42 protein-coding genes, 1 tRNA gene and 3 pseudogenes (1 of these 46 running past the window's edge) are annotated in these 57,671 nt (G+C 60.6%); 15 read left to right on the top strand and 31 right to left on the bottom strand.

What is annotated here, in order from left to right; all coding sequences use genetic code 11:
* A protein-coding gene (locus J2W23_RS19020; RefSeq protein WP_176657300.1) for an arginine/lysine/ornithine decarboxylase crosses the window boundary here: on the bottom strand, positions 1 to 3 show its beginning. The gene continues 2,295 nt to the left of window position 1, outside the view; the window shows 3 of its 2,298 coding nt (coding positions 1-3); its start codon is at positions 1 to 3; its stop codon lies beyond the left edge, outside the window.
* Between the two features lie 195 nt (positions 4 to 198).
* On the opposite strand from J2W23_RS19020, the gene J2W23_RS19015 reads away from it, so the two are divergent.
* The 3 genes from J2W23_RS19015 (at position 199) to J2W23_RS19005 (ending at position 1,708) form a co-directional block, all read left to right on the top strand.
* Positions 199 to 624, top strand: a complete 426-nt coding sequence (locus J2W23_RS19015; protein WP_307649843.1) for an NfeD family protein — start codon at positions 199 to 201, stop codon at positions 622 to 624.
* Between the two features lie 39 nt (positions 625 to 663).
* Positions 664 to 1,593 (top strand): SPFH domain-containing protein, encoded by a 930-nt coding sequence (locus J2W23_RS19010; protein ID WP_176657298.1) that lies wholly within the window; start codon positions 664 to 666, stop codon positions 1,591 to 1,593.
* Between the two features lie 24 nt (positions 1,594 to 1,617).
* Positions 1,618 to 1,708: transfer RNA gene (locus tag J2W23_RS19005), tRNA-Ser, on the top strand.
* 372 nt (positions 1,709 to 2,080) lie between these two features.
* Here the strand turns inward: J2W23_RS19005 and J2W23_RS19000 are convergent.
* From J2W23_RS19000 to J2W23_RS18970, 7 genes are all read right to left on the bottom strand, one after another.
* Positions 2,081 to 3,103, bottom strand: a complete 1,023-nt coding sequence (locus J2W23_RS19000; protein WP_307649842.1) for a hypothetical protein — start codon at positions 3,101 to 3,103, stop codon at positions 2,081 to 2,083.
* Positions 3,104 to 3,133: 30 nt separating this feature from the next.
* The gene (locus J2W23_RS18995; RefSeq protein ID WP_307649841.1) at positions 3,134 to 3,607 is read right to left on the bottom strand and encodes a hypothetical protein; all 474 of its coding nucleotides are present in this window, start codon (positions 3,605 to 3,607) and stop codon (positions 3,134 to 3,136) included.
* 133 nt (positions 3,608 to 3,740) lie between these two features.
* A complete protein-coding gene (locus J2W23_RS18990; protein ID WP_307649840.1) occupies positions 3,741 to 4,421 on the bottom strand; it encodes a hypothetical protein in 681 nt (226 codons plus the stop codon).
* Positions 4,422 to 4,476: 55 nt separating this feature from the next.
* Positions 4,477 to 6,183, bottom strand: a complete 1,707-nt coding sequence (locus J2W23_RS18985) for a ShlB/FhaC/HecB family hemolysin secretion/activation protein (protein WP_307650070.1) — start codon at positions 6,181 to 6,183, stop codon at positions 4,477 to 4,479.
* Between the two features lie 119 nt (positions 6,184 to 6,302).
* Positions 6,303 to 6,557 carry a hypothetical protein gene (locus J2W23_RS18980; RefSeq protein ID WP_307649839.1) on the bottom strand — a complete coding sequence of 85 codons (255 nt, stop codon included), beginning with the start codon at positions 6,555 to 6,557 and terminating at the stop codon, positions 6,303 to 6,305.
* A 216-nt stretch (positions 6,558 to 6,773) separates the two neighbouring features.
* Positions 6,774 to 7,724: a hypothetical protein gene (locus J2W23_RS18975; protein WP_307649838.1), complete on the bottom strand. Its 951-nt coding sequence runs from the start codon at positions 7,722 to 7,724 to the stop codon at positions 6,774 to 6,776.
* A gap of 53 nt (positions 7,725 to 7,777) precedes the next feature.
* Entirely contained in the window at positions 7,778 to 19,417 is an 11,640-nt protein-coding gene (locus tag J2W23_RS18970) for a hemagglutinin repeat-containing protein (RefSeq protein WP_307649837.1), read from the bottom strand.
* A 457-nt stretch (positions 19,418 to 19,874) separates the two neighbouring features.
* Here J2W23_RS18970 and J2W23_RS18965 point away from each other — a divergent pair, with 457 nt between their 5' ends.
* Positions 19,875 to 20,459, top strand: coding sequence for a hypothetical protein (locus J2W23_RS18965; protein WP_307649836.1), 585 nt, complete (start codon positions 19,875 to 19,877; stop codon positions 20,457 to 20,459).
* Between the two features lie 164 nt (positions 20,460 to 20,623).
* Positions 20,624 to 20,825, top strand: a pseudogene (locus tag J2W23_RS31450) (IS66 family transposase); the annotation flags it as partial.
* A 123-nt stretch (positions 20,826 to 20,948) separates the two neighbouring features.
* Here J2W23_RS31450 and J2W23_RS18955 read toward each other — a convergent pair.
* The 6 genes from J2W23_RS18955 to J2W23_RS18930 form a co-directional block, all read right to left on the bottom strand.
* Positions 20,949 to 21,788, bottom strand: a complete 840-nt coding sequence (locus J2W23_RS18955) for a hypothetical protein (RefSeq protein ID WP_307649835.1) — start codon at positions 21,786 to 21,788, stop codon at positions 20,949 to 20,951.
* Positions 21,789 to 21,985: 197 nt separating this feature from the next.
* Entirely contained in the window at positions 21,986 to 30,334 is an 8,349-nt protein-coding gene (locus J2W23_RS18950) for a S8 family serine peptidase (protein ID WP_307649834.1), read from the bottom strand.
* On the bottom strand, positions 30,315 to 31,046 hold the full coding sequence (locus tag J2W23_RS18945) for a hypothetical protein (protein WP_307649833.1): 732 nt from the start codon (positions 31,044 to 31,046) through the stop codon (positions 30,315 to 30,317). The genes J2W23_RS18950 and J2W23_RS18945 overlap by 20 nt, the downstream gene beginning before the upstream one ends.
* Before the next feature lie 66 nt (positions 31,047 to 31,112).
* On the bottom strand, positions 31,113 to 32,588 hold the full coding sequence (locus J2W23_RS18940) for an HlyD family type I secretion periplasmic adaptor subunit (protein ID WP_307649832.1): 1,476 nt from the start codon (positions 32,586 to 32,588) through the stop codon (positions 31,113 to 31,115).
* On the bottom strand, positions 32,585 to 34,771 hold the full coding sequence (locus J2W23_RS18935; RefSeq protein ID WP_307649831.1) for a type I secretion system permease/ATPase: 2,187 nt from the start codon (positions 34,769 to 34,771) through the stop codon (positions 32,585 to 32,587). The genes J2W23_RS18940 and J2W23_RS18935 overlap by 4 nt, the downstream gene beginning before the upstream one ends.
* 78 nt (positions 34,772 to 34,849) lie before the next feature.
* The gene (locus J2W23_RS18930) at positions 34,850 to 35,047 is read right to left on the bottom strand and encodes an ESPR-type extended signal peptide-containing protein (protein WP_307649830.1); all 198 of its coding nucleotides are present in this window, start codon (positions 35,045 to 35,047) and stop codon (positions 34,850 to 34,852) included.
* A gap of 632 nt (positions 35,048 to 35,679) precedes the next feature.
* Here J2W23_RS18930 and J2W23_RS18925 point away from each other — a divergent pair.
* On the top strand, positions 35,680 to 36,108 hold the full coding sequence (locus J2W23_RS18925) for a hypothetical protein (RefSeq protein WP_307649829.1): 429 nt from the start codon (positions 35,680 to 35,682) through the stop codon (positions 36,106 to 36,108).
* A 701-nt stretch (positions 36,109 to 36,809) separates the two neighbouring features.
* Positions 36,810 to 37,271, top strand: a complete 462-nt coding sequence (locus J2W23_RS18920) for a hypothetical protein (protein WP_307649828.1) — start codon at positions 36,810 to 36,812, stop codon at positions 37,269 to 37,271.
* A 170-nt stretch (positions 37,272 to 37,441) separates the two neighbouring features.
* Here the strand turns inward: J2W23_RS18920 and J2W23_RS18915 are convergent, their stop codons facing one another.
* From J2W23_RS18915 to J2W23_RS18905, 3 genes are all read right to left on the bottom strand, one after another.
* Positions 37,442 to 37,741, bottom strand: coding sequence for a hypothetical protein (locus J2W23_RS18915; protein WP_307649827.1), 300 nt, complete (start codon positions 37,739 to 37,741; stop codon positions 37,442 to 37,444).
* A gap of 158 nt (positions 37,742 to 37,899) precedes the next feature.
* Complete coding sequence (locus J2W23_RS18910) at positions 37,900 to 38,190, bottom strand: hypothetical protein (protein WP_307649826.1); 291 nt, start codon at positions 38,188 to 38,190, stop codon at positions 37,900 to 37,902.
* A gap of 384 nt (positions 38,191 to 38,574) precedes the next feature.
* A complete protein-coding gene (locus J2W23_RS18905; RefSeq protein ID WP_307649825.1) occupies positions 38,575 to 39,150 on the bottom strand; it encodes a VOC family protein in 576 nt (191 codons plus the stop codon).
* A 146-nt stretch (positions 39,151 to 39,296) separates the two neighbouring features.
* On the opposite strand from J2W23_RS18905, the gene J2W23_RS18900 reads away from it, so the two are divergent.
* Together J2W23_RS18900 and J2W23_RS18895 are read left to right on the top strand one after the other, a co-directional pair.
* Complete coding sequence (locus J2W23_RS18900; protein ID WP_307649824.1) at positions 39,297 to 40,523, top strand: dienelactone hydrolase family protein; 1,227 nt, start codon at positions 39,297 to 39,299, stop codon at positions 40,521 to 40,523.
* Positions 40,524 to 40,594: 71 nt separating this feature from the next.
* Positions 40,595 to 42,132 (top strand): annotated as a pseudogene (locus tag J2W23_RS18895) (IS3 family transposase).
* A 180-nt stretch (positions 42,133 to 42,312) separates the two neighbouring features.
* Here J2W23_RS18895 and J2W23_RS18890 read toward each other — a convergent pair.
* The 7 genes from J2W23_RS18890 to J2W23_RS18860 form a co-directional block, all read right to left on the bottom strand.
* A complete protein-coding gene (locus J2W23_RS18890) occupies positions 42,313 to 42,816 on the bottom strand; it encodes a DUF2165 domain-containing protein (RefSeq protein ID WP_307649823.1) in 504 nt (167 codons plus the stop codon).
* Between the two features lie 145 nt (positions 42,817 to 42,961).
* Positions 42,962 to 43,273 (bottom strand): monooxygenase, encoded by a 312-nt coding sequence (locus tag J2W23_RS18885; RefSeq protein ID WP_307649822.1) that lies wholly within the window; start codon positions 43,271 to 43,273, stop codon positions 42,962 to 42,964.
* Between the two features lie 43 nt (positions 43,274 to 43,316).
* Entirely contained in the window at positions 43,317 to 43,742 is a 426-nt protein-coding gene (locus J2W23_RS18880) for an organic hydroperoxide resistance protein (RefSeq protein ID WP_307650069.1), read from the bottom strand.
* An 84-nt stretch (positions 43,743 to 43,826) separates the two neighbouring features.
* Complete coding sequence (locus tag J2W23_RS18875; RefSeq protein ID WP_307649821.1) at positions 43,827 to 44,552, bottom strand: DsbA family protein; 726 nt, start codon at positions 44,550 to 44,552, stop codon at positions 43,827 to 43,829.
* 59 nt (positions 44,553 to 44,611) lie between these two features.
* Complete coding sequence (locus tag J2W23_RS18870) at positions 44,612 to 45,037, bottom strand: YybH family protein (protein WP_307649820.1); 426 nt, start codon at positions 45,035 to 45,037, stop codon at positions 44,612 to 44,614.
* A gap of 188 nt (positions 45,038 to 45,225) precedes the next feature.
* Positions 45,226 to 46,161, bottom strand: a complete 936-nt coding sequence (locus tag J2W23_RS18865; RefSeq protein ID WP_307649819.1) for a LysR family transcriptional regulator — start codon at positions 46,159 to 46,161, stop codon at positions 45,226 to 45,228.
* A gap of 40 nt (positions 46,162 to 46,201) precedes the next feature.
* A complete protein-coding gene (locus tag J2W23_RS18860) occupies positions 46,202 to 47,152 on the bottom strand; it encodes a phosphoethanolamine transferase (protein WP_307649818.1) in 951 nt (316 codons plus the stop codon).
* Between the two features lie 233 nt (positions 47,153 to 47,385).
* Here J2W23_RS18860 and J2W23_RS18855 point away from each other — a divergent pair, with 233 nt between their 5' ends.
* A complete protein-coding gene (locus tag J2W23_RS18855; RefSeq protein WP_307649817.1) occupies positions 47,386 to 47,583 on the top strand; it encodes a hypothetical protein in 198 nt (65 codons plus the stop codon).
* A gap of 294 nt (positions 47,584 to 47,877) precedes the next feature.
* Here the strand turns inward: J2W23_RS18855 and J2W23_RS18850 are convergent, their stop codons facing one another.
* Together J2W23_RS18850 and J2W23_RS18845 are read right to left on the bottom strand one after the other, a co-directional pair.
* Positions 47,878 to 48,639, bottom strand: coding sequence for a winged helix-turn-helix domain-containing protein (locus tag J2W23_RS18850; RefSeq protein ID WP_307649816.1), 762 nt, complete (start codon positions 48,637 to 48,639; stop codon positions 47,878 to 47,880).
* Positions 48,640 to 48,734: 95 nt separating this feature from the next.
* A complete protein-coding gene (locus J2W23_RS18845) occupies positions 48,735 to 49,361 on the bottom strand; it encodes an adhesin (RefSeq protein WP_307649815.1) in 627 nt (208 codons plus the stop codon).
* Between the two features lie 71 nt (positions 49,362 to 49,432).
* Here J2W23_RS18845 and J2W23_RS18840 point away from each other — a divergent pair, with 71 nt between their 5' ends.
* A complete protein-coding gene (locus tag J2W23_RS18840) occupies positions 49,433 to 49,789 on the top strand; it encodes a hypothetical protein (protein ID WP_307649814.1) in 357 nt (118 codons plus the stop codon).
* Here J2W23_RS18840 and J2W23_RS18835 read toward each other — a convergent pair.
* On the bottom strand, positions 49,745 to 50,581 hold the full coding sequence (locus J2W23_RS18835) for a hypothetical protein (RefSeq protein WP_307649813.1): 837 nt from the start codon (positions 50,579 to 50,581) through the stop codon (positions 49,745 to 49,747). The genes J2W23_RS18840 and J2W23_RS18835 overlap by 45 nt on opposite strands.
* A 520-nt stretch (positions 50,582 to 51,101) precedes the next feature.
* Between J2W23_RS18835 and J2W23_RS18830 the strand changes: the two genes are divergently transcribed.
* A complete protein-coding gene (locus J2W23_RS18830; protein ID WP_307649812.1) occupies positions 51,102 to 51,848 on the top strand; it encodes a Crp/Fnr family transcriptional regulator in 747 nt (248 codons plus the stop codon).
* Complete coding sequence (locus tag J2W23_RS18825) at positions 51,845 to 52,570, top strand: Crp/Fnr family transcriptional regulator (protein ID WP_307649811.1); 726 nt, start codon at positions 51,845 to 51,847, stop codon at positions 52,568 to 52,570. The genes J2W23_RS18830 and J2W23_RS18825 overlap by 4 nt, the downstream gene beginning before the upstream one ends.
* 71 nt (positions 52,571 to 52,641) lie before the next feature.
* On the opposite strand, the gene J2W23_RS18820 is transcribed toward J2W23_RS18825, so the two are convergent.
* The 3 genes from J2W23_RS18820 to J2W23_RS18810 form a co-directional block, all read right to left on the bottom strand.
* Entirely contained in the window at positions 52,642 to 53,139 is a 498-nt protein-coding gene (locus tag J2W23_RS18820) for an SgcJ/EcaC family oxidoreductase (RefSeq protein ID WP_373423963.1), read from the bottom strand.
* Positions 53,140 to 53,428: 289 nt separating this feature from the next.
* Positions 53,429 to 53,914 carry a hypothetical protein gene (locus tag J2W23_RS18815; protein ID WP_307649809.1) on the bottom strand — a complete coding sequence of 162 codons (486 nt, stop codon included), beginning with the start codon at positions 53,912 to 53,914 and terminating at the stop codon, positions 53,429 to 53,431.
* A 603-nt stretch (positions 53,915 to 54,517) separates the two neighbouring features.
* Entirely contained in the window at positions 54,518 to 55,510 is a 993-nt protein-coding gene (locus J2W23_RS18810) for a hypothetical protein (RefSeq protein ID WP_307649808.1), read from the bottom strand.
* On the opposite strand from J2W23_RS18810, the pseudogene J2W23_RS18805 reads away from it, so the two are divergent.
* Positions 55,500 to 55,682: pseudogene (locus J2W23_RS18805) on the top strand (integrase core domain-containing protein); the annotation flags it as partial. The gene J2W23_RS18810 and the pseudogene J2W23_RS18805 sit on opposite strands and share 11 nt — an antisense overlap.
* A 113-nt stretch (positions 55,683 to 55,795) precedes the next feature.
* Here J2W23_RS18805 and J2W23_RS18800 read toward each other — a convergent pair.
* Entirely contained in the window at positions 55,796 to 57,058 is a 1,263-nt protein-coding gene (locus J2W23_RS18800; RefSeq protein ID WP_307649807.1) for a YadA family autotransporter adhesin, read from the bottom strand.
* 1 nt (position 57,059) lies between these two features.
* On the opposite strand from J2W23_RS18800, the gene J2W23_RS18795 reads away from it, so the two are divergent.
* A partial coding sequence (locus J2W23_RS18795) for a hypothetical protein (protein ID WP_307649806.1) occupies positions 57,060 to 57,671 on the top strand: 612 nt, incomplete at its 3' end.

Below are 57,671 nucleotides of genomic sequence, written 5' to 3'. Positions count from 1 at the left end.
CATGAGCGGGGCTCCGGACAGGCAATGAGGCGCGAAGTGTACGGAATTCAGATGAAGAATTTGGTCAGCCTGGTGCAAGACATTCGAGCGATGGCGGTACCGGGCACTCCTTGAGGTCAGTACCCCTACGTGGGGCAAGCGCTTGGCGCCTTATGCCTCAGAATGGCGCGCATCGAACAAGCAAAAAGAGGAGTTGTCATGGCGAATTCCACCATTTGGTGGCTGATCGCGGGAGCCGCCATCGTGGTCGAGTTGCTCTCGGGCACGGTCTACCTGCTCCTGCTGGCGGCCGGCTTCGCGGCCGCGGCCATCGCGGCGCACCTGGGCTTCGGCACCATCACCCAATTGATCGTTGCGGCCGTGATCGGCGTGGGCGCCGTGCTGGTCTGGTACTCGATCCAGCGCAAGCGCCCGCGGGCAGCGGGCGCCGGCACCAACCGCGACGTAAACCTCGACATCGGCGAAAGCGTGCAGGTCGATGCATGGAACCCCGACGGCACCGCTACCGTGCGCTACCGCGGCGCTCAATGGACGGTGGTGCAGCGCGCAGGACATGCACCGTCGACGGGCGAGCACCGCGTGGTCGAGGTGGTCGGCAGCCGCCTCGTCGTCGACAAGATCTAGTCAGTCAGAACTCAAGAACTCGGAACAAGGAAGAGCACCATGGAATTTTCGGTCCCCCTCATCATCCTGGTCATCGCGATCATCTTCATCAGCCAGTCGGTCAAGTTCGTGCCGCAGCAGAACGCCTGGGTGCGCGAGCGCCTGGGCAAATACCACGGCACCATGACGCCTGGCCCCAATTTCCTGATCCCGTTCATCGACCGGGTGGCCTACAAACACAGCCTGAAGGAAATTCCGCTCGACGTGCCGAGCCAGATCTGCATCACGCGCGACAACACGCAGCTGCAGGTCGACGGCATCCTGTACTTCCAGGTGACCGATCCGATGCGCGCAAGCTACGGTTCGTCGAACTACATCGTGGCCGTGACGCAGCTCGCGCAAACGTCGCTGCGCAGCGTGATCGGCAAGCTCGAGCTCGACAAGACCTTCGAGGAGCGCGATGTCATCAACGCGCAGGTGGTGGCCGCCATCGACGAGGCCGCGCTCAACTGGGGCGTGAAGGTGCTGCGCTACGAAATCAAGGACCTGACGCCGCCGAAGGAAATCCTCTTGGCCATGCAGGCGCAGATCACGGCCGAGCGCGGCAAGCGCGCGCTGATCGCGGCTTCGGAAGGCCGTCGCCAGGAGCAGATCAACATCGCCACCGGCGAGCGCGAGGCCTTCATCGCCCGCTCCGAGGGTGAAAAGCAGGCCCAGATCAACAATGCGCAGGGTGAGGCAGCCGCCATTACCGCGGTGGCCACGGCAACGGCGGATGCCATCGAACGTGTGGCAGCGGCCATCCAGAAGCCCGGCGGCGAGCAGGCCGTGCAGCTCAAGGTGGCCGAACGTGCGGTCGATGCCTACGGCAAGGTCGCGGCCGATTCCAAGACCACGCTGATCGTCCCGAGCAACATGACCGAGACGGCGGCACTCATCGCATCGGCCATGCGCATGGTTCAGGCCGGCAAGCCGTCGAATCCGACCTGAGCGACTGCTACAATCGTGGGCTCAGGAGCGGTGGATGAGCGGTTTAAGTCGCACGCCTGGAAAGCGTGTGAGGGTTAATAGCCCTCCGCGGGTTCGAATCCCGCCTGCTCCGCCAAACTATGGCCCCAGTAGCTGCCCCGCTACTGGGGCTTTTTTGTTGCCGGCCGCCCCTGGGGCGGCGCGCCGAGCCGTATGCAATGGTTTTGCCCATGTTTTGCTTGGCAAAGGCCCGGGCGCCCAGCGCGGCCCAAGTGTGTACAACAAACGGTATCGCGCGGGCTAGGTTGGGCGCCTTGGTGGCCGTGCAAGGCCCCGATGGGCAGTTGCCAACCAGTTTCTTTGGTTAAGCCCGCTTGGCATGCGCCGCCTCACCGCCCCCCGCAGGCCGCTACTCTGCTTGATGCAGTGCATGGCGTCGGGATTGCGGCCCTCATTGGGCATGCCGATCAGGCTTCGACCCCGGGTCGAGGCTCGTGGTGCCCTCCGCTCAATGGCCCGGCGCGCGCGTTGACTTCACTGCATAGTCTTTTGCGACGATGCCGTGCTCGGAGTTCGCATTGACCATCGATGGGCGTACCCAGACGACCTTCTCCTGCAAGCGCCGCAGATGGCCACGCCGCAGATGCATTCGCGGTGCCCCGTGCGATCCGCTGCCTCGACCAGCACCAGGGGCACGACGCTCGTCCGAAAGTTCCAGGACCTTGTAGCTAAAAAAAGGCTGCTTGCCCTTGGCCCGCCGCTTCTTGTTCAAGGCCTCGGGGGCGGCTACGTCGGCTGTGCCGACATTGGCGCAGTTCAGCACGCTGCAGACTTGGATCAGCACCATGATTTCGTCATGGGTGTCGAGCATGATCTGCGCGTAGGCCTTGTCGACACTTCCGTATTGGGCGACAGCTTGCTCGAAATGTTCACGCAACAGCCAAAACGGCTCGGCGCTGAACTGTTTGCCCAGTTTCCGGCCGGCTTCTGCCATTGCTTCATGCGCAATGCGCGAAGCCGGCAGGATTTGGTGTGAGTCCGTGACGGTCACGATCTCGTTGTCGTAGGGCAGGAACGCTCCGCCGATTGCAATATTCCACGAGTCGAAGGATGGCCCCCAGTAGATGGGCACAACGAACACGCCGCCCTGGGGGAACCTCTGCAGGATCTCGTTGAGGCCGGGCATGACTTCGTGCGCTGCACTTGCTTCCCAGCACAGCGCGATCCGCTTGGTCGCCGGTAACTGCTTGAACTCCCCTATTTGGTCGGGACCAGCCTCACGCTGCCACGGCGCTTCCAGGGCGACCACAGGGAATGGGAGACGAAACAGATCAAGGTGCGCCTGCTTCATCTCTTCGGGATCGATCAGGTCACAACAATTGGGCAAGATAAACTTGACACTCCGGCGTAGCAGGTCGGCGAGCCGAAGCACGGTTCGTGCGGATTGCAGGGCAACAGGCCGCAGCGCCCGTTCGAGCTTCTGCAGGTCTTCGATGGCGTGCGCGCAGTAGTTCAGCGGTTCAACTTGCATGGTTTACAGTTCTCCTCCAGTTCTCTTTCTTCACCGCCTTGACTGATCGGTGTCTGGGAACGAGACCGTCGTACCGCTTTCGTCTTCGATCCATCCACGCCACGTGCCACGCCCCCACGAGGTCTTGACCTCATACTGGATCACATAGGTTTTCCCAGCTCGCGCTACGAACCTCATCGGAATCGTGCTCGCCTGCATCTGAGGGATCGTCCTGAGCCCGACCACTACGGCGTGCTCACCCGGCGCGACTTCCCAGCGGTCCACCGGCAGAAGCACATGGGGGACTCTTTCTCCATCTATCGAATGAAAGTAGGAGGCTCCGCGCGGCCCGGACTTGACGACGGCAAGGCTGGAAAGAGGGGCCGTCTCGGTGCCAGGCGCGCGGTAGGGCGGAGCGGCGCAGCCTGCGAGCATCACCGCAGTCAATGCGAAAGCCGCAATGGCCTTGAAATTTCCATGCATGCTGATCCCACTGTCTTGCGTCACTGCGTGTTTGAGGTTCATAGATAAATCGGTGATCGAGTCTCGTCAGAAGCTCGCGTTCAGGTTGAACCCGAGCGTGACCTTCACCGTCCGATAGCCCTCGGACTTTCTGATGGACTCGCCTACAAAGAAGTTGTAGCTGATTGCGTTGCGATCACTGGAACAGCAGTTCAAACAGTTTCGATCCCGCATAGATACAGGGAACTCCCAAGCTCACTGACGCCCAGTATTGCCACTTCGGCAACTGCGGTGCATCCTTGTACTCCAAAGTAAAGATAAGCCCAGGCGCGAGGCTCGTGTACTGCTCTCTCAGCGTTTTGGCATTTGCTCCCCCGCACATTGCTTCAAAGACGCTCTGGAACAAGCGTTGCCCCTCCAGACTCAGTTTGGGGAGTTGAATCTGGCTGCCATCAGATAAATGAACCAGAACTCTCGAGCTCACTTCTTCAACAGATCGAATGGGTAGCCCAAGCGTTCGCAAGCGACGCCGCCGAGGTGCGTATCCGCAGAACCGCATCACGCCCTCCTCCCGTACCAGTCCGTACCCGATCAGGCGTTCAACTTCGTCGCTGCTTTTCAGAATCTCTGTTGTCATATAGAAATGCAACACCAATTGGCCCAATGAGGCGACGAGAAACCACATGCCATGCATATGGAGACGGGTATACAAATAGAGAATCGTGGCGGCTGTGAGGTAGACCCACAAGAACAACAATCCATACAAGAAGGACCTCAATGAGGTATCCCGGCGCGGCATGAAGTACACGCGCATTGATACGCCGGGACTCATCGCGATGGAGGTCTGCTCGACCCTTGAGTCATTGTGTTCAGTCACGGCTCATTTACTCTCAAAAACGTAGGAGTCCAGGTCTTCTTCGGCGGAATGCAGCTTAGAAATTGGCATTCAGGTTGAATCCCAGTGTGACCTTCGCCGTGCGGTACCCCTCGGGCTTGCTGATGGGCGCTCCGACGAAGAAGTCGTAGCTCAGCTTGGTCCATTGGCCGCGCACGCCGACAACAGCGCCCGCCAGGTTGCGGCCAAGCGTGTCGGCTGTGGAGCGACCGCCGACGTGACCATAGTCAGCGCCGACGTAGAGTTCCGCCCCGCTCTGCCCCATGGCCCATCCGATGTCGTTGCGCAGCAGCCAACCGCGCTCGCCCATGAGGTTCGTCTCGCCGTCGAAGCCGCGCACCGTGTAGCGTCCGCCAATGGCGAAGCGGTCTTGCGGCGTCAGCGGCGTGCGGTTCCACTGCGCGCGGATGAGGCCCGAGTAGCGCAGCTTCTGCTCGCCGAGCTTGAACGGCGCGTTGAGGCTGATGTCGGCCGTATAGAGCCTCAGGCGCGAAGTGCCCTCGCCGAACTCTTCTTCCGGCGCGATGCGCGAGCCGAAGCCGCCGGTGCCGCGCTTGTAGGCCAGCGTGCCTTCGAGCGTGGCTTCGCCGATGTATTCCTTGTGGCTCAGACTCAGCTCCCAACCGCCGACCACGCGGTGCTGTACCTCAATCTCCTGGTCTTCGATGAAGCTGCGCGACTCGCGGCGGAAGCCCTTGATCGCCACCGTCGTCTTGCTGCTCTGGTCGCGGTAGACCAGGCGTGAGAGCTTGACCTCGGCATTGTTGGTCTTGCCAGCGTAGACGATGTCGCCGTTCAGGCCAGCAACGCTCTGGTGGTACTGGCTGTTCGTTGCCGTGAAGCCGAGCATCCAGTAGCCGAAGGGCAAGGAGTAGTGCGCGACCTGTCCTTCGGTGCCGTAGCTCGGCTCCGAAAGGAAGTGGCTGTTGATGCTGTGGTTGGCGCTGACGTAGAACAGGTCGTTCAGGCCGAAGGGGTTGTCAAACGATGCGGTAACGCCAGCCTGGTTGCGGCCAGTGGCCTTGGTGCCGCTGTCGTCCAGGCTCAGATTGATCCGCCATTTCTTGGATTGCACGTACTTGACGACAAGATCGCTGTCGCCGGGCCTGGCATTCGGCGCCGTCGATGGCTCGATTTGAATGTCTGCTTCGGCGGTGGGTGCGCGTTTCAGGTTCTCGAGGCCTTGCTCGATATCGCGCAGATTCAGCAGATCGCCGGGGCGTGCGGGAATGGCCGTGGCCAGCAAGACGGAGCTGCCGAGTAGCGTGGACGAAGAATCGGACGTTGTCCGAATGGCTGCGATACGGCCGGGCACGAGCGACAGGGTCAGGGTGCCGGTAGACAGATCCTGCGGTGCGGCCAGCACGCGACTGGTGACCCATCCCCTGGCAATGACCGCTTGCTGGGCACGCGCAAGCACCACGTTGACACCGGCGGTGCCCAGACAACGCCCCACCGGCGAGTCGTTGCCCTCGGGGCCCGAGAGATCGGCAACGGCCCATTGGAAGGCGTCGGACTGCTCCCCGACCAACCGCACGCGGTCGATGCGAAAGCACGGTGACTCGGATTCTGGGATGCGCTGTGCGGGCGCTGGCGGGGCAGCCTGAGGACGCTGATCGACGGTGCGTTCGTTCTGTTCGCGCAAAGCGCGTTCGCGCTCCTTCTGGCGTTGCTGCTCGACGAACGATGCCGGAGTTGTTGGCGTCTGCTGGGCCAACGCCACCAGAGGGACACCCAACACCATGCCGGCCAATATAGCGCGCGAATTCGTTCTCAATTTCTCTCCCTGATTGGTTCCTTTTGCATCGCCGCAAGCTGAAGTTGCGCGACCCCAGCCCGGCAGACCTTGCTTGAACGACGCCCTCAGAACTTTCCGGTGTCCTTGGGGTTGTGCACGATTTGAATCAGCACGTCGGGTGGGTAGGCCTTGGTGCGGGATATCTCGACAATCTCTCCACCTGCCGCGCCGGCGAAGACCAGCACGCCCTGACCTTTGTAGGCAAGGTAATGGCGCCAACGATCCGTTCCGTTGTACGTCGGTATCCATGCCTTGCCGGTGTTGTTCACTGTCTCAGCGTCCGGCTTGCCCATGATCTTGAGGGCGTCGGCATAGGTCATGCCGGTGCGCAATTGAGCGATGGCGGTACCCGATACGGGGTGGCCGACCGTGGTGCGTTCTTCATCTTCTTCTGCGGCTATCAGTGCGCGGCGGGTGGGTTAGTACAAGGGGGCAGTCCGGCAGGCGGAGAGTGCAATACACGCCAAGGTAGCTGCAAAGACTGTCTGATATTTCATTTCAATATTCACCGTTCAATTTGCAGAATGCGCGCGCTGTCATACCAAGAGAAGTTGCTGATAGAGGCCCGATACCGTGATGCCCTCGTCAGCCTCGAGCCGCCGATAAATGCCGAAAAGCAATTCGTCTGGTTCCGCGGGTTTAACCGGCCACAAGCGCGACCAAGGAAATTTCATGATTGGATGATCAACTTCGGGGTTCACAATTCCTGCTTGCTCGCGCAGTCGAAGCAGCAGTAGTACTTCAACAGGGAAGTGGCTGAACGAATTGGCGAAATCGTTGAACTGCTTGGAAATGCTCAGGCGAGTATGCAGATTGCAAAGTTGCACCAGCCAAGCTCCAAGCGCATCCGTATCCTGCGTATTCCACATTTCCAGAACTCTCTCGGCAATGTCATAGCGCGGATAACTGGTATCTGGATAGTCTAGGTCGTGTGCTCTGCACCATAGGCGAAGCAACCAGTGCTGCATGCCGCGGAAATTTGCAGCATGCAAGTACCCTTCGCGAGTGGCTGCGACCAGTAGAGGGGCCCAACGTGACACGACTTCCACTGCGCCAACGGATGCGGCGACTCCTAGCCATCCCGCATCCGAAATACTAAACATCCCTAGTTTGCGGCCAAATTTGGCTGGAAACTCCGACTCCACTAGAAAACCTCGAAGACTCGCCAGTTCCTGGTAGAGCACCGCACTTGCCAGCAAATCTTGCGGATCGCGTCCCGTCGCTGCAAGCGACGTACCAGTGATGACGCCCGATTTGGCAGTCATCGACAGCGGCGAGCCTAGGTAGAACTTGAACGGCCGCTCGACGGTTTCTTCCTTGCCTGTCTCAGGTGAAACAAAAAGGACGTTCCCAGAAGCTACATAGCGCTCAAGAATTTTCCGCTGATTGTTCCGATGCAGTTTCTGCCACTCAGCCTCATTGGCCAGATAACGCTTGATTCCGGGCCACGACTTGAATGGCTCAATTTCTGAAGGTGCAAGATTCATGACTTTTTTCTCAGCATTCTCTTATTCACTACGAGTGAGGCAAGCCGACTGATTCAAGGCGGCGCGATTCGTGGACGTGAGGTCCCCCTGGGTACTGGCCAGGGCGTAACCTGGATTGTCGGGCGACCAGTCTGACCTTGCGCGGGAACAGCGACCTCAACCACGTATGGTTTGATCGTATAACCCTGCAGAAGCAAACTGTTCAAATAGAACGCGTAGGCTTGATCCGAGGGACTGATCGGCTTCCCAGAAATCGTACTGTTCGCTGCAGCCTCTTTGATCCAGTCCTCCATCCGAACCGGTAAATCCCCCACCGGTTGCCTGTTCCCAGTATCAGTCGTCTTGACCTCGAACCCCGGGATTTCCTTTTTGGAATGATCGATGTTGCCCCCGATGTAGTCGGCACCGTTACCGCTGCTGTTCTGTATCGGTCTCCCTCCTGGCGATAACTGATTAAGCAGTCCGCCAGCTAGATATTCCCCTTCACCCCATTCACCCAAACGCACCCCAGCGTTTTGCCCCGAGTTGCGCTGGCCTTGCGAAGGTTGCGTAAACACCGTTGTGCCGTCGATGTCTCCGATGCTTTGCGGCGTTGATGGAGAGCCAGTTCCCTGGCTCGTCATCAAAATCCATCCCATTGGCCCGTAATTTGTCGTCGTCGTCGACGTGTTTCCTCCAGTGGGATTCGTTCCGTCGTACCCCGGCGTGCTGTGTCCTGGAAGCACGTCACCTGACGTGCTGGTACCGCCAGCCTGATCCGGGCGGATCGGCACATTAACCATCGGGTCAGGCGGCGGAAGCGGCGATGCGGGCCGCCCCGTGATGGTCGATGCACCGTAGTCCGTCAGTGCGAGCAGCAGCGCGTTTTCTTCACTGAGGTTCGCGTCGCTCTGTCGGCGTAGTTCGGCTTGCCTCAGAATCTCTACGCCCGTGGCCCCCGTCAGCTCCAAGCATTTGCTGTCCTTCAGGCAGAACGCCACCGCAGCGATGCCGACCCGCTTGATGACCGTTCCAAGCCCGTTGTTTGTGACCTCATTGAAACCGGCGGCCGCACCTGCGGCACCACCCACCCCGCCGATCAATGTGCCAGTCAGCGTCAATAAGGCCACCCGCAACGCCGGAGGAGTCCCGCTGTCCTCCAACAGCGCGCTGATCTGCGGCGTCACCAACGCACTCGCCGCAGCCCCTGCAGCGCCGCCAGCGCCACCTGTCAAGCCACCCACAATCAGATGCAGGAATCCACGCGATGTCCCGCCTTCTGCCCATGCACTGATGATCTGTGTGGCCTGATCTTCCAGGGCTCTGCGTTTTTGCGGATCGGGCTCGTTTTGCGCCAAGGCCAACAGCGCGTTGGCTTTGTTCAGTTGGTCCTGCGCATACTGCGCAACGAAGCGGGTAGCCTGCGGACCAAACGTCGAGGTCAGGTAGACCTCTGCTTGCACTTCGGCCATCGCCCGCTGCGCGTTTGTCTGCCGCAGCGCGTTGGTCGAATCCACTCCCGTACGCACATTCGTGTTGCCCGCAATGCCCGAGATGCCGCTCTGGGTCACGCTGCTCTGATTGACATCGTTGTCGCCAATGCCCACGCCCGGCGATCCGGAAGTACTGACGCTCACGCTGTACCCGCTACCCTGGAAGATGTCGTGATTGACCAGATCGGTCATCGTCAGGCTGCCAGTAGCAAAGCTGTTCTTGCCGCCATCCACCGCCGCATCCGTGCTGGCGATGGCACCGCCCACAAGGCTCGTATTGCCCGCCACCTTCACGCCGAAGCCTGAGTCGCCCGCAAAGAAACCGCTTTGTTTCGTGGCGCTCGCGAAGTCGCCATCACCGCGCATGTTGTGCGCACTGACGCTCACGCCTCCGCCAGAGCACATGTAGATGCAGAAGCTGCCGCTGAAGCCGGCTCCGCTGTTCTGGCTGTTGTAGGTGCTGGTGTCCTGCAGGGTTTCGATGCGCAGATTGCCGCCCACGTCGGCATTGATGCGCTTTCCGCCCACCGTGGCGCCCCGAAGGGAGGTGTCCCCGCCGCTGGCGATGTTGACCTCTTGCCCGGCATTGACCGTGGTGTTTGCCCACGCGCCATCAGTGCCGCTGTCACGCCCCCTTTGGCTGCCGGCGGCCACTTCGAGCGAGAAGCCGTTGGTCTCACCAAAGGACATGCCCACGCCGACGCTTGAATTGCTGCTGCGGCTGGTGGAGCTTTGCTTCTGCGTGTTGGCCGCCGCTTCCAGCGCGACGCTGTTGTCGGCCGCGAGATTGCCGTTCTTGCCCGCGTCGATCTGGCTACCGCGCACGAGGATGTTGGAGTCGCGCCCACCGCCCGTGGCCGTTATGGTGACGTTGCCGCCGGCCTGCACGCGCGAGCCCGCCGAGGTGTCGCTGCTTTGCGTATGCGTGGACTCGCTCGAGCTGCTGCCGATGGTCAGCGTGGCGCCCATGCTGACGGCCCCGGTACCGTTCTTGTTTTGTGTCGCAGCCTGCTGCGCGATGTCTTGGTAGCCCGAATAGCCACTGAGCGCCGTGCTCGCGGCACCCAGCGCCTTGACGCGATCGCTGCTGGTGTCGCGCATGGCCTGCGTGGTGTCTTCCAAGTTGCGCAGCATGTCGATCAAAGGGGCCTTCATTCCCAGCGTGATCCCGCTCTGCGAGAAGCTCTGCTTGCTGTCGCTGCGGCTGGTCTCGCGGGCCTCGACGATCCGCACATTGCGCGCCTGGATGTCGACATCGCCGCCCGGCGCGATCACGTCGCTGCCCACCTGCCGGTACTGGTTGCCGGCGGTGATGATGACGTTGCCGCCGATGGCTCCCACGGTGCTGCCCACCGCGGTGCTCTGCTCGCGGCTGCCGCTGCTGCTCGATTGCTGCTGGCCCCAGGTCCAGCCTGAACTCGCATCGAACATCCCGCTGCGGGATTCCTCGCGCGTGAAGTCGCTGGCCTTGTTTTGCTTCGCGGCCTCGATCGTGATGTTGTTGTCGGCCCAGAGTTCGGTGCCCTTGTCGCTCACGACGCTGGAGCCGCGAATGCGGATGTCGTTGCCTGCGTCCAGCGTCACGGTCTTGCCGCCCAGGCTGCTGCCGATGACCTGCGTTCCGCTCGAGGTGCCTCGCTGCAGGCTGGTGTCGCTGCCCAGGAAGCTGCTGTCGCTTTCGTAGCGCATCTCGTTGAGGGCAGAACCGGAATTGCCCTCGACGATGTTGATGTTGCGCTTGGCGGCGACCTCCAGCGCACCGTCCGCGCTGTTGATGGTGCCCGCGCGCACATTCACGTCGCGCTTGGCGTGCAGGCTGATATCGCCGCTGGTCTCGATGCGGGTGCCGACCTCCTGGGTGCTCACCTCGGCGCGGAAGTTACGCGTGTCGCGCCAGGAGGCGTCTTGCCTTGCAGTCGTGACGGTCTTGAGGTTGAGGTCGCGCCCTGCGCCAATCTCGGTCGTGCCTTCCTTGCCGCTATTGGAGACGATGGCACCGATCAGATTGACGTCGCGGCCTGCCGAGGCCACCAGCACGCCCTTCGGGTCGCTCACATAGAGGCCCGCCACGCGGTCCACGATGGTCGCGCCGCGCAGGCTCACGGCACCAGGCGAGACGTCCAACGCCAACCCGCTGCTGCTGGTCGTGGTCCGCACGTTGATGTCGCGACCGGCATCGATCTTGAGCTGACTCGCCGCATCGATCGTGCCGCCGATGTTGTTCAGGTCGGCTCGCGCGTTCAGGTCGAGGCTGCCGCCGGAGATGCGGCCGTTCAGGTTCTGGATGTTCTGCGCGCTGATCTTCACGGTCTCGCGCCCAGCCACTGTGCCGCTGTTGACGAGGTCACCATCGAGCTTGATGTTGACCTCCTTGCCGGCCAGCAGCGCACCCGAGCCGTCGATGTCGCCGTTCTTCACGCGCACATAGACCTGCGGCACCAGCACGCGCTGGGTACTGCCATCGGACAGCGTGACGGTCTGCGCCACCAGCCAGACGATGTCGCTGGTGAGCTGCGCCATCTGGGCATCCGAGAGGGCAATGCCCGGGCGCAAGCCGTATTGTTTGGCGAAGGTCACGCCAGCATCCATCAAGGCGGCGTACTGCTTGTCGTCGCTGTCGTAGCCGCCCAGATAGCGATAGCCGGTCAACTGAGCCACCTGCTCGCGGACCAGACGCTGTTCATAGAAGCCGTCGCCCAGGCGCTTAAGGGTGTTGTTGGGGTCCTGCCCCAGGTTGTTCAACAGGTAGTCGCTGCTGAGCCAGTTGCGGTAGCTGGCAAAGCGTGGATCGGTCTCGATCAGGTAGCGGCTCGAAGCCTCCGGATGTGAGCGGAACAGGCTCGCCGTGGGCAGACTCAGCCCCGGCAAAGTGGTGCGCGCGATTTGTTCGGTGCCGGAGCTCGCCGCCAGCCTGACCTGCACGATCGGACTGACCACAGGGCTTCCCGTACCAGTTGTCACCGCGTTCGCTCCTGAGCCACCCACGCCGCTTGTGCCTCCAACCGCAGCGCCTCCGATCGCGGCATTGGCTTGTGCTCCGCTTGCGGCGCCCGCGCCACTGCCCAAGGCTGTGTCAGGCGCATTCACCGCTGTGCTGGTGCTACCGCCCACACTCGCGGGGGTGCTGCCGCTCACGCCGCTCGCGCGGGCCACGCCCTGGTCGGTGTATCCGGGGCTCAGGTTGCCCGTGGCCGTGCCGCTGCCGACCACCGCCACGTTGCCCTCTTGCCGAGCTGCGGCCAGAGTCACGGTGATGGGGACGCTGGTGTTGTAGAGCGACGCTTGCTCGCCACCACCCCCGCCAGCCTGGAACAACTGCCAGCCATTGCGGGTCTGCGAACCGGAAACCTCGACGTTCCTGTTTTCGATTTTTCCGCCGGTGACGTTGAGCGCACCGCCGGCGAGGATCTGGCTCATCTCGTTGGTGCCGCTGCCCACGGCAATGTCCATCTTGCCACCGGCGATGATTCGGCCAGGCGCGGAGGTCTGCAGCACCGGCGTGGTGGTCGACTCGGTGTACACCCAGTAGTAGTAGGAGCGGGCGTAGTTGGCGTAAACATCCGCGATGAACGCAGCCGTCGCGGTGTCCAGGCGTTTGTGGGCTTCGAGATAGGCCTCTCGCTGCGCGTCGTCCGGGGTGTCCGTGGCCGGCGATGCCACACCGAACCTGGCCCAGATCGGGTCGGTGCGCGAATACCAGGCACCGGGCTCTGTGAAACTCTCGGAGCCATCGGTGCCCACGGGACGGCTGCCAGCGAGGGTGCTGCTGTTGCGCGGCGGGTTCGCGTAGTAAGCCTTGTAACGGGACAGTGGATAGCTTGCGGAGGGAACGAGGATGCCGGAGAACTGGCCGGTGACCGGTCCGGAATGGCTATCAAAACTCGGCCACAGCACGCCATTGATCTGGGCCATGACCGGCGAGGAAGCTGTGCCGTTGATGGTCACAAAGACCAGTTGGCTCTTTTCATAGCGCGTCGTGCTGCCCGGCAGCGCGAATTCCGTGTGCTGCGTGCCATCGGATTGGGTCTGGGTCGTCCAGGTCACCCCGCCGTTGGTGTTGTTCAGGACCGAGGTCTTGATATTGACGTTTTGCGTGGCCTCGACGGTCGCAGCATGGTTGTTCAGCGTGCCGGCCGAATCGACGGCCTTGCCGTCCACCAGCTTGCCGCCGATGAGGAGGTCGCCATCGCTGAAGATCAGCGCGCCGTTGCGGTTGTTGACCGTGCCGGCGCCAATGTCCAGACGGCTGCGCGCAGCAATGGTGCCGGCCGATGCCGCGCCGGATGCCGGATCGACATCGTTGTTGAGCGTGCCGGCGCCAATCGAGACCCGGTCGCCATAGATTCGGCCGGTGCCGTAGTTGTTCAGCACCCCTGCGTTGATGCGCGTGACGCTGCCGTCGATCACGCCCCGGTTCGTCAGCGTGCCGCTGGCATTCAGCGTGGTGGTCTTGCCCTGGATGTCGCCGGTGGCAGTGTTGTTGATGTCCTTCGCCGTGAGCGTGAGGTCTTTGCCGGCGGCCAGCTTGCCGTTGTTGGTGATGTCGCCGGTCGTCGAGATACTCAGGTTGTTGTTGGCAACGGTCTCGCTGCCCGCCGCGAAGGCGATGTCCTTCGTCACTGCGAGGTCCATGTCACCCAGCGAGAGGAGCTTGCCGTCCCAGGTCACCGAGCCGGCATCGAGCACAACTTTCTTGCCGGCGATCAGGGTGCCGCCGGTGTTGACCACCGACAGTGACTTGGATGTGCCGGGGTCTTTGACGGTAAGCGTGGCGCCAGCGGACACCAGGCCGGAGGTGTTGTCGATCCTCTCTTTGCTGGTCAAGGCCACGTTCTCGTCGGCACGGATCGTACCCGTGTGGTTGCCGATGGACCGTGCGGCAATGTTGACGTTCTTGCCTTCGATGCCCTGTTCAGCGCCTCGGGTGTTGGCGTTGTCGACCGTGTCGGCCCTGAGCGTGGTCGTGGCCATCGAGCGAATCAGACCTCCGGCATTGGTGACGCTGCCGGCATCGACGGTGAGGTCGCCCACCGCCATCGTCTGGCCACCGCTGTTGTCATAGCCCGCGCCGTTCGTGTTGACGGCGACAGTGGCCTGGCCGAGCACCGTACCCCCTCCCGTGTTGGAGAAGGCCTGGGTCTTCGCATCCAGCGCGTTCTTCGAGCCGATGAAGCCGGCCGCGTTGTCCACCTCACCCACGTTCTTCAGCGTGAGCGTGTTGGCACTGGCGATGCCGCCTTGCTTGTTGGTGTAGCCCGCCGCGTTGGTGTTGGTGAGCTTCTTGCCATCGGTGTTGATGGTCATTGCGCCACCGGACTGGATCAGGCCGGTGTCGTTGTTCAAGGCACCCGATCTCACGTCGACAGTGGTGGTCGCCGCCAGCGTGCCCTTCTTGCTGTTGTCCAGTGCCTTGCCGCCGGTGTCCACGCTCAGGCTTTCGCCGAAGACCGTGCCGCCTGTATTGATCAATCCGCCACTGACCAAAGTGGCCTTGGCCCCGCCCTGCAGCGTGCCCTTGTTGTTGGTCGTGATGCCGGAGGTCGTGACGCTCAGGTCACCCTTGACCGCAGCGGTTGTGCCGCCGCTGTTGTCCAGCGTGCCGGCCACCAGCGTGGTGTTGCCGTTGGCGGCAAGGGTGCCTCCAAGGTTCGTCGCGACACCGCCGACGGTGGCGTCCAGCCTGCCGACGGCGGTGACCCTGCCGCCGTTGTTGTTCAGACTGCCAGCAGCGACAGTGGTGTTGCCTCCCGCACCGATGACGCCCTTGTTGCTGTTGTCGAGCAGCCCCCCCACGGTCAGGCCGAGGCTGGAGGCTTCGGCTGCGCGGATGGCACCGCCCTGGTTGATCAGGCTGCCAGCTGCAATGGTCGTGTTGCCGTTGCTCGCGATGGTGCCCTGGTTGCTGTTGTCCAGCACACCAGCCACGGTGATGCGCGTGGCATTGCCGCCGGTCTGCACGATCTGGCCACCGCGGTTGCTCAGGGAGCCCGCGTCGATGGTGATCTGCTTCGCACTGGTCTCGCCGCCGTCCTGATTGAAGGCACTCGACAATGCGGCAACCAGCGAGCCATTGCTCGTGATCCTGCCGGCTGTGCCATCGCGCGCTGCGCCGTTGTAGCTGCCACCGGCGATGGTCAACGTGCCGGTGCCAGCATGCTCGATCTTGCCGGCGTTGCTGGTGATCGAAGCGGCCCGAAGGGTCAGGTCCTGGCCGTTGCTGGCGATGCGGCCGGTGTCATTGTTCAGCGTATCGCGGGCGGTGATCGCAGTCGCACCCGCGCCGGTCTGCACGATCTGCCCCCCACGGTTGCTCAAGGAGCCCGCGTCGATGGTGATCTGCTTCGCGGTGGTCGCTGCCTTGCCACCATCCTGATTGAAGGTGCCCTTCATCGCAGCGACCAACGCGCCATTGGTCGTGACCTGTCCGTTGGCGCCGCCGTAGTTGCCGCCCGCGATATTCAGCGTGCCGGTGCCGGCATGCTCGATCTTGCCGGCCGTGTTCTTGATCGCATTCGCTTGAAGTACCAAGCTCTGGCCGTTGCTGGCGATGCGTGCACCGTCATTGTTGAGCGTGCCGCTCATCGCGATGGTGGTCGCTCCTGTACCGGTCTGCACGATCTCGCCGCCATTGGTGTTGGCGAGGTTCGAGAGCTTCAGGTCGAGTTGCTTCGCGCTGAGCTTGCCGGCGTCGTTGACGAGGGTTTGCGCCGCGTTGCCGTTGGCGGTGACGCTCAAGGTGCCTGGCGTGACGACTGTGGCCTTGCTGGTGGTCAGGTCGCCTTGCTTGGCGGCGATGGCGATGTTCGCGGCGCTGGTCTGGCTGCCGGAGAGGTCGACGCTCGCGCCTTGCAGCGTGGCATTGCCAGCCGCGACGTTCGTGCCGTGCGCAACGAGAGCGCCGTCCCCAGACACGCTCAGATCACCTGTAGTACCAAGCTTGCCATCGCTCTGGATGCCTGCGCCCAGCACACCCGTGCTGCCGCTCTGGACACTGCCGGCTTTGATGGTGGTGTTCCGCCCGGCAGTGATGTTGCCGTCGTTGGCCAGTTGGCCCCCCACGGCGACGCTGGCGTCGTTGCCACCACGCAGGCTGCCGGCATTGGCCAGAGTGCCTGCCTTGATGCCCAGATCGGTTGCAGCTCCTACAACGCCCGAACCGTTGTTCAAGGCCCCGCCTGCGTTCAAGCGGGCGGCAGCCTGTGTCGACTGAACCGCGCCCTTGTCGTTGACCAGCGAGCCGGCATCGAGCACGAGCGTCTGGTTGGCGATCAGCGTGCCTGTGGTGTTGTCCACCGCCCCCTGGACATTTGCCGTCAGGGTGTTCAACGCGGAGACGGTACCGCCTGCGTTGTCCAGGCTCCCGGCGTTCAGGGTCGTGTTGCCGTTCGCGGCGATGGTGCCGCCCTTGTTGCTGGTGGTGCTGCTCGTGGTGCTCGATGCATCGCCCGCAGCTGTGACACGTCCAGCATCGTTGTCGAGGCTGCCCGCCTGGAGCGTCGCATTGCCGCCAGCGCTCATCTCGCCCCGACGGTTGTCCACCAAGCCATCCACCGTGAGCGTCAGGTCCGATGTCTGCGCGGCACGCAAGGTACCGCCCTTGTTGTTCAGGCTCGCAGCGGTGAAGGCCAGGCTGCCGTTGCTCGCCAGCGTGCCACTGCTGTTGTCGATGACGCCCGAGGTCGTGATGCGGGTGGCGCCTGTGCCGGTCTGCACGATCTCGCCGCCCTGGGTGTTCGCGATGTTCGAGACCTTCAGGTCCAGCCGGTTGGCGTTGAGCTTGCCGCCTTCGTTGACCAGCGTCTGGCCGGGCTGCGCATGGGCCGTCACGCTCAAGGTGCCCGGTGTGACGATCGTGGCCTTGCTCGTGGTGACGTTGCCCTGGGTCACGGTGACGGCGACATGGGCCGCGCTGGTCTGGCTGCCCGAGACATCGACGCTCGCGCCTTGCAGCGTGGCATTTCCGGCTGCGACGTTGTTGCCGTTGGCAACCAGCGCACCGGAGGTCGTGACGCGCAGATCGCCTGCCGCGCCCAGCGTGCCATCGTTCTGCACGCCCGCACCGAGCACGCCGGTGGTGCTGCTTTGCAGATTGCCGGCCGTGATCGTCGTGTGGCGCCCCGCGGTGATGCTGCCGTCGTTGGTCAGTGCGTCACCGACCGCTACGCTGACGTCGTTTCCGCCGCGCAAGCTACCGCCGTTGCCGAGCGAACCCGCCTGAACATTCAGGTCCGTGGCCGCATTGACGGTGCCACCATTGCCATTGACCAGCTGGTTGCTCACCGCGATTTGCACGCCAGCCTGTGCTGACTGAATGCTGCCCTTCGTGTTGTCCAGCGAGCCGGTGTCGAGCCTCAGGCCTTGATTGGAAGCAAGGGTGCCTCCTGTGTTGTTCGTCGCGCCCGCCACGTTCGCATTCAAGACACCTGTCGCGGAGATCGTTCCGCGTGTGTTGTCCGCCTTGCCGCTGACGGTGAGCGTGGTGTCGCTGGCGCTGGTCAGCGTGCCGTCGACGTTGATCAGATCGCCGCTCGTGGCGATGTTCAGGCTGCCCGCATTGAGCTTGCCACCGCTGTTGTCGAAGCGATCGACATTCGCGCTGAAGCCGTTGCTGATGTTCAGCGTGCCACCGTGGTTGTCGAAGGTGGGCTGGTTGACCGTCATGCTGGCGAGACTCATCGTCCCGCCGTTGTTGTTGATGTTCGCGCTCTGCAGCGTGATCGGCCCGCCTGCGTAGATGCGGCCACCGTCGTTGAGAATCGCGTTCGCTGCAGTGATCGTGCCTGGCGATGGCGGCACATACGGTGCAGGCGTGATGGTGCTGCTTCCCGAGCCAGTGCCGCCTCCCGTAGCAGGCGTGCCTGGAGTGGCCGTGCCACTTCCAGTACCGGGATTCGCGCCGCCGGCGGGCTGCGACGGCGTCTCCGGGATCGGCTCCAGGCCGATCACGCCGCCGCTGGTGTTGCTCAAGACCGGTGCTGAAATCTCCAGCGCCGCGTTGCTGGTCTGGCGGATCGTACCGCCGCTGCGGTTGTCGATGCTGCCCGCCGCACTGGCGAGCTCGACGCGCGCCCCTTCGAGCGTGCCGCCCGTGCCGTTGAATGAATTGGCCAGCGTGTCCTGCGTTGCAACCTTCAGGTTGCCGCCGCTGCTGATACGGCCGCTGTTGGCAAGGCTCGACGCCGCGATGCTTGCATCGGCCGTCGCCTGAATCGTTCCGATGTTCTCGAGCCGGCCCGCACTGGTCACCACCAATTGCCCTGCGCCCGCAAGTGCAGGCGTGCCGGGCGCGGCCTGGATGGTGCCGGCATTGCGCACGCCAAGACCCGCTTCGGTGCCGACGAGCACGATCTTGCCGGCGTACATACCGCCAAGCGCTGCGACGTCCAGGGCGAATGTCGGTGCAGCACCCGCCCCCGCTGTCGACGCGATCTGGCTGTGGTCGGCCGAGACTTGGTTGGCGCCGGTCACCACCTTCAGTTCACTGGCCCAGATGCCCGCATTGGCTTGCACGGCTCGCGCAAGGATGGCTGCGTAGTCGGTCTTGCTGGCATCGAGGCCCGCACCCTTGATGGTGATGGTGCCGCCACGCACGAGAAAGCTGTCGAGGCCGCCCAGCGCATTGAGCTGCGGGGTGCCTGTGGTCAGCGTGGCGCGATTCGCATTGATGAAGCCCGCGCCGTCCACGTTGATTCCGGCCGGATTCGCAATGATGATTTCTGCGCGCTGGCCCGCAACCTCCATGTAGCCGCGCAACTGGCTCAAGTTCCCGCCGTTGACTTCGTTCAGGATGATGCGCGCCGGGCCTCTGGCGAGGAACGGATTGCCCTGAACGATGCCGCCGAGCTGCGTCTGCGCATTCGTGCGGCTGTTGTTGAAGATCGCGCCGTTCGATCCGACGTTGAGCTGGTTGTAGACGTTGCGCGAGACGCCCGCTGCGGACGGGCTTTGGATATTGATAAGAGGCACGCCATTGGGTGCCATCAACACGGTGGGACGCAGGCTGCCGGGAACATTCGGCGCACCTACGATCTGGGCTTGTCCAGGCAATGCCACCAACGCGCCGAACAAAACCACGGCAGCCGCCACCCTCGCTGGCGCCGCCGGTGCAGGGCCACTCGTTGCCTTGTTGGTGCCCTTGCCGTCGCTTGCCGCCGTTTCTTGCACCACCATGCGGATACCGCGCGCACGGTTGAAGACGACTCTATAAAGCGACTTGTTCATGTTTCTTTTTTCCCCTGGGATCGCGCAACGTGACCGCCATGCGCGACGCAGGAGCAACATGCTGGGCCACTGACACTGGCATCAGTGGATCCGGATTTTCCGAGGACCTTCGCGCAGCAAATGTCAAAAAGGTTTAACGCGTACAGATTCACACGACGCGTGCCACAAATTTCACATCACCCGATCAATCGATGAGTATTTAAGCCGTACCGACAGTCATCGGACGTGGCTTGCCTGCCACCATTTCCACAGGTAGCCTTAAGTGACTTTCCCCCTCACCCTCCCCGGGACTACTGTTCAGCCCGCCAAGGCGTCCTGCGCTCTGGCGGGTTTTCTTTAGCCTCGATTCTTTGCAACGTGCAAAAAATCACACTCGCACCGCTTCCGCAGATGCGTGCATTGCATCCGTTGTGAGACCTCCCTAGCGTGGAGTCCCAATATTGTGAAAGGACAGGTAATGGACGCGCTGAACTATCTGAATGACTGGGACACTTTGAACAAAGTCGGAGTGAGCGCACTGGCTGCCTACGGCCTTATGACTGCCTTGAGTAATCCATTGAAAGCTTTGACTAGGCTGATCGATGTTCTACGCAGTCAGCAGATCAGCTGGCTGCTCAAGCAACTGATCGCATTGCGCATCCGGTTGCTGCGCGAGCCTGCTCAAAGGGCACGCATCGCCGCTGCAAAAAGAAGCCCTCGCGGTGCATTGAACGGTGCAATCGGCACGGCCACCATCTACTATCTGTTCAGCGGCCTGCTGCTCTCGCTGTGGATTCTTCACATGGCTGACGCCGTCATGCGAGTGGACGGCTTGCCCAAGTGGAAATGGCTCGGTTTAGTTGTCACGGCGACCGTGCTTTTTTGTCCATTCGCAGCCCACTGCAAGCGGCTTGCCTATCTTGAGCGCATGGAGGCGCGTCGTCTCTGGACCCAGTATCAGACCAAGGGACTGAGCAAATACGTGACCCTCATTGCAACGCCCATGTCGCTGATCGCTTTGGCCATCGCTATTGCCGCCCTGCAACTGTTTGGTACCTCATAGCCAAAGACCCTCGCGAGCGCGCCCACCGCAAACCGGTCATTGGCTTGAGTCCAGTTCACAAAGCGGAGTTTCGCCGGGCATGGCAATGCTGACGGCTCCGTACTTCAGTGAGCGCCCAATCGGGGCGTGGTGTGCCACGGCCGGTCCGTGCAGCCGATCATCAACTGCACGACTATCTCCTGGACTCGGACCTGATCTCAGGCGACGAGACCACGGTTCAGGTGCTCAAGGAGCCGGGGGGTGCAAGGCACAGACCAAAAGCTACATGTGGGCGCAGATGAACGGCATTGGCCCTCCGGTGCAGTGTTCGCCTATGCACCGGGTCGCGGCGCCCTGCACGCGGAGAAGCTGTACGCCGGCATCCGCGCGTACGGTGGCAGCATGCTCTCCACCACCGCACTGCGATGGGCCACGCGGACACGTCGTCCGGCCTCAGGACCCGGTACTGCACGCCCGTTGCTGAACACTCCTCGCTGCGATGAAACAACGTCACCACAAACGCCCTTTGGTCTGACCCAACGTCTCTACGCACTGTGCCAAAGCCTTGGCCCGTTCTTCGCGCAGGCGCTGCCAGCCGTCTGCCTGCCATGCGGTCCAAGCCACCGGCTCTGACTGGTAGGAGCAGTTGGCCGGCATGGGTGGAAGACCGAAACGCGGGCTTGCCAGGGCCAGGCCCGCACTGAACTGCAGACGATACAACTCGTCCTGGCCCGACAGGTTTTCGTAAACCAATCGCCATACGCCAGGATTGATGGGCGCGTCGGCCTCGGCGGGCAGTTGCGCGGCAGCAGCCATGTCTTCACGCGTCCATCCACTTTCGTTGCGGCCTCGCTGCAATTCCTTCCACGCTCGGTCCGCATAGACACGAGTGGCGATTTCCTCCAGCGCCTCCGGTAGCTCCTTCATGCCGGGATTGCTTGCCCATGGCTGCCCCGCCAGTTCCGCGACCGGATCGCCGCTCAGGTCATCCTTGGAGAAGCCTTGTGCAGCAAAACCGCCCACGCGCCCCGTGACCACCGCAAGACCGACGTTGAGCGCCACCTGCGCCGCAACCGTCCGGCCCGTGTGATCGCGACGCACGATGCGCAACTGCTCGAAACCGTCGGGATAAGACTTGCCGCGCAAACGCACCTTCGTCGTGCCCACTGGCACGAGGCCGTCGGCCGCAGCGTAGCTACTCAGCGCGGGCGCCGAGGCGGCGGCTTCGTCTGGCTGGGTCGCAGCAAGTGGCGGTTGGGTGACACATGCGGACAGGAGAAGGGCAATGCTGAGTGCTCCCCATCTCAGGGCAGCGGTGTTCACGGAAATTCTTACGTTCGTTGTTTTCATTGGATCCTTCCTTTATCAGAAAATCGCGTTCAGGTTGGACCCAAGCGTGCCCTTCGCGGTGCCATAGCCCTGAGTCTTACTGGTAGGTGCACCGATGAAGACGTCGTAGCTCAGCCTGGGCCATTACCCGCGCACGCCGATGAGACGCATCGCAGATGCAGTCAAGCGGTACACCTCATCTCGTACTCAATCCCAACTCAGCGCCAATTGGCGGCAATGATGGAACTCAAGCTGCTCTGATAGTTCGCTGGCAACGTTGTTTGCCCTGCTGCTGGCGGCGCAAAACCGGCCATCGCCTGTACGAGGTTCTGCACCTGGCTGTCCAGCAAAGTCTTGCCACCGCTGGTCTTGAACTGCTCGACGTGATACCGGTTTCCGAGATACCAGTCGTCGATTAAGAATTGGTCTGAGCCGCCAATCACGCTGACCTCCAGGTCGTTGCCCACTTGTCTGAACCACAACTGCTCAGGAGCAATGTCGGCGCCGAAAAGCGCCACGTCGGCATTGCTCGCGGTTGCATCGTTCTCCACGACCGTATCGCGGCCAAAACCTCGATCCAGCCGGTAGATGTCGTTGCCTGCACCGCCCGTCAGAATGTCTGCCCCCGCACCGCCAATGAGTGTGTCATTGCCGGCACCACCGCTCAGGGTGTTGCTGGCGGCGTTTCCCGTGAGCACATTGTCCGAGGCGTTGCCAGTGCCGTTGATGGCTGCGGCGCCAGTCAAGATGAGGTTCTCCACATTGGCCGACAACGTGTAGGTGATACCGCTTTGCACAAGGTCTGTTCCCCCATTGGTCAGTTCGGTGACGACGTCGCCCCCAACATCGACCACATAAGTGTCGTTGCCCGCGCCGCCGATCAGCGTGTCTGCACCTGCACCGCCATCGAGGACATTGGCCTTGGCGTCGCCGGTCAGCTTGTCGTTGTAAGCGCTGCCCGTCAGGTTCTCGATGTTGAGCAGCGTATCGCTGCCGGAGCCACCCGTGGCCTGCGCCGTCGCGACTGCCAGGCTCACGGTCACGGCCGAAGTCGCAAGACGGTACGAAGCGGTATCGATGCCCCCCAGGCCGTTCACGACGTTGTCTCCTGCACCAATGCTGATGACATTGTTCAACGTGTTGCCCGTGCCGTTCACTGCGGCTGTGGTATTGATGGTCAGGTTCTCGACGTTCGCGCCCAACGTGTAGCTGATGTTGGTGGCCACCGTGTCGATGCCTTCGTTGAGCAACTCAGCCACAACATCGGCGATGTTGTCCACGTAATAGACGTCGCTGCCAGTGCCTCCGGTCATCGTATCCACGCCGGTTGCGCCATCAAGGGTGTCATTGCCGGCGCCGCCGATCAGCGTGTCATTGCCGGCACCGCCGTTGAGCGTGTTGTTGCCGGAATTGCCCGTCAATACGTTGTCCAATGCGTTGCCGGTGAGATTTAGATTGGATGCGCCAGCGATCACGGCATCTTCAAGTTGACCCGCGCCCAGCGTCGTCAAATTGACCGTCACCCCGGTGACGACCTTATCCCGTCCCCCGGCGGCTAGTTCGGTGATGGTGTCTCCCGCGTTGTCAACGAAGTAGACATCGTCACCCGCTCCGCCATTCATTGCATCTGCGCCGGTGCCGCCATCCAGGGTGTCGTTGCCGTCCCCGCCCAGCAGCACATTGGCCAGGCTGTTCCCAATCAGCGTGTTGTCCAGTGCGTTGCCGGTGGCCGAAGTAGCAGCACCGAACAGAACCGCGTTTTCGACATTGGCACTGAGAGTCACGTTGACGCTGGCATACAGCGTATCGAGTCCCTCGCTCGCAGCCTCCGTCACGCTGTCGGCGGTCGAATCGATGTAGTAGGTATCGTTGCCTGCACCGCCGGCCATTTTGTCGGCCCCTTGCGCGCCATCCAGGATGTTGTTGCCGGCATTTCCCGTCAAGAGATTCGCAAGCTCGTTGCCGGTCGCGTTGAGGTCATGCACGCCGGTCAAAGTGAGGTTCTCCAGATTGCTGCCGAGCGTCCACGAAACGGAAGAATGGACCGTGTCAATTCCGGCATTGATGTCTTCGTGGAGCGCATCCAACTGGTTTTCCACGACATAGGTATCGTTGCCCGCTCCGCCCGCCATGCTGTCGGCCTCCGCACCGCCATCCAAGCGGTTGTTGCCTGCGTTTCCGACCAAGCGGTTGCGTTGTCCGTTGCCAGTGGCATTGAGATTCGCGGCTCCAGCGAGCAGCAATGCCTCCACATCGTCTGCCAACTGATAACTTACGCTGGATTGCACCGTGTCATAGCCGCCGCCGGGCAACTCGCTGACCTTGTCGCCTATGTTGTCGACGATATAGGTGTCGTCGCCGGTGCGCCCAATCATGCTGTCAGCGCCTGCCATTCCGTTGATCGTATTGGCGCCCGCATTTCCCGTCAGAACATCGTTGTTGCCGGTGCCCACGATAGGTAAAGGTTGCACCGCCTTGGCAATCAGGGAAGTGGTGATCCCCAGAGGCGCCGCGCCGGCCACCGTGACTGCACTCACCTTCGACACCGGCAAGGGTGTTGCGCCCGCACTGCCCGCGAAGATGAAGTGAGCGGCATTCAGCGCCGTCGGTTCGATGGCAGAAAGTCCGACCGAGACCGTCGCCCCTTCCGGAGTCTGAGCCAGGACGCGCGTGATGAACTTGCCGTTGATGTTCAGCGCCTTGTTGATCTTGAGCTGACTGAAATCCTTGATCCAGGCAAACTGGCTCAGGTCGATCTTGTCTACCGTCAACTCAAAGTCCGAGATCAGATTGCTGGTGCCAATCTCGTTGCTGAAGAAGCCCATTGACGGCGAACCACCGCCATCAGGTGCGACCACGAAGCGGTCTGCGCCAGCTCCGCCTGTCCGCACGCCCGTCCCAGGCAGCCCCGTCGAGTACGAAATCCGACCTTGATCGCCGTCCAGTACCACGACGTCGTCTCCAGCCCCGCCATCCAGCGTGTCCACCCCTGCACCGCCCAGCAACCTGTCGTTGCCTGCGTTGCCCAGCAAGGTGTCGTTGCCATCACCTCCGATCAGCAGATCATCGCCCGCAGTACCCTCGGGCACGGCATTGCTGCTGGTGCCGCTAGACGAGCCCTGACCAGCCTGCTGCCATGCCTGCAGCGCAGCCTGAGACGCGAAGAACTGCAACTGCGCCGAACCAAGTTGAGCCACCAGGCGATTGCGCACCAAAACGCTTTGACCATCTCCCAGGTCCAACCGGACGTCGGCCCCCACCTGGGTGCGAGCGAGCGAGGCGAAATTCAACTTGCCAAAGCCCACCAACGCAATGGTTTCCGGAGCCGCTGCGTTGTTACCCGTTCCGAAATCGACGATCACATCTTGGGCTCCGGCGTCCTTGCTGATGACAAAAAGATCGCTGCCCTCTCCACCCGTGAGTACGTCGTTGCCCCTCCCACCGTCCAGCGTATCGTTGCCGCCGCCTCCGCTGACAACGTCCGCTCCACGCCCCCCCACCAGCACGTTGTTCAGGCCGTTCCCTGTCAAGGTATCGTTGCCATCGCCGCCAATCGCGACCTCGATGTCGCCGATCATGATATTTAATGATCTGCCCGCGATCGTGCTGGTGCTGCCGTTGAGCAGGTTGATCGTGCTGTTCCCTGTCACCGCACTGGCGTTGATCGTGTCCGTTCCGCCGTTGCTGTCCATCAATGTGCTTGGCAACTGAACATCGGGTATTCGGGTGCTGCCGATGAACCGGTCTTTGCCGCCGAACTCATCGGTGTAGATATACGCATCGTTGGTGTCGGCCTTCTTGCCGTACAAATCCAGCTTCCAACTCTTGAGCGCTCCAGCCTTCCCTGTTGCTGCATCGATGACTTGCAGTGTCCAATTGCCCGCACTTTGCTCTCCCAGCACATGGGTGGTATTGAAGCTGAAGCTCAATGGACCCGACGACGAGTTACCCAAATCGGTGGCGGCGCTACCCGGCGCCTTGTCGGGCCGGTTGACCAGAATGCTTTCGGTTCCTCCCGGCGAGATCAGTTTGATGATCAGATCGCCCCAGCGCTGATGATCCAGTTCGAGCGTGACTTGCGCGCTCTCGACCTCCACGCCCGCTCCCATGGCGAGCGTGCGCGTCACCATGCCGGTGCCATCGGGAATCGCCGCGCTCAGAGCGCCGCTGGATGCGGCCGTGACGAACTCGTTGGCATAGGTGTTCTGTTCGGTCCAGGTTTCGGCCATTCGCACCGCCGCGCGCGCATCGACCTTGCCGAAGCCATAGTCGTGGCTGACATGCATGCCTCCACCATTCCAGGTCTTCGCGCCATTCGTGACCCAGTCAGTTCCGTTGGGATCGTTCACCTTCGTGGCCGTCATCGCCAGGATGGCCTGGATGTCGCGGTAGCCCAGTGCGGGGTTGGCTTCGAGCATCAGGGCAATGACCCCTGACACGATTGGGGCAGCGAAGCTGGTGCCCTGACTCGTGCTGTAGTTGCCTCCAAAGGTCGAGCCGTTGTCCGCAATGAGTTCACGACTGGTCGAATCGATATTGCTACCGGGTGCCGAAACCAGAATGGACGCGCCCGGATTGCTGAAAGGCTTGCTCCCCAGTTGCAGGGTGCCCAGATCGCTCGGCGCATTGATGCTTCCCGTAACGATCACGGCTCGATTGGCAGTGAGTGCGTTGTAGTTCGTATTGGCACCCGTCGCGCGGTCGTTACCGCCAGCCATCACGATGGCCGTGCCCAACCCGTTTCGGCCTCGCGCGATGGCCTCACGAATTCCGGTCTCAAGGGCGCCCGTTGGCACCACGTTCAACCCGAAGCTTGAGGACGCGCCCCACGAATTGTTGACCACGTCGAAATTCTTGAATTTGGCCAGCGCGTTGGCGATTTCCTGACCAAGCTTGCCGACTTCCAGACCTTCGCCCTGGATGTAATGACCCGCAAGCGTCGCGTTGTAAGCCACGCCGACGCCGCCCTCGCCATTGCGAGCCGCAACCATGACCCCGGCCACCATCGTGGCATGGCTGCTGAAGGTTTGCGGCGTGTCGTTTCTGCCATTCGCGTCCAGCGTGTTGAGCCAAGCCTTGTCCGCATTTGGCTGAAGATCGGCATGACGGTAGTCGAACACCTCGGGCCCCGCGCTGAACGCGCCGCCCGGCTCGAACTGGCCAATCTTGACGCCCTTGCCCGTGTAGTCCTTCCATACGGGCAAGACATTGACATCGCTCAGGTACCACTGCTCCACCGCCAGCGGGTCACTCGGCAGGTCGGCGGTTCTCAGGTAGACGGCCGCCTTCATCGGTTCCGTCTGGCCGGTAGCACTGTTGCTCACCTCCGTGAAATTGCCCTGGGCGTCTTTCACCTTGTACTTGAAGCCCATCGTTCCGGTATAGCTCGCGTCGGGTGTGAATAGCACATCGCCGCTGGCCGTGAGCGCGGCGGTGCCACCCTTCGCGTCCAGAACCTCGGTGATCTTGAGCTGGTCGATGCTGCTGTCCCAATCGCGGTCGTTGAGCAACAGTTGGCTTTTGGACAGTAGATGCGCAGCGGTTCGGCTCAACGCCTGCCCCTTCGAATTGACGCTCAGAACGTCCTTAACTGGCAGCGGGCTGCCAATGCCCAAGTCAACGCGGCTGACATCGGCGAAGCTGAGCTTCTCGATGCCGGTCAACGTGTCTGCCCCGTCCTGGCCAGTGCGTGTATCGACTACGCGGTAGCGGGCATTTCCGTTTGCACTGTCGAGCTTGGTGATGCGGTAGTCGGCGTAGCTTCCGGCGTATTGGGCAACATCGATGCCGTCGCCGCCGTTCAGGTTGTCATCGCCCCGTCCACCAATGAGCACGTCATTGCCCGCCCCGCCCTTCAGGCTGTCGTCCTCTAGCCCGCCGTCGAGCACGTCGTCACCAGCACCGCCAAGCAGTTGGTCACGCCCACGATGGCCGCGAATCAGATCGTTGCCCGCACCGCCATCTAGGGTGTCGTCGCCATCCTCGCCGGACAGTACGTCGTTGGCGGCTCCGCCGATGATCACGTCGTCCCCTGCTCCGCCGCGCACAACCACAGTGGAGCGGCCGCCTCCCACGAAGACATCGTTTCCGATGCCGCCGACAGCCATCTCGACGTTGCTCTGGCTCAAGTTGAGCGAGACGCCCTGGGCCCCCACAACCTGGGCGATGTCGAAGCCATCGCCGCCGTCCACGCGTTTGTCTGCCGCATCGAACAGCAACACGTCGTCCCCAACGCCGCCGAGAAGAGTGTCGGCACCCGTGCCGCCAGCCAGCCAGTTGTTGCTTGCGTCGCCCGTCAGCACGTCATTGCCTGCACCACCCGTCAGGTTGCGTGCCTTGAGAGAGGTCGCACCGAGGGTCTCGTTGACGGTGGCATTGGTGTTCTTCGACACATAGGCGGTCGTCGCACCCGCGCCACCGGCAGCGTTCTCGGTGACAACAGTGACGCCGCTGCTGGTTTGTGTGACGGTGCTGCCGGCGGGGTTGGCGAGGAAGTTGGCCGCAATGGCTTCGCGGCTGACGCCGTTCTGCATGAAAGTGCCCCGGGCCAAGACTTCGTTGCCGTCGCGCACCTCGCCGCTTTGCGCGACAGCCGCCAAGTTGATGGCCGTGATGCCCAGGTTAGCGAAGGTCTTGAGTTCTCCCGCATCGGTCTTGCCATCGTGATTGGCATCGACCCACACACGCAGGTTGTTCCAGGCCGCGTCTTTGGCGGTGAACTGGTTGTCGCCGTTGCTGTCGAGGCTCTTGAGCGCCGCGAAGCCGTTCGCATACGGCTTGGTGCCGGCAACGCCGTTGGAACCCGCCACGCCGTTGTAGTACTCGCTCAGCGTCTCGCGGATGTTGTTGATCTTGCCGTCGCCATTGAGGTCATGCACGACGATGCCGTCCTGCGCACTGACCCAGCCGGTTTGCTCCAGCGAGCCGCCGTCGTTGTCTGCGTCAAAGAGGACGGGCGATGTGCCGTAGTCGGTGAGCTTGACGCCATCACCGTTCAGGTCCAGTACCAGTGGATCGGCGGGGAGGAGGTTGAAATTGAAACTGGAGGCGTTGTTCAGGCTGCTACCGAAGAGGCCGTAATCGACCGGTCCTGCGGCTGGGTCGGTATTACCAATGGCGCCGCTGCGAGCGATCGGAAGACCCTGGCCACTGGATGCATTGATATTGAGGCCGAAATTGCTGTTTCCCGGGCGAAGACCGTCGGTGATCGCGTACCCGATCACAGCCTGATTGCCCCTGGCGGTGTTCACGTTCCAGAAGTTCTTGGCAATGCCAACGGCGTAGCTGCCAGAGGAAACCAGGCTGTTGTTGGTCGCACTCGGCCCCAGGCTGGTGCCATCGGGCGTGGGCGTCCTGCTGGGCGCCGGCGCTGTGGTGATCGTGCTCAAGCTGACTGTATTGATCTCCGTTCCATTGGCGGTCTGACCAAATTGAATGGGCGTACTGCGATGAACACTGCCATCACTGGCCGTCGTCGTTTCCGTTACTGCGCGGTTGATGAAATCAACACCGCGAGCAATTGAGCTTCCATCGTCGAAAATCTGAATACGGTTGCTAGAAAGCACATCCCCATTCCCACTCTCCGTCAGCACCGTCCTGCTGCCGTCTTCGTTGGCTGTCACAGTAGTGCGCTCGGACACCCGACCGGCAGCATCAAATCGCAGCGTCTCAACAGAGAGGTTCGGATTTCGCATCTCTTGAATTCGCGAGCCATCTCGATATTGAATCGAAAAAATTTCGACGCCAGTCACCTCCTTTACGGCCTGCCAATCAGCGACCGCAGTCGGAGTATCTTCCAAGCGATAGGCCAGTTTTTGGCGAATTGCCGCCGGATTCGAAACCTTGAGATGTGCAAGGTCGGTTGTGTATCTTTCCCAATACCCTGCATTTTTTGAAACGACAGAAGCGCCTGCCACAGCCATCTGAGATGCCAAGGCGTCTCCTGAAAAGCCTTTGGCAATAAGCTTCTCTTCTTCAATTAAGAGAAGCTTCTGAACATTGTTCAGCAAATAATCTGGCAGAGCGGCATTCGGGTTGCCCGCGCCATACTCCGCCCGCAGTGCGCGAATTTCCGTATACCACGCGCTGGCTTCCTCCTGCATACGTCGCCGAATAACTTCTGTGTAACGAGAATCCGGCGTCAGAGCTGGAATATTGCGAGGATCCGATGGGGAATTGTCGACTAATGCTCTCGCACCTTCTAGAATTTTTACGTTTGAATAGTGCTTTAGCTCATGCGCCAACTCAGCAGCTGATGTTTTTCCGAACCCGGCATACGGCCCGATCAACTTATCGGGACGAATTACCAGTGAATATTTTCCATCATCTCGACGAATATCCGCATAATTAAACCACGCTCCAGCGTTTTTCAACGATGGATTTTTCAACTCTTCATCATTCGGAAATCGAAAAACAACATCACCTCTACTTTGCGCCAGCGACATTAGCTCATTGAGAATTGGATTTTTATTGGCCGCACTGACCAATTTCTCCAACTCAACAAGATTTACCCCTTTGGCCTCCCTTATGGCTTCAAAAAACTTGCTATCAATTGTAAAATTCGTCATCGCTCATCTCTCCCAAGGAAAATCGACCTGTAATACCAATTTGCACCAAGCAGCCTTCAACAAAAGAAAGTCTGAGACCCGGACCTGTTGAATTTAAAGGGAGAGCCCAAATTCCTCCAAACACCCCATGTCTGTCCCAATACTCAGGACTCCAAAAAGGCTGATGGGCGGTTAGCGAAAAACTAGGTCTCCAGTAAACCTCGTCCATGTAACCCTCTACGGCGCGACTATTTATGCACGCCTTATCTTCTTGACGAATTCTTAAATCAATTCTCATTTCCCAGGCGTCCTTCTGCCGATCGGCACTCCTGTAGTAAAGGTATCCACTCCATCCGGAGCTCGCCAAGTCCCCATGAGGAGATAAATCCTCGCGAAATCCGGGACGCAGCCGACCCTCGGTTGGAAAATAAGTTCGCTCCGTCATTTTCATTCCGAGCATTTTCAAAACAACTCTTCTATTTCCGATCAATACCGGCTGCCTATATATTTCCAAAACACCATCCAAAAATTTACGCGTTTGCGGATCAATTTCCCTGACAGCTTGATCTCTAGGCAACCCAAAGTTCTCGCCCGCTCTTGGCTCATGCTCTATACGATTTACCCTCGCTGATCGAGAGATTATTTTCTCGTCATTTAAATAATTTATTTTTGGCTCTACTTTTTGAGCGCATCCCAAAATAGAAAATAAAAAGAATAGCAAAATCTTTTTCATTTATTTTTCCAATTATCTCGACAAAAATGAAGGCACCACCACTCATAGATAGGAGTTCCTGGACCTTTACCGCTCCCGTAAGCTTTCGCCGGTAGCTTTTTGAATGGGGCTGAGCAGGAATTCAATAACCCGCCGCTTGCCTGTCTTGATCTCAGCCGTGAGATTCATCCCTGGGCTCAACTTGATCGGCCGACCATCCACATCGATGGTGGTTGAGCTCAAGTTCAGCGTCACCGGAAAGATCGCCCCGCGCTTCTCGTCATTGACCGCATCCGCCGTCACCGTCTTCACAATCGCGTTGACCGTCCCATAGCGCGTGTACGGGAACGTCTCCAACTTGATCGTGGCTTCCTGGCTGGTGTTGACGAAGCCGATGTCCTTGTTGTCCAGCGTCACTTCTGCCGTCACCTGGGCACCGTCGGGCACGATCACCATCAGCGGCTGAGCTTCCGTGACCACCCCGCCGTCGGTGTGCGCGGCCAACTGCTGCACCGTGCCTGCCACCGGCGCCTTGAGCGTGGTCAGCCGCTCCCGCTGACCGGCCTTGGCCAGGTCCTGCATGCCTTGCTGGCGCTTGAGTTCGGCCGCTGCCTCCCTCGTTCGCAGGCTGTGCTTGGTCTCGGCGATGTAGGCGGCCCGGGTGCTCTCGCTTTCCCTTAGCGTCGCATTGGCTTCGGCCAATCTCGCGCGTTGCGTGGCGAGGTCACGCTCCATTTCGATGCGCTCCCGCGTCCGGTCCTGGTTCGCATGGCTCGACATGAAGCCCTGATTGGCGAGCTGATGGAAATCGGCTTCTCGCTGCTTGGCGATCGGCACTGTCGTCTCAAGCTTGTTGACCATCTCGCGCACGGTCGCTATCTCGGCCTGGCGTCGGTTGATCTCGGATGCCGCCTTGGCTAGCTTGGCCGTGATGTCGCTCCACTCGTCGCTTAGTTGGGCCTGGGTCGCGGCGATGTCGACATCCGTCCAGCCGGTGGGAATGCTCTTGCCCAGCTCCGGGGTGCGGGCTGAGGCCGGCGAGTTCAGCGCCTGCAGCAACGCCCGTGTGCGCAGCACTTCAGACTGCATCGACTTCAGTTGCTCATCGATGCTGGTCTTGTCGGCATTCGCGGTCGTGGGGTCTAGCTCGACCAGCGCCTGCCCAGCCTCGACATGGTCCCCGTCCCTCACCAGCACCCGCTTGACCACGCTCACCTCCAGCGGCTGGATGATCTTGGTGCGCTCGCTCACGATGATCTTCCCGGGCGCCACCGCCACGATGTCGATCTGCCCGAAGATGGACCAGGTCAAGGCAATGAGGAACAGCGCAATCAGCGCGTAGGCCAGCCGTCTGGGTGCTGGGTGGACAGGGGTGTCCTGCAGGCTCAGGGCCGCCGGGAGGAAGGCTGCTTCATCGGACAGCCGCCTCGGTCCGGCCAGTTCATGGCGGTGCTTCCAGGCGGCCTTGAAGATCGCGCGGTAGCGGCCGAGCAACTCGAAGACTGGATGGCGAACGCTGGGTGCGTTGGCCGCAGGTGCCGTGGTGGAGACATCCGTGGTCATACCGCGCCCCCTGTGCCTACGCCTACACCCGTGCCCGCTGCCGCCCCTTCGGTCGGAAGCCCGCCGTCCTGCATCGCCCACAGGTGGGCATAGATGCCCTTGGGCTTAGCGAGCAGCGTCTCGTGCGTGCCGCCTTCAACGATCCTCCCTTTGTCCATCACGATGATGCGGTTGGCCCGCCGCACGGCGCTCAGCCGGTGGGCAATGATGAAGACGGTGCGTCCCTTGCAGATGTGTGCCATGTTGCGCTGCACGATGGCCTCGCTCTCGTAGTCCAGCGCGCTGGTGGCCTCGTCGAAGATCAGGATGCGCGGGTGGGTGAAGAGCGCTCGCGCGATGGCGATGCGCTGGCGCTGCCCGCCCGAGAGGCTCGCCCCCTGCTCGCCGACCATGGTGTCGTAGCCCTCGGGCAGTTCGCTGATGAACTCGTGCGCACCGGCCAGCTGGGCCGCGTGGATCACGGCGTCGAGCGGCGCCGCCGGATCGACGACGGCGATGTTCTCGCGCACGCTGCGGTTGAAGAGCGTGTTCTCCTGCAGCACCACGCCCACCTGTCTTCTGAGCTGTGCCGCGTCGATCAGGCTGATGTCAATGCCGTCGACCAGCAATCGGCCTTGCTCGGGGGTGTACAGGCGTTGAATCAGTTTCGTGAGGGTGCTCTTGCCGGAGCCCGAGCGCCCGACGATGCCGATGACTTCGCCGGGGCGCACGTCCAGGCTGACGCCGTTGAGCACGGGGGCTGCTTCGGGGCGGTAGCGGAAGGTGAGGTTGTCCAGTGTGACGCGGCCCTTGAGGGCGGGCAGTTGCGCAGCGGTGCTCGGCGCCACCTCGGTGCGGGTGTTGAGGATGTCGCCGAGACGGGCCATGGAGATTCCGGTCTGCTGGAAGTCGGTCCACAGCTGCGCCATGCGCATGATGGGCTGGCTCACACGCTGCGCGAACATGTTGAAGGCGACGAACTGGCCCACGGTGAGGTCGTTGCTCATGACCAGGTGCGCGCCGTACCAGAGGGTGGCGGCATTGACGAGCTTGCCGATCAGGTTGACGCCTTCGTGCGCCCAACTGGCAAGGTTCTGGGTCCGGAAACTGGCCGAGACATAGGCGGCGAGTTGGTTGTCCCAGCGCCGCCCGAAGGCGGGTTCAAGCGCGGTGGCTTTGACGGTCTGGATGGCGCTGACAGTCTCCACCAGCATGGACTGGTTCTCGGCACCGCGCGCGAACTTCTCGTCCAGGCGCCGACGCAGGATGGGCACGACAGCCAGGCTCAGACCGAAGTACAGCGGCATGCTCACGAGCACGATCAGCGTCAGGGGCACGCTGTAGAACAGCATGACGGCCACGAAGACGATGGAGAAGACCACGTCGAGCAGCACCGTCAGCGCGTTGCCGGTGAGGAAATTGCGGATGTTCTCGAGCTCGCGCACGCGGGCGACCGAGTCACCGACGCGTCTTGCCTGGAAGTAGGCCAGTGGCAGTTGCACGAGGTGGCGGAACAGACGCGCGCCGAGTTCGACGTCGATGCGGTTGGTGGTGTGGCTGAAGACGTAGCTGCGCAGGCCATTGAGCAGCGACTCGAAGATGACGACGACCACAAGGCCGATGACGAGCACGTCGAGCGTGGTCACCCCGCGGTGCACGAGCACCTTGTCCATCACGACCTGGAAGAACAGCGGGCTGACCAGCGCGAAGAGTTGCAGGATGAAGGAGATGAAGAGCACTTCGCCCAGCAGCTTTCGGTGCTTGACGAGGCTGGGGATGAACCAGGAAAAATCGAACTTGGCGAGTTCGCCCGCGAGGCTGGCGCGGCTGGTGATGAGGATGAGTTCGCCGGTCCAATGAGCAGCGAAGACGTCCAGGGGTTCGATGACGGGACGAGCGTTCGATGCCGAAGGGTCTTGCAAGAGAACACGCTGGGCGTCGCATTGGGCGAGGATGACGAAGCGCTCGATGCCATCTTCCCCACGAAGCACCGCCAGAGCGGGCAGCGGCGTCAGGGCGAGGCGCTCAGGGGTGGTGCGAGAGGACTTGGCCTTCAGGCCCAGGTGCTTGGCTGCGCGCAGCAGCGTGGCGGTGTCGAGGGGCTCGGAAGGTGTCAGGCCCAGTTGATGCGAAAGCAGCGAAGCATCGGCTGCGATCTGGTGAAAGCGCGCCAGCGCGCACAACGCGGCCAGTGCTGGATACACATTTTTTGGGGACTGCCGCTGACTTTCCGCAGTTGCATTCGAAGCACCAGCAACATCTACGTCGTGCAATTCTTTGCCTCAGAAGTTTTCATCCAACTCAGCACGCTTTTCATTAACGCTCGCCGCACCGATCCGCCTCGTCAGAACGGACACCCTCGTTGCCAGCTCATCCGTTGTCTTGTTGCCTACCTTCTCGTCGCTTGCCGCCGTTTCTTGCACCACCATGCGGATACCGCGCGCACGGTTGAAGACGACTCTATAAAGCGACTTGTTCATGTTTCTTTTTTCCCCTGGGATCGCGCAACGTGACAGCCAAGCGCGGCGCGGGGGCAGCATGCTGGGCCACCGATAACGGCATGAGTGGACTGGGATTGTCCGAGGACCTCCGCGCAGCAAATGTCAACAAGGTTTAACGCGTACAGATTCACACGTCACGCGCCACAAATTTCACATCACACGATCAATCTGTGAGCATTTAAGTTGTACTGGCATTCATCGGACGTGGCTTGCCTGCCACCATTTCCACAGGGAGCCTTAAGTGACTTTCCCCCTCAACTCCTGGGGCCACCTTTCAGCCCGCAACGCACTCCTGCGCTCCGACGGATTCTCTTTTTTGGAATTGACGTCCGCGATGTGTGGAAAGTCACGCCAACTAAGTGATTCCTACGTTATTGGCAAACATGCAGGTATGTAAGCGGCATATTCGAACTTCCGCCAACTTGAATGCCGAACGGGGATAGAACTACGCCCCGGTCATCGGCCATTCGGCTGCCGGTCTTTTATTACGCAACCTGATTGCAATAAAATTCGATCCCCCCGCGATGGTTTCGAGTGTTATGAGCCGCCCGATTTGAGCCTGCTTAGTGCAGAGCTAGCCGAGCACTCTTCGAAATCCTGAGGAAAAATGCATGAGATTGATTTCAAGCTTGGCGCTCGCCACGGTCGTACTGGCTGGTTGCGCTCAGCCCACCGCACCCAAACTGACTTCTTTAGAGATGGCGGCAGCCGTCAAGGAAATTGAGTCGAGGCCTGCGCCGACTCCCGACGAGGTGAGACGATTTGCGTACATGGAGCGCTCTCTGCCTATGTGCGTCAGGATGCTGCCTTCGATGCCTGGACTCAAGGAGGTCAAGGTCAGCGAGGGCTACGACTATTGCACCTGCGTCCATAGCGCAGGTGCCAAGGGCCTTACCGCTGCAGATCTCGATGAAATGAGCACACCAGGCAGCGATGGCAAGTACGCGACCGACAAAGGGCTTGCGCTCATGAACGAGTCAATCAAACGCGCGAATGCGGCAATACCTGAATGTCGAGCAAGAACGCTTTCTAAGTATTGAATCTCTCCGATCTGGATCACGCGTCCTGAGCCTTTTCGAGGTTCAGTGTCGATCCCTATCGCCATCTCACATGTTCTTCTTGTCTCATGCCTCACCGAATCAAGGAAATACGTCTTGCCTGGCACGCCAACGTCGTGCATCTGGAAGGCAGCCTGATACCTCGTGAAGGAGAGTGGCGCAGTGCGACACACTGGCATTGGAGCCGCCTCAGGATGCTCGTGGGTATCGCCTGCCGCACCTACGGCTCGGGATCGCACTGGATTGAAGCGCGCAATGTCAATGGGCGAACCCCACCTGGGACGAAAGGCTCCGAGGGCGGGATGGACTGCGCCGCCGAATACAGACATAGCGATCCCTTCTGATGATTCCCCTGTACGGGAGCATTCGCTTGATCATGAGAGGCGTTCTATCCGTCCAATCCACAGAAAGCTTTCTTCGAATTGGCAAGCCTCGAACAGGCAGAAACTAACGGACCGCAGCTATCCGCATCGGCAAGAAAAGCGACCTAAAGACTGCTTGCTGGCGGCCCTTTTTCGGCGCTACATTTCGCGCGCATCTTTCAGATACTGAACATGTCCAAGGACCCCGTATCTTCGATTACTGCAGCCTCCCCTTCCGCAGTGAGGGCCGCATGGCTCGCGGCGGATCAGGCCAGGCGCAGAGACAGGTTTGCTCGCCGATTTGAGGCGATGCAGGACGCGATGAAGCGCTATGACAAAGGCGCCACGGTCACCGAGTTATGGCCGCAATGGAAGGAGCGCACGGGCATGACGCGCGCAACGCTGGTCAAGGTGGTCGAGGGCACCTATGACACGAGGGTCGCACGCGCCTTGCATGTCATATTGAATCGGCCATCGCCCGCTTTTCCACCCAATAGCACGACGCCAAGTGCTGAGCGCGTTCACCGACTGACGCCGGAAATCTTGATGGCGATTCGCGCTGCGGCGCGCACAGGAATGCCCTGGGGTCAGATCGCTCAAGAGTTTCGAGCACATCCGAGCATCGTGCGCCTCATCATCAACGGCACATATCAAACCCGGGCGATGAAGAAGGCCTTGATGATGGAAGCGGAGGCCGGGGCAGGACATTGCCCCTCTTCCACTGAGCCATCAGCAAGCTCCGTGAAAAGCGACACGGATACGACGGCAGAGATTCTTGAGTGACCCTCTACTCGGAGATGATCGGCTTTCAACCTCGAGTGCCCACGCGCCCTCCTTGAATCAGGTTGTCTCTCTGCCGGGATTCTGTTCATACCCTCCCATCCTGGCAGTTTGGCCTTCTTCGGAAGGCATTTTTTTGTGTGCTTGTGCCCTTCGGGCAAGCTTCTTGAAACCTAACCGACCTCCTTGAGGATGGCCGCGAGCACCGACTCCAGCCTCGACCAAGAGGGAAACGTCAACGCCTTGCCCGACAAAGCCCACCGGGCGCCTGCCGCTTTGAGTCTTTCTGCAACGATTCCCTTCACGTCAAAGACGACCGATTGATTGAAGCTTAGGCTCAATACCACTTCGCTGACTGTGCAACCAAGCTGATTCGCCAACAATTGCGAAGCGGCCTTCGTGCGGAAAAGAGCGTTGCTAACGATCATGTGCTTAACCCACGAATACCCGGCCATCGACGACTTGTGTTTCACCCTTCTATCGCAGGCATTGACCATGAGTCCAGACAGCGAAACTACTGGTGATTGAAATAGCCACTTGACTCTGAAGCAGCTTCATGGTTTTCAATCTCCCCTGCGCACGATTCTGCGGGCGCACCAAACTTAGACAGGGAAACCAAATGACCATCTGCTCACAACACTCCGGCGAACATTCTCACCAGCACGGGCCGTCGTGCGGCCACACCGCCATTGCCCATGGTGACCACGTCGACTACTTGCACGACGGCCATCTGCACCACCTGCATGAAGGCCACGTGGATGAACACACGCTCGAAGTAACCGCCCAAAATCCCAACCAGTGCACGCCAAACCATCGCTGCGCCGGGCATGAGGCGGGCCATGCTCACGGACCCAACTGCGGCCACGAAGCCGTTCCCCATGGCGATCACATCGACTATCTGGTTGACGGTCACCTTCATCATTCGCACGGCGATCATTGCGATGACCACGGCCCTGTGAAGCTTTTCTAAGTCGCTTCTCGTGGATCGATCTGTGCCCGCCTTGTGCGGGTTTTTTCTTGCCTGGCCTCGCCAGTGCAGCAAGGGCGGCACAACGCTTCGCGATGGCTCGCGCGCTCTTTGGCACGCCCGTTGGCGACCCAGAAAAGAAAGGCCGCAAGGGCCCCTAGGAAAATAAGAGCCAACGCGACTACTTGCGCAATCCGGATCTTCTGATTCATACAACTCGCCGAGAAAGGTTGCAGAGTCTAGGGTCACTCTCCATGTGCTCGCATCACGTCACCCTCGGCTGGAAGTAAATTCCTTTACGTCGTGCCTTTGTCACCGATTGCTGCCGTAGTTGCAACCCTATTTCTCGGGCGCCCTGGGTGACCAAAGCACGGTGCGTGCCGTGGCCTCGTAGGCCATGCCGCGTGGGTAGCTGATCAGCTCGAGCTGCAAGCCCCAGGGCGCCAGGAAATAGTTGATCGTCTGGCCGGCGGTAGGACCTTCGGTGACAGGCAGCGGGCCGGCCAGCACCCTGACGCCTTGGGCCTTGAGGTAGGCCACGGCGGTGTCGATGTCGTCGACGTAGAAGGCAAGGTGGTGGCCGCCGATGTCGCTGTTCTTCGGCGGCTCCTTGCGCTGGTCGGGTGCGCTGTACTCGAAAAGTTCGATGTTCGAGCCCATGCCGCAGCGCAGCAAGGCAATCTGTGCGATCACCGTGCGCGGATGCACATTGAGCGTGTCGGCCATGAAACCTCCGCTGTCGTCGCGGAGCGGCCCAAAAGTGGTGACCAGCTCGCATCCCACCACATCGACGAAGAAACGAATCGCCGCCGTCAGATCGGGGACGGTGATGCCGGTGTGGTCTTGTCCTCGCAGACTTGGAATGCCGCGCGGCGCTGCGGCAGGGGCCTGCAACCGTTGTTCGACACGTTTCATCTCTATGGGATCCGCGTTGCATTGATGGGAAAAATTGCGGGCAACTTTCGCGCCATTGAAATTACTTTACATCTAAACTATATAAATGTAAAGTTTAAGAGCGACGCCGATTGCGTCGCCCTCACTCACCTTGGAGAGAATCGAAAATGGCAGCTCAGTACATCGACATGAAGGCCGCGGACGGCAGCGGCAGGTTTCGCGGTTACCTTGCACTCCCCCGCAGCGGCAGCGGCCCCGGCCTGGTGCTCGCACAGGAGATCTTCGGCGTCAACAGCACCATGCGCGAGGTCGCCGACTACTACGCCGAAGAAGGCTACGTGGTGCTTGCACCCGACCTCTTCTGGCGCCAGGAGCCCAACGTCGAGCTGGGCTACAGCGAAGCCGACTGGCAACGGGCCTTCAGCTTCTTCCAGGGTTTTGACGAGGCGAAGGGCATGCAAGACATCCAGACAGCCATCGCCACCTTGCGCGGCCGCGCTGAAGTGACCGGAGGAAAAGTCGGCGTGCTGGGCTTCTGTCTGGGCGGCAAGCTCGCCTATCTGGCCGCCTGCCGAACCGACGCCGACGTGTGCGTGGGGTACTACGGCGTGGGCATCGACGCCGCGCTCGGCGAGGCCCACAACATCCGCAACCCACTGCTGCTGCACATTGCACAGCTCGACAAGTTCTGTGCGCCCGAAGCCCGCACCAAGATCATGCAAACGCTGCAGGGCCGTCCTCATGTTTCGCTGCACGTCTACCAGGGCATGGACCACGCGTTCGCGCGCCTGGGTGGCGAACATTTCCACAAACCTTCAGCGCTTTTGGCGCACGAGCGCACCATTGCAGCGCTCAAGGGCGCGATGGGGCCACATTACGACTTGGCGGCCCTGTGGGACAAACACTGCGAATACGAATTCAGCACCCGCAACGTCGAAGACACCATGTCCACCATGGTTCCCGAACCCTACGTCAACCACATCCCGACGATGACCGGCGGCGTGGGCTACAAGGATCTGCACCGCTTCTACAGCAACCATTTCGTCCACAGCAACCCGCCCGACACTACCCTGGTGCCAATCTCGCGTACTGTCGGCGCCACGCAGGTGGTCGACGAAACGCTGTTCAGCTTCACCCACACCACCGAGATTCCGTGGATGCTGCCCGGCATTGCACCCACTGGCAAGAAAGTGCAAGTACCCCTGCTCGCCGTGATCAAGTTCCGCGGCGACAAGCTCTATCACGAACATATCTATTGGGACCAGGCGAGCGTGCTGGTGCAAGTGGGCCTGCTCGATGCCAAGCTGCTTCCGGTCGCAGGCGTCGAGACCTCACACAAGCTACTCGACGAGACGCTGCCATCGAACACGCTGCTGCCCGACTGGAAGGTCTGATCTTTCCGCGCCGATCCAACTCTGAGCCAGTGGGGATGCGGAAAAAAACTTAGACTACCAGGAGGTAGTTCGTGTATTCATACGAAGACAGAATTCGAGCGGTCGAGCTGTACATCAAGCTCGGCAAACGCGTCAGGGCGACCATTCGTCAATTGGGGTGCACGATCAAGAATGCGTTGAAGGGCTGACACCGCGAGTACGAGCGGCGGTTCGACTTGCCAAGGGGCTATACGCGCTCGAAGCCCAAGTATTCTCAGGAGCAGAAGGAGGTGGCTGTCAGGCACCACCTTGATCACGGGAACTGCATCGCATTCACCATCAAGGCGTTGGGCTATCCGGGACGCGATTCGCTGCGTTCCTGGATCCACGAATCACACCCCGAGCTGCACATTCGTGTCGTCGGCCGATCCAACGAAATAGCGAGGCCGCCCGCGATGAAACAGGCAGCTGTCATCGCGTTGTGCAGGCGGCAGGAGAGTGCACAAGCCGTGGCCCAAGAGCTGGGCGTGTGCAGGCCAACGTTGTACAACTGGAAGAACCAGCTACTCGGCCGTGAGGTTCCAGCATCCATGAAGCGCCAACATGATCTACCGCCAGGCCCGGAACGGAAGGAGCTGGAGCGCCAGCTCGAAGCCCTGCGACGCGACATCCGATGATTGCAGCTCGAACAAGACCTCTTGAAGAAGGCGAATGAAATCCTAAAAAAAGACCTGGGCATCGACCAGCAACTCCTGACCAATCGGGAGAAGACGTGCTGATTGATGCCGCCCTGAGGCAGACATACACCCTCGTGGAACTGTTCGACGAAGTGGGCCTGGCACACAGTTTCTACTTCTACCATCGAGCCCGGCTCGATGCTGCGGACAAGTACGCCGAGGTGCATCGAACCCTCACCGACATCTTCGAGCAACCACCGTTGCTATGGCTACCGCCGGCTGCCGGCTTCGCTGGCCAGGCAGCGCGCGAGTATCTCGGAGAAGGTCGTGCAGCGGCTGATGAAACAAGAGAGCTTGGTCGTTGCCAAACCGAAGCGGCCGCAGGTATGGCTCATACCTGGGAGAGATCAGTCCGGCGCCAGACAACCTTCTCAACCGAGACTTCCGGGCTGCCGCGCCCAACGAGAAGTGGCTCACTGACATCACGGAGTTCCAGATTCCAGCTGGCAAGTTGTATCTGTCTCCCATGATCGACTGCTTCAACGGCATGGTCGCCAGCTGGTCGCTCGGTACGCGCCCGGACGCCGAACTCGTCAACACGATGCTGGATGCGGCCATCGAGACGGTGGTCGATACCGAAGACCGGCCCGTCGTTCACTCCAATCGCGGTGCCCACTATCGCTGGCCAGGCTGGCTCTCGCGCATCGCTGATGCGAAGCGCATTCGCTCAATATCGCGCAAGGGGTACTCGCCTGATAACGCGGCATGCGAAGGCTTCTTCGGTCGGTTGAAAACCGAGCTGTTCTATCCTCGCAATTGGCAGTCCATCTAGCGAGCAGTTCGTACAGGCCGTGGACTCCTGCATCCGTTGGTACAACGAACAACGGATCAAGATCTCCCTGGGCTCTCTCAGCCCCATCGAGTACCGAGAGAGTCTTGGACTTACGGCATAAATCCAGTCCAATTTTTTATCCGCACCCCTACGCAATCTGCGGCAGATCCACAAACCCAAGAAAAATAAGTCGACACTCCTGCGCCACGCGTCAGGGCATTCAATTCAGTTGATTGATGAGCTGCGCAATAATTAACTCTTTCTCTGAAGACCTATTTTTGCCCAAAGCTTCGCATCCTCTTTACCAGGGATCTCGCTCCTCGTCTACCATGGAAATGAAGATAAGCACGGCAATGGTGGTTACGCAAAACAAAATCGCCAAATCCATCTCGCTCCAGCTCTTATGAATTCGCATCCCGAAGAATTCTCTGGCCGCAGCAATCAATTCAACCAGCCAGACAATGAAGCCTAGCGCAAGCCCGCCAACCGCCCATTGCTTCGATTCATTGAAATTCTGCTTGGCGGTTCCAACGTGGCAAAGCATTTTGAATGCACCAAACCAACAAATTGCCGCAACCAATGCTTTCACAGCAATGATTGAAATATAAATTACGTGATTCCATCTGGGAATCTCTATCGCCCGGCGCTCCATTTCAGAAAAGGGGAACATGGTTTCCATAAAAAGAACATGGCGAGCCAAAGAAAACCTCGATTGGTAGTCATCGATATTTCCCCAAACGGTCATCGAAGCAAAAAAACCAATGGCCGCGACAAATGCAATTTTGCTTAGCCGAACAATGTCCATATTTTATTAAATTGAAATCGGGTACGCACCGATTTTAAAAAAAGAGAAAATAAAAATGGCGTGATTAATCACGCCATTCATGGGAATCCTGATGCCGCCTTCTGATCTTTACCTTCGAGGATTCGGGATCCAAAAACCTTGATCTTCAAATTTCGTGGATGGGCCCACGATTGATCTTGGTCAGTGCCCCATTTACCGCAAACACCTTGCCATTCACGAAGAGGATTCCAACCTTCTTGAGCCGCTCGGTATGCATTGATAAATAAGCCTTCGCACTCGCCATCTCCTTGAATAGATAAATTCCCCCGGCTTCGTTGGTGGACTTGTTCAACGTCCATATCTTCCAGACAAGACCGGGCTCTTTGGCAATAGACTGTGCGAGGCCTTGCATCGCCTCGGTCATTTCCTCTCCCCAAGGGCCAGAATAAGAAAAATCAACTTGAAGAATGCAGGCCATGACAATTTCAATAAAAATTCAACCAAGCGAAGGCATTGCTTTATCAGATTAGCTTAAGCGTGACATTGATATTTCCGCGCGTCGCATTGGAATATGGGCAAACGACATGCGCCTTTTTCACTAGATCGTCTGCAACGCCGCGTTCCAAGCTGGGAAGGGAAATCTCGAGTTCCACTTCAATGCCGAAGCCGGTAGGAATCGGGCCAATGCCCACGCTTCCTTCGACGCTGCTTTCGGGGGAGAGCTTGATCTTTTGCTGGCTAGCCACGAAATTCAGCGCCCCGAGAAAACAAGCCGAATAACCTGCGGCAAACAGTTGCTCAGGGTTTGTGCCCACGGCGCCGTTACCACCCAATTCGCGGGGCATGGTGAGCAGCGCGTCCAGCACGCCGTCATCGGTACGGACACGGCCCTCGCGACCACCGGTGGCATGTGCGTGGGCAACATAAAGAGTTTTTTCGACTGGCATATATTTCCTTTTTTCAATTTCAGCATTTCTCTTGTGCATGGACACTTGAGAATTTTTCAATTCTTCGGAGCGGATTTTTCAAAATCAGTACGCAACGGCCTGCCGCAGGCGCGACAGCACTTTCTCCGCTTTCACAAATCCGACCGCAAGCGTTGACCTGACCTGATTTCGCTCCAGCAGCAAGGTCGGGAAAGATCGAACACCCCATTGACGGCATTGAACAAATTCCCGTCCCACAGCCTGCCTGGCTTCCGGCGACTCGAAAATACCGCGAAATTCATCGAAATCCAGATCAAGGCTTTCGCATATTCCCTTGTAAAAATGAACGACCTTGGGGTCTTTTCCGTCGACATAGAAATTGCGCTGCGTCGCGGCAAAGAAATTCAGCGCTGTGAAAGACTTGAGTTTTTTTCTTTCCTGTAGCAATTGCACGGCCACGACCGCTCGGCACGCAGGCTCAGTGTCGTAAGTGAAATTTGGTGCATCCAACAAGGTATATCCAAAGGGCTGACCTGTGGCTTGCGCAATATGCTGCCATTCATTGCGCAAAAATTCCTTGAAGGCGCTGCTCCACGGGTCGCCGCCGCCGGCGCGCAATCCGCCCATCGTCATCGAGAATTCGATGCCTTCGGCTTCGCAAAAATCCGCCACTTCACGGACGGCGGGAGAAATTCCCCAGCACCACGAGCACATCGGATCGCCGATGTAACGGACCACCAGATCGCTGCGAATTTTCTGCAAAGGGGCTGCAGCCTTTTCGTCCAAATCAGACAGCAGGCAGGCGCCTGTGACGGGGTCGCATTTCATCATCGATCTAATTCCTTCAAGCTGGCAGAAGGCGACATGGCCGCCCCCGCTTAATGATCTGATTATTTTTGGGGCTGCGTCACGCCGAAGGGGTTATCAATGGCGTAGAGCCAGTTGCCGTCTTTTTGACGGGTCATGACATCGGCTCCTGTACCGGACATGTCGACCGGCTTGCCATCTACCCCGGTGCCCTTCATGGCCCAGTCGAATACCACCAGCGCGGTATTGCCGGCTTCGTAGACCTGGCGAACCGTGAGCTTGATCGGAACCCTGGAAGCAGTGAATTGCTTCAGCGCGTCACGAATTTGGGTGGGGTCCTGCAATTTGACGCCCGGCGCAGGAACAAAAATGCTGCGCGGACCGTAAAGCTTTGCCAGGCCGTCTAGATCCGACGCATTGAAATGATGTTCGAAGGCTTGCGAAACCTCCGCGGGCGTTTTCGGCAGGCCCTTGGCGTGCGCGCCGCCAATGAAAAGCAGGGAAAGCACGGCGGCGCTTGTCAACGATTTAAAAATAATTCACCTCGGTTGGTTACAGAACGAGGTGGAGCTTAAATTCGGCGCCGATCCGGATAGATATGGCGGCAGATGAAAGATTATTCAGGTTTCTTGAACAAAATCAGGCGCCGGCTCGACCGGGCGGTCGGCCCCCTGCACCGGCCGCCCCGCAGCGCCACCTAGAGGCGGTCGGCCAGATCACGCGGCGTCATCCGCACGCTCGGGCTGCTCTTCATCAACTCGAGCAGCCAGTCCACGAAGCAACGCGCGCGTGCCGACAGATGCTTGCTGCTCGGATAGATGATGTGAATCGGCCGGGCCTTGAAGCTCCAGTCCGGCAGTACCGGCACCAGCGCGCCCGCGCGCACCCAGCCCTCGACCGCGAAAGGCACCCCGGGGCAGATTCCGCTGCCGGCCATGCACGAGGCGATGGCGACGTCCGGGTCGTCGAACTGCAGGCCGTTGTCCATTGCCAGATCGAAGACCTCGCTCTGCGTCTTCTCCAGTTGCCACGCGAAAGGATTGCGTTGTCCCTGGAACCACGAGATGCTGCGATGGCGCATCAATTCCTCGGGGTGGCGCATGGCGGGCGCAGCCCGCAGGTACGCCGGTGCCGCATAGAGCCCGACGCGGACGTCGCACACATGACGCGCGATCTGGCTCGAATCTTTCAGGTGGCCGCCGCGAACGGCGCAATCGATGCCGTCTTCCAGCAGGTGGCTGATGCGGTCGCTTCCGGCCAACCGCACCGAGATGGCGGGGTAGCGGGCCTGGAACTCGTGCAGCCGCGGCGCAATGATCCAACGGGCAACGGACACCAGGGCCTCTACGCGCAAGCGCCCTCGCAGCTCCAGCCTGCCGCCTTTGAGCGCTTCCTCCAGCTCGTCGATGTCCCGAAGAATGACCTGGCACTTGGCGAAGTAGGCCTGCCCCTCTTCGGTCAGGCCCAGGGTGCGGGTCGTGCGGTTGAGCAGGCGCACGCCCAGGTGGCGTTCGAGCTCGGAGACGCGCTGGGACACCCGCGCCTTGGGGAGCGCCAGCACGTCGGCCGCCCGGGTGAAACTGCCAACCTCGATCACCGTGGCAAAAGTGGCCATTGCGGAAAGTTTGTCCATGGGCAGAATGTCCGTTGTGAAGGGATCGAGGGGAGCTACCTTAGCCGAACGACTCGACGATGGCCGGCAGCTCGGGCACTTGCCAGCGATAGCTTGGGTCCAGCACATTGCGCTCGGGCATCTGCCCATTCCATTGAATCCTGAGCAGGTCCATCAGCGCCCATCCCGTCCAGTCCGCGCGAAAGGGCTGCTGCTGCGCGGCGACGCTCGGCAGCGGCTCCCGGTTGCGCCAGATGACGGTCGGAATGCGGTAGCCCGAAGCGGTCGACGGGCTGTGGCCCGCGCGGTCGCTGCCGTGGCCGACCTCCTGGCCGTGGTCCGACAGGTACATCCAGGCGCGGTCCTCGCCCGGCTTGCCCGCGCTGCGCGTCTGCTGCAGCAACTCCGACACCACGAAGTCGTGGTACAGCAGCGCCGCGTCGTACTCCTGGCGGAAGCGCCGCACCCAGGCGGAGCGGCCGTCCTTCACGAGGCCGTTCTCGACCGCATCGACGTCGTCGTCGAACGGGTTGGCGTTCTCCGGAAAGCGCAGGCTGTAGTGCGGGTGCGCGCCCATCAGGTGGACCACGATGAGCTTGCGGTCGGTGCTCGTGTCCGCAAAGGCTTCCTGCACGCAGTCGAGGATCTCGCCGTCCAGCGAAGCGCTGGCGCGGCCCGGCGTGCGGTTGACCATGTCCACCACGTCGGCCAGCCGCGCATGCTGCTGCTCGATGGCGAGGTCGTCGTGGTTGCTGATCCACCAGACCTTGTAGCCCGCGGCGCGCGCCAGCGCCAGCAGGTGCGGCGGGTTCTCGCTCTCGGGCAGGCCGAAGTGGAACATGTTGCGCAGCGCGGGCAGGGTGCTCGCGTCCACCGACCATGCGTTCTGCAGCACCGCCATCTGCTCGCCGGCCTGCGCCTTGTGCGCCAGCAGGCGCGGCGTGGTCGGGCGGCCGTAGCCGTACAGGGCCATGTTGTCGCGGTTGATGCTGTCGGTGATGACCAGTACCACCGTCGACGGGCCGGCACTGCGGTGCGACGGGAGCGATGGCCCTCGCTTGCGCCATCAGGCGGTCGCGCACCTTCTCCTGGTCGGCCCAGGCGCCGCGCAGCGTCTGCAACGACTGCGCCCAGCCGGCCCAGAAGATCGCGGGATGCAGCCGGCGCCACGGCTTGCTCGCATAGGCCACGCAGGCGATCAGCAAGAGAACGAGCACCAGCGATCGCGTCCAGAACGATGACCTCGTGCGTGCGGAAGATCCGCCCGCATCGAAAGCCGCGCCGCGCCGCGCGAACATGCCCACGAGCACGCCGGCCACCGCGAGCGCGCCTGACCAGATGACCGCCGAGCGCCAATGCATCCACAGGTATTCCGTGCTCTCGCGTGCATTGGTGTTGGCTGCGGCGCCGAGCACCATCGCGCCGTCGGGCGCGGCCTGGTAGGTATCGAGCAGGTACGCGCGCACCGCGCCGTCGAGCGCGAAGCCCATGGCCCAGAGCCACACGAGCACCGTTCGCGCGCTTCGCATTCGCGCGCTGCGGATCGGCCATGCGAGCCACAACACCATCGGCATGGCGAGCACTGCGAGTTGGGCGATGCGACGGCCGTCGTGGCCCAGGGCAATCGACGCCAGCAGCGTTGCACCGACCGCACCGCAGGCGAACAGGGCTCTGCCGAGGGGGGCGCAGCGCGCGTTTCGGAAGGTGAAGACGTCATTGATTAATAATTTTGAAAAATCAATTCACCATTTTGGCGGCAAGCTTTTGGGAAGCCATTACCGTCAATCTGTACTCCGCCCCGAAAATTGATTGCAGCGAGAACCCATTGCAAGGAGTAATTTCAAGTTTTTTTCTTATTTTGCATACATGAACATCCAGCGTTCTCGATCCGACGTCCTTTAATCCCCCGCCCCACAGAACCGCACACAGCTTTTCCCTCGTAAGGGTGACTTCGCAGTTCCTGAAAAAGGTGAGCGCAAGATCAAATTCTTTCGGCCTTAGTTTTACCACTGTGTCCTTGAAAAAAACTGATCGGCTTATCTCTTCGAACCGATAAACACCCCATTCGAGTCTCTTCGCCTTTGAGAGTGTTAATTCATGTCTATTGAATAAAAATTTCAACCTCCATTCGAGATCTCGATCTCCACAGCTCAAAGGAACGGCGTCGAAAAATCTAGATTTTAGAAACGATTCATTCAGCCGATTCAGGGCGTCAAATCTTTCTTCCAAAGTCACGAGCAGCAAGGGAAGATCAAGGAGCGCCAAAATTCGCTCTACCTCATAATTTTCATTTTCACCCCCGTTCAAGACAATCACTGCACCCTGAAATTTGATATCGCTCAGCGCGACCTCAAGGAAATCATTGATCGAATAAAAATCCAGAGATTTATGTCCCATTCCCTTCAGGCGAAGATGCAGCACGCCCCGCCGAAAGGCATCCCGATCAACCAAGGCAATCAGCGCTGCCCTCTGGTCTTCATTTATGATTGGAAGTTTCATGAAATTAAAATAGACTGCATGGCGTCAAGGCAGTTAATATTCTCAACATTGGTTACTCTAAGCCGCCCAATTTTCTTTTCGCTCGTACCCGATGCCTACGTCGATATTGAATTTTCTCTCGCTGTATGCGCTATTGACCTTTTAGGCCACTTGCCGCCTTCGGAGCGCGCAGAAAACCCGACAGCTCTTGCCGCATAGCCCGAGCAATAATCCGTATTTATGGACGGCAGCGATTTACCCGGGTCATGGCCTGCGGCAGTGAGCTCATGGCGCCGGCTATAGCAACCCGAATAGGCGATGCAAGCCACACTTCCCATGCCGCTGCGCAATTCACTCAATTGCGCCACGTTGACCGCGTCGTTTGGGGGCAATACCGCGCGCCCCGTTGCTGATGCGCGTGCCGTTCGGCGCCTGGCCGTGCCCAGAACCAGGTTGCCGTAATTGACCGAGCGATCGGGATTGGTCGCGTACTCCGCACTGCCTGCCGCCACCGTACTCGAGGCCGCGCGTACCTGCGCGACGTTGGCGGCATCGCTGTCCGCGGAGCCCGCAGCAACACCGGTGATCTGGCGGTACTCGCCGTTGGATGTATCGCCCACCGACACCGCGGCCTGCGTGCGGGTCGTGGCCCTGGTGACTGCGATTTGACTGGCCGATGCGCCCGTGGGTGCAGAACCCGCCCCGCCGGCCGTGGCGGCCACGGCACCGAAGCCGACCGCCATGCCCTTGGATGTAGCTCAGGCCGGTGCACAGGCTGGCGATTCCGCTGGTGGCAATACTCAGACCCGACGACGTGGAAGTCGACAGGCTAGAGATGCTGCTCGTGGCCGTGCTCAGGCCCAAGGACGTCGAGGTGGACAGGCTGCTGATGCTGCTGTTCGTCGTGCTCAGTAGCGCGACGGTCACGCCGTCGGTCAGCGCGGCGCCGTCGGCCATGTTGGTGATGCGACGGTTGGTCGCAGCAGTGCCGCCGCCGATCGCGTTGTTGCTGTTGCCAAGAGCAATCGCACTCTGGCCGATGGCGTTGTTGGTGTTTCCGATGGCCACTGCGCCGTTCGCAGTGGTCGTGCCGGGCACGTCGCCGGCGCCGGTGCCGTTGCCCCCCTCACCACGGCACCCGTGCTATTGGCGGTATTTGGATCGCCGATAGCCACTGCGCCATTGCCGTGGCCCTCTGCCCGCGACCGATGGCCACTGCACCACTGGCGGCGGTGCCGGAATTGGCGGTCGTTCCCGACGAACCGATGGCGACGTTCTGCCCCATCGCGCCGCTGACGGCACCATCGCCCTGGGTACTGCCGAAGGCACCGTTGACTGTGGCGCCCCGGCCGATCGCGCTGCCGGACGTTGCGGCGCCCACTACTTGGGACTGCCCGCCAAGGGCGATGGCATCTGCCGCCATCGCCTGCGCCCCCTTGGTGTCATTGACACCGATAGCGATCACTCCGTTCGCATTCGCCGTTGTCGAATTGGCTGCACTCAAAGTCGAAGCCCCCCCGCCTCCGATCGAAACCGAGTTTCTGCCAGAAGCAATGCGGCCGGTCCCGAACGCCGAACTGGCGATGCCACGTACCAGATACTCTGCGCCCAGGGCCGTCGCGAAACCCGCGCTCGCTCCCGCCTGAATGCCGATTGCCCTTACAGCGGTATAGGAACCAGCATTGGCGAACGAGCCGAGCACCACGTATCCGAGACCGGTGCCCACGGTTGCGCATCCGGAAACCCAACCGTATGTCCCACCGCCGCTGCCTGAAATAGAACCCTGGCTCGTCATCCCGGCACCATCGGTCCCGCCAGGATTGGTCCGATAGACAGTATTGGAAGCGGAGGAAATGCAGGTACTAGCGGCTGAAACAGTAATTGCGAGCACATCACTCGCGCCTCCAAAAAGGAGCATCGCAACCGCTGCTGAAACCGTGTTGATGCCTCCGACGAATGGCATGCCCCCGCGACTACGTCCAGCTCTTGCCTGCTCGTCCTTGGACCCTGCAATTTCCGAGATGCCCCCCAGCGACCCATTCCAAATTCTTTTGTATGACTTACTCATCGAACTGAACTTTGATTCCAAGATGGGCAACTCAATTTCTCGCCCATTTTTTGATGGGAACTCTTCGCCAGAAGTGCACGCAAGAAATCAGCGCCTAGATCCACCAACGAAGCCTTTTCGGCTTCACGCGAGCGAAACCCTTAGCTCGATCTCGCTACTCAGAACTGTAGAGAAGATCGACGGGCGAATATATTTGTGAGCCAAGGAGAGTATTTTTTAGAATGTCTTGAATGCGACTTTCTCCCTCTCAAAAAGCGCGAGATCGTGAATATGTTGGCAACCCTATTTGACGATTGTGCCCATCGCGAGAGATGGATCTAGATTGATAGGGGGTGCATTTTTCCGCGGACGCAGCGGAACCTATTGCTGACAAGGACGTTCCAATTGCGTCTTATTAACAAGACGGAGCGAAGATATGGCCCCATCCCCGCGCCGTTCGAGCGACGAGAAGGTCATGGAGCACGCGCTGCGCCAGCCCACAGGCTTCGCTGAGTGGCCAGCCCTTGCAATGAATCGCCTGTTGGCATCCTCCGAACTCGTGCGTCATACGCGTGGAGACCGGGTGTCCCCGCCACCTCCGGCCCCGTCGGAGATCCTTGTGATCGTGGAGGGATACCTGCTGCATTCCGAAGGGCAATCGGATACGGACCAGCGCTTGAGCTTGCTACTTCGTGGCCCTGGCGATGTCCTGGGCTTCACGCACATGCTTTGCCCGAAAGGCCGCGTGCTCGAGTACTACGCCAAGAGCGACGCCTTGGTCATTCACACGCCGGGCCAGACGGTCCTCGACCTGCTCGACGAGGAGCCCACTCGGTGGAAAGACGTCAGCCATATGCTCATGCGCCAGGAGCGCGCAGCAATCGACATGGCCTACGGCCAGATGGTCGGCAACTTCGAGCAGCGCGTTGGTGTCACTCTCAACCAGCTGGCGGCGCACTACGGCGCGCGAGATGAAGAAGGCCGCCTTCATTTGCGGGTGACGCAACAGGACCTGGCGGACATCCTTCGCATCAGCCGACAGTCGGTCAATGGAGCACTCAAGTCCTGGACCGCCGCCGGCGCGATCGAATTGAAATACGGCGCCATCGCCGTCCTTGATCCTCAGGCGTTGTCTCGGCCACCCGAGAGCGCCGAAGCGCAGGAGAGGACCATCACTCCATGACCAGAAGGCCCAACAGTTTCGGCGATCTCGTGCTTATGGAAGCCTCGTTGCGCAGGTTGGATGCCTTTTCCTCCTGGTCTACGGAGGCCATGGCCGACTTGCTCGCTGCTTCTTATGTCAGCCGGCATGCCCCAGGCAAGGTTTTTGTGAACGAGCTAAACGAAGTGCCCGAGGCTTTCGTGATCATTTCTGGACAAGCCACCGGCGCCTATGCCGCAGGACAGTACGAACAGCTTGCGGTGATACCGCTGGGCCCGGGCGTGCTCATGGGCCTGACCCAAACGTTCGGCAACAGGGAGAGAGCGAGCTACGCGTTCACCGCCCAGACACCGGTGGTGGCCATCCACATTCCGACTTTGTTTCTCATCGCTCTGCTGGACGCCGAACCCTCGCGCTGCAAGAAAATGACCATGATGCTGCTGAGCCAACACGCGGCCCAAGCCCAAACCGTGCGAAGCCAGGCCACGGGCTCGCTGCGGCAACGGCTGGCTTCGACGGTGGTGCGGCTCACGCTGCTCTTCAGCAAGGCGACCGAAATCACCGGGTCGACCCGGCTACAGCTGTCGCAAAAAGAGCTGGCGGCGATTCTGCAGGCCAACCGGCAGGCCGTGAACCGGGAACTCAAGAAGCTCGCGGTAAGCGGCGCGCTCTCCCTGGGATACAAGGGGCTATCCGTCCTCGATCCGCAGGCCTTGAAAGACATCGCGAACGAAGCACCTTGAGGCTTCGCTCGCGGTTTATGGCCGGGCGCATTCGTCCGCTGGTCATGTTCTTGAAGCGACGAGACCCGAACTTATTTTTCGGCCACCTTCTCAGGCATGGCGGACGAGTGGTGATGGGCTATCAACCACTCACCATCGCGCCACTCGTACACATAGGTGTAGCGGGCGTGGATCGTCTTTCCGTCCTTGAACTTGAAGGTGTAGGTACCAAGGTCTTGCGCGACGTTGCATCCGATCTTGATCGTGCGGGAGTCGATCATCCCTTCCGGGGAGTCCTTGAGGAACTTGACGAAGTAGTCGCGAATTTCCGAGGGGTTTGTGCGCGGTCGATTAGACGCGGTTGGCAACAGCACGCCGTCGGTTGCGTAGTTGGCCACCACCAGGTCGGGGTTGTGCGTGAGGAGGCTCGCATTCCAGCGATCGAACAAGGCAGCGATCTGGCGCTCATTGGTGCTAACACAGCTGGCACTCTCGGCACTCGCAGCGGACTGTGCGAATGCCGAGTTCGATGTGCCGAGCACCAATACTACGGCGGCGGAAAAAATTTTGGAAGCGTGCGAGATCATCAAAGGTTTCATTAAAGATTACTTGAACACTTCTCTCTCTTTCTCAAAGAGAGAGGGGGGCGATCATTCCGCGATTTGCGTCACACCGATGCGGCGTCGATGCTAGATCTGTGAAGAATTTCGCGAAGCGTTGGATGGAACATCGAAGCCTTCTCCCTCAAGCACTGCCGCTTACTGCGGTGCTTCACATCTGTTGTCAACGTGCTGATCCAATACGCTTCGATGCTCCCGTTCAAATCATCAGCGCAAGCAGCTTTTACCTGGTTCCAATTCTTCCACCATCGGTCATGTGCTACTTGCCGGCCTTGAGCATCACGTAGGCTTCGCCGCCAGAGCGGTCGTGTTGAAAGATGAACGTCTGACCCGCGATATCTGCTCGAAATGGAACATTTGCCGCAGGAGACGCATTCGCGGTCCGTGCAACCGACTGCAGGAAATTCGTCGTGAGGCTCTTGTCAGATTGGGTTGGCGTCGTAATGGTGCACTCAAGCCCCTCCGCGATCTGAACGCCGAGGCTTTGATTGCGATTGAAGCCCATCTTCGCCGGGCCCAGTGACATGAATTCAGTCACTCCGAATGCGCCGGCTGCGCTTGCGGCGCGCGCAAACGTAGGTGCCGTCTTCAGACAGATCTCTTCAAATGCACTGATGGCCTGGGGCGGGCTCGATGGCGACGGATCGACCGCTGCCGACCGATTGCCGAAAGTGCAGCCCGCCAACGTAGCCACGGCGAGGAGCAAGGAGAAACTTTTCATATCTTTTTGCGGGAGGTATGTCATGTGCGAGATTGCTCGATGCTGGATGACTGTCGTGGACAGCGAATCCGGTACGCAATATCTTCTCAGGTCGGGATCGGGGCGCGCTAGGTTGCGGCCGTGAAAAAATCGCATTGCGCGATCCAATCATTCCACGTGCGCTGACAGAGGTGCAGCCAAGCTCCACGTTGAGGCGGTTGACGGTGGCACCAGATTCTTACTCAGTACCGCCCAGCAACGGCGGTACGATTGCATCTGAGCCCATGATTGCCAAACTCGCGGTGCCTCGGGACAACGCGACTTGGTTCTGAATCTGTCGACGAAGAAACGCATAAGTGCGAATTTCTCGAAGAGATGGAACAGGTGGCTCTGTGGAGCGCACCGGCGCCGATTGTCGAGCCGCCCGACTGAATCAGGCGCGTGTCGTTTGACAGCGCACCCGATTGCAGATCGACGGTGGTTGTAGGTGGTGGGGGCAGAGGTGCCGCGCTCGCGATGCTCTCCGGCCGTCGTACGGGCGTTGCGCCATTCCACACGGGTCTACCCAAATCGCGCGACACACGCAACGCCCTTCGGGCCGCCAGTCTGATCGCTCCCTGATCACATCATCGCGCCGGAGCCTCGGGATCAGCGCTTGGAGGGCACCTTGAAGGCATCCGCAGGCAAGATGCCGGACTTTTTCAGTGCCTTGATGCCGCGCCCCCACAGGCCCTCGGGCTGCCACCAGTCGGGCGTCTGTAGCGCCGCCTTCTTGAGTGCCGCGTGTTCGGGCCGCCCCTTGTGGTGGGCAATGGCGGCACGCAAGCCCATGTCGCGCACGAGAGCCAGGAAATTGACGCGCGTAAAGTCTTCCAGAGCTTCCAGGTTTTGCAGTTCCGAGACCTGGAACCGTTCGAAGCGCTTGACGTTGAGCTTCTTGAGCTTGAAGACCGGCACGCCCATCTTCTTGCCGCGCACCTCGAAGCGAACGGTCGGAGGTAGGTCGCGCGCGACCTTGACCTGACGCACCAGGTTGGCCTTCAGCTCGTCGGAAACGGCCTTGGTTTGCGTGACCAGCCGCTCAATCGCTCGATGCACCTCCTCCTCTTTCTTACCGTACACAGAGGTGATGTAGTCGCTGCTGACGCTCCCAAAATTCATCGTCTCGATCTTGTTTTTCTTCAGGCGCTTGGCAAACATCGTCACCTCGTGGGCGCCCTTGTAGTCGATGAGCAGGTCACCGAGCACGACGTGCTCCACATCGCTGGCCAGGTCCAGCCGGTTGACAATCGCATCCAGCAGGTGGGTGTCGTAGGACTTGCCGACCGCACGACGGATGAACTTGTGCAGATGCTGAGCGTCACCCTCCCCCAGCTTGTTGGGGTTAAAGTCGATGCGTATCGCGCCTTTGAGCGTCAGCGGGTCCTTGGCGCCAAACTGAACAAGCACCTTGACACCACCGGGCAGGGTGACGCGCGTTTGAATGCGATAGCGGCTGCTCGCATCACGCCACATCTTGCAGCGCCCTGCTTCGGCCATCGTTTCAAGCCGCTCTTGCACCGGCTCGAACGCATCGCCGTCCTCGGCATCTCGCAGATAGTCGCGCCCGATGCCCCAGGGGACGATGAGGGTCAGCCGCATGGACCTTGCCGATGCGAGAACGGTGATGGCGCAGATGGCCGCCGCCTTCGAGCACTTCAATGAGGTGCATCCGCACTCGGCATTGAAGATGAAATCACCCAGGGAGTTCAGGCATCATCGCGCTGTACAACAGCGCCTTGCTCAGACCGAGCAGACGCTGCATTGCGAATAGCCTGTGTCCTGAAATACGGGGGCAAGATCCGCGGCACTTCGCCCGCGGTGGCTCGCATCTGCCTAGCCTAACCATGATCGGGCGCGAATCCCGAGAGGTATGCAACAACGCCTCTACCACTCGTAACCCACGCCAGCGCCTAAGCTCATCTTTTTCCCGCTGAAGCCACCGTTTACCTTGTAGATCCAACTCCCACCCTTGGTCCTGTACGAATAGCCAAACGCAAGGGCACCGTAACCCGAATAGGAGCCCACGCCTAGCGATACAAGGTTCTTTCCAGGCGTCATGGCCTGGGGCAAGCTACTCATCGCTGTCGCAATCGCCACGCCGCTGTAGGCAATCCTTCCGAGCTCACTCATCTGGTTCTGCACTTGCGAGAGTTGCTGCACATTGACTGCATCGCCCGGCAGGATGCCCGGTGCCACGTTCGAGATGCGCGTGCCGCCCGGCGCCTGGCCGCCACCCAGCGTGATCTGGTTGTAGTTGACCGACCCGTCCGGGTTGGTCGCGTACTGCACGCTGCTGGCCTTGGCTGCGGTCGATGCGGCCTTCAACTGCGCCACGTTGGTCGCATCGCTGTCGGCCGAGCCAGCCGCCACACCGGTGATCTGGCGGAACTGGCCGTTGGCTGCATCGCCCACGGACACGGCCGCTTGCGTGCTGGTCGTGGCTCTGATGGCCGCTTCCTGCTCTGCATTCGCGCTGCCCGGGATGTAGCCCGCCACGCCCGCCGCCCTGGAAGCCACCGAGTTCGCACCCAGCGCGACACCGCCGCTTTGCGTGACCACTGCACCGAAGCCGATGGCCGTGCCCTGGGAGACGTTCTGCGCCTTGCTCAACTGCGTGCCACCTGCGTCAGCTCCGTCGCCGAACGCCGCGCCACCGTTGCCTGCACGGGAGTCCTTACCAAATGCCTGCGAGCCGGCCGCCAGTGCTCCGGCACCGATGGCGATGGCATTGGCTCCAATCGCCTGGGCGCCGGAACCGATCGCAATGGCATCGGTATTGGTGGCCTGAGCGCCGAAGCCGATCGCAACGGTACCGTCGGCCGTCGCCTTCGCACCGTTGCCGGCGGCGAAGGAGTTGGCGCCACTGGCCACTGACTGCGGGCCGATCGCCACGGATTCCTGGCCGGTTGCCTTGGAGTCGGCTGCCGTCGAGTTGGCGTGGAAGTACTTGGTGCCGTCGTTGTAGATGCTGCTGACCGTCGTGCTCAGGCTGCTGATGCTGCTGGTGGCAGTGCTCAGGCCCGTGGAGGTCGAGGTCGACAGGCTGGCCAGGCCGCTGGTCGAGCCGCTCACGCTGGTGGACAGGCTGTTGAGGCTGCTGTTGGTCGTGCTCAGGCCCGTCGACAGGCTGCCGACGCTACTGGTCACGGTGCTCAGACCGCTCGACGTGGACGTCGACAGGCTGTTGACGTTGCTATTGGTCGTGCTCAGACCCGTAGACAGGCTGCTGACGCTGCTGGTCACGGTGCTCAGACCGGTCGACAGGCTGTTGATGCTGCTGGTGGCAGTGCTCAGCCCGCTCGATGTGGAGCTCGAGAGGCTGTTGATGCTGCTGGTGGCAGTGCTCAGGCCCGACGAGGTCGAAGTCGAGAGGCTGTTGATGCTGCTGGTGGCAGTGCTCAGTCCGCTCGATGTGGAGCTCGACAGGCTGTTGATGCTGCTCGTGGCGGTGCTCAGGCCCGAGGAAGTCGAGGTCGACAGGCTGTTGATGCTGCTGGTGGTAGTGCTCAGGCCCGACGAAGTCGAGGTCGACAGACTATTGACGCTGCTGTTCGTCGTGCTCAAGCCGCTCGACAGGCTACCGATGCCGCTGGTGGCGGTGCTCAGGCCCGTGGAGAGGCTGGTGATGCCGCTGACCGCCGTGCTCAGACCGATGGACAGACTGCCGATGCTGCTCGTGGCCGTGCTCAGGCCCGAGGATGTCGAAGTCGACAGGCTGCTGACGTTGCTGTTCGTCGTGCTCAGGCCTGTCGACAGGCTG

The sequence above is a fragment of the Variovorax boronicumulans genome (assembly GCF_030812215.1).
Classification (GTDB): domain Bacteria; phylum Pseudomonadota; class Gammaproteobacteria; order Burkholderiales; family Burkholderiaceae_C; genus Variovorax; species Variovorax boronicumulans_C.
The sequence above is the reverse complement of the archived record's forward strand: the minus strand, read 5'-3'. Positions and strand labels throughout refer to the sequence as shown.

What these genes read in the sequence shown, in the direction of transcription:
- J2W23_RS18950 (WP_307649834.1), bottom strand. Translation starts at nt 30,334, where the DNA reads ATGACGAATTTTACAATTGATAGCAAGTTTTTTGAAGCCATAAGGGAG.
- J2W23_RS18845 (WP_307649815.1), bottom strand. Translation starts at nt 49,361, where the DNA reads ATGGCGGTCGGCTTCGGTGCCGTGGCCGCCACGGCCGGCGGGGCGGGT.
- J2W23_RS18885 (WP_307649822.1), bottom strand. Translation starts at nt 43,273, where the DNA reads ATGGCCTGCATTCTTCAAGTTGATTTTTCTTATTCTGGCCCTTGGGGA.
- J2W23_RS19000 (WP_307649842.1), bottom strand. Translation starts at nt 3,103, where the DNA reads ATGCAAGTTGAACCGCTGAACTACTGCGCGCACGCCATCGAAGACCTG.
- J2W23_RS19015 (WP_307649843.1), top strand. Translation starts at nt 199, where the DNA reads ATGGCGAATTCCACCATTTGGTGGCTGATCGCGGGAGCCGCCATCGTG.
- J2W23_RS18850 (WP_307649816.1), bottom strand. Translation starts at nt 48,639, where the DNA reads ATGAAACTTCCAATCATAAATGAAGACCAGAGGGCAGCGCTGATTGCC.
- J2W23_RS18925 (WP_307649829.1), top strand. Translation starts at nt 35,680, where the DNA reads ATGAGATTGATTTCAAGCTTGGCGCTCGCCACGGTCGTACTGGCTGGT.
- J2W23_RS18905 (WP_307649825.1), bottom strand. Translation starts at nt 39,150, where the DNA reads ATGAAACGTGTCGAACAACGGTTGCAGGCCCCTGCCGCAGCGCCGCGC.
- J2W23_RS18970 (WP_307649837.1), bottom strand. Translation starts at nt 19,417, where the DNA reads ATGAACAAGTCGCTTTATAGAGTCGTCTTCAACCGTGCGCGCGGTATC.
- J2W23_RS18940 (WP_307649832.1), bottom strand. Translation starts at nt 32,588, where the DNA reads ATGACCACGGATGTCTCCACCACGGCACCTGCGGCCAACGCACCCAGC.
- J2W23_RS18930 (WP_307649830.1), bottom strand. Translation starts at nt 35,047, where the DNA reads ATGAACAAGTCGCTTTATAGAGTCGTCTTCAACCGTGCGCGCGGTATC.
- J2W23_RS18955 (WP_307649835.1), bottom strand. Translation starts at nt 21,788, where the DNA reads ATGAAAACAACGAACGTAAGAATTTCCGTGAACACCGCTGCCCTGAGA.
- J2W23_RS18975 (WP_307649838.1), bottom strand. Translation starts at nt 7,724, where the DNA reads ATGAATCTTGCACCTTCAGAAATTGAGCCATTCAAGTCGTGGCCCGGA.
- J2W23_RS18875 (WP_307649821.1), bottom strand. Translation starts at nt 44,552, where the DNA reads ATGATGAAATGCGACCCCGTCACAGGCGCCTGCCTGCTGTCTGATTTG.
- J2W23_RS18835 (WP_307649813.1), bottom strand. Translation starts at nt 50,581, where the DNA reads ATGCCATTCGTCGGAGGCATCAACACGGTTTCAGCAGCGGTTGCGATG.
- J2W23_RS18945 (WP_307649833.1), bottom strand. Translation starts at nt 31,046, where the DNA reads ATGAAAAAGATTTTGCTATTCTTTTTATTTTCTATTTTGGGATGCGCT.
- J2W23_RS18920 (WP_307649828.1), top strand. Translation starts at nt 36,810, where the DNA reads ATGAAGCGCTATGACAAAGGCGCCACGGTCACCGAGTTATGGCCGCAA.
- J2W23_RS18980 (WP_307649839.1), bottom strand. Translation starts at nt 6,557, where the DNA reads ATGACCTATGCCGACGCCCTCAAGATCATGGGCAAGCCGGACGCTGAG.
- J2W23_RS18900 (WP_307649824.1), top strand. Translation starts at nt 39,297, where the DNA reads ATGGCAGCTCAGTACATCGACATGAAGGCCGCGGACGGCAGCGGCAGG.
- J2W23_RS18830 (WP_307649812.1), top strand. Translation starts at nt 51,102, where the DNA reads ATGGCCCCATCCCCGCGCCGTTCGAGCGACGAGAAGGTCATGGAGCAC.
- J2W23_RS18825 (WP_307649811.1), top strand. Translation starts at nt 51,845, where the DNA reads ATGACCAGAAGGCCCAACAGTTTCGGCGATCTCGTGCTTATGGAAGCC.
- J2W23_RS18890 (WP_307649823.1), bottom strand. Translation starts at nt 42,816, where the DNA reads ATGGACATTGTTCGGCTAAGCAAAATTGCATTTGTCGCGGCCATTGGT.
- J2W23_RS18985 (WP_307650070.1), bottom strand. Translation starts at nt 6,183, where the DNA reads ATGGTGTTGGGTGTCCCTCTGGTGGCGTTGGCCCAGCAGACGCCAACA.
- J2W23_RS18810 (WP_307649808.1), bottom strand. Translation starts at nt 55,510, where the DNA reads ATGCGGCTGACCCTCATCGTCCCCTGGGGCATCGGGCGCGACTATCTG.
- J2W23_RS18965 (WP_307649836.1), top strand. Translation starts at nt 19,875, where the DNA reads ATGGACGCGCTGAACTATCTGAATGACTGGGACACTTTGAACAAAGTC.
- J2W23_RS19010 (WP_176657298.1), top strand. Translation starts at nt 664, where the DNA reads ATGGAATTTTCGGTCCCCCTCATCATCCTGGTCATCGCGATCATCTTC.
- J2W23_RS18880 (WP_307650069.1), bottom strand. Translation starts at nt 43,742, where the DNA reads ATGCCAGTCGAAAAAACTCTTTATGTTGCCCACGCACATGCCACCGGT.
- J2W23_RS18995 (WP_307649841.1), bottom strand. Translation starts at nt 3,607, where the DNA reads ATGAACCTCAAACACGCAGTGACGCAAGACAGTGGGATCAGCATGCAT.
- J2W23_RS18865 (WP_307649819.1), bottom strand. Translation starts at nt 46,161, where the DNA reads ATGGACAAACTTTCCGCAATGGCCACTTTTGCCACGGTGATCGAGGTT.
- J2W23_RS18815 (WP_307649809.1), bottom strand. Translation starts at nt 53,914, where the DNA reads ATGACATACCTCCCGCAAAAAGATATGAAAAGTTTCTCCTTGCTCCTC.
- J2W23_RS18910 (WP_307649826.1), bottom strand. Translation starts at nt 38,190, where the DNA reads ATGATGAAGGTGACCGTCAACCAGATAGTCGATGTGATCGCCATGGGG.